Source organism: Clostridium sp. Cult3 (assembly GCF_021655115.1).
Classification (GTDB): Bacteria; Bacillota; Clostridia; order Tissierellales; family Tepidimicrobiaceae; genus PPXY01.
Genome location: NZ_PPXY01000019.1, coordinates 57,672 through 115,342 on the forward strand (window position 1 = coordinate 57,672; position 57,671 = coordinate 115,342).

Consider the following 57,671-nt stretch of genomic DNA (forward strand, 5'->3'; position numbering starts at 1 on the left):
ACGATCATACCATCAACATATTTATCCATTTGTCCAAGAGACAGATAAGCACCCCCTAAACCTACTAGAACACCGCAAATAACAATACATAAATATCTAATCTTCCATACATTAATTCCTGCAGTCTCCAAGGTTTTTGGATCATCTCCAGCAGCCCAGATACGAAGTCCAAAAGGAGTCTTATTCAAAATGAACCAAACAATCGCAATCAGTAAAAAAGATATATATACTAAAGGTGACATTGCTGCCATAAACTTACCTATAAAAGGGACTTTTTCTAAAAATGGTGTACTCCAAAGGGATTCAACAGAGGGTGAAATCCCCGTGTTAAAGATAACTCGCAGTAGAAATGCTGTAAGTCCCAAACAAAACATATTTAGTCCAAGACCGCTTAGGTTTTGCATTCCTCCTATCTCTATACAGATAAATCCATGCAAAAGAGCTATTAATCCACCAGCGATCATACCACAGAGAACTCCTATCCATGCATTTCCTGTCAAATAAGTACCCAATACAGCAAAAAACGCCCCCATTGTCATCATTCCCTCTGCTCCGAGGTTCATAGTTCCTGATTGCTCCGCAAATAATGTACCAAGGGCTCCTATAGTAATGGGAGTAGCCATACGAATCGTAGAAACCGCCAATGCCATAATAAAACTACTATTTAACATTTGTAACACCCCTTTTTGCATTTCTGTTTTTAATTACTTTGATTAACTGCGGAAATAATCTCTCTACGGCAATAGCCAACATTAAAAACCCTTGTACTGCCTGAATAATCTGGGATGGTACTCCTGCCATAACTTGCATATTAGTAGCTCCCGCCCGAATTGCACCAAATAAAAGACTTCCAATAATCATCCCGACAGGATTTCCATTAGAAAGTAGAGCTATGGTTATACCATCAAAACCAGACCCCGGTGAGAAACCATCAATAATACGATAATAACGTCCTTGTATCTCTACTGCTCCTGCTATACCACCAAGAACACCAGCAATTAATATTGAAAGATACAAATATTTTCTAGTATTAATTCCAAAAAACTTTGCAGCCTCTGGATTTTTACCAGTCATTCTAAGTTCATATCCACTATATGTTTTGTTAAAATAAATTTTTAAAATTACAGCAATAACCAAGACAATTAAAAACGAATATGACAATTTATTTGCCCCATCAATTATATTTGGTATCTTAGCAGAATCTAAAATTGAATAAGTAGCTGGAATTAAAGACTCTGAAGACTTTAAAGGTCCATATACAAAATACTGTAATAAAAATTCTGCAATATAATTCATAAATAAACATAAAACTATAATATTTAAATTACGTTTTATGTGTAAAAATGCTGGTATAAGTGACCATAACATACCTGCCAAGGCTCCACATAATAAGGTTAATGGTATATGTATAGCAGGGGGTAAGTTGTTAAAAAAATAACCTGCACATACAGCACCAAGTGCCCCAATTTGCAACTGTCCTTCCACACCAATATTAAAAACGCCACCAAAGTATGAAAATGCAACTGCAAATGAACAAATACAGATTGGAATAGATTTATTAATTGTATATACCCAAGCACTTAAATTACCGAAGGCACCTTTTACTAATGCATTAAATGCTATAGCTGGATTTTTTCCAACTGCTAAGATAAGTAGTGAAGCAAACAGCAGTGCTAACAATATAATAAATAATGGAATTAAAATTACATCATATTGTATATTTATAATCCTAGATTTATTTTGTTTTTCCATTTATCTTCTCCTCCTGTGCTTTTCTATGTCCAACCATTAAGAATCCAATCTCTTCACGGGTTATCTTATCAGCATCAACAATGTCCATAATTTGTCCATCATACATTACTGCAATACGATCACTAAGTTCCATAACCTCATCAAGTTCTAAAGACACAAGTAAAATACCATGTCCACTGTTTCTAAGGTCCACTAAAGACTTATGAATAATCTCAATAGCACCGATATCTACACCACGAGTTGGCTGATTTGCCAAAATCAGTTTAGCATCCTTATGTACTTCACGAGCAATAATAACCTTTTGTTGATTTCCTCCAGATAAGGTTTTAACAACTGTTTTTGGTCCATTTGCTCGTATTTTATATTTCTTTATACCTTCTTCAGCAATGGCTTTTATCTTATTTGGTTGTAACCATTTATTATTCTTTAGAAATTGCTCAGGTTTTGGAGAGCCCAAAAGTAGGTTTTCTTCAATAGACGCATCAAGTACTAAGCCAAGTTTTTGTCTATCATAAGGAATAGATGTAATGCCTTTTTTTCTTCGACCAATAATTTCATCCTGTGTTATATCTTCTCCATCTAAAATTACCTTTCCCTCATTGGGAATAATGGAACCACTAATAACAGACATAAGTTCGTTTTGTCCACTACCATCAATCCCAGCTATTCCTAATATTTCTCCTTTTTTTACTTCAAATGAAACATTTTTTAAATGTTCCTTATGGCGATCAGCATATTTAATATTTTCAACCTTCAACAAGGTTTCTTTATTTTCTTTAGTTGGAATTTTCTTTATCTCTGATATATTACGTCCAACCATCATATACGTAATTTCTTCAGGACTTGTATTCTTTGTTTCAACTGTACCAATTAATTTACCAGCTCTTAAAACGGTAACTTTATCGCTAAATTCCATTACTTCTTTTAATTTATGGGTAATAATTATCATAGTCTTACCATGCTTCTTCAAATCCTGCAAAACTCCACCTAATTCATCAATTTCTTGCGGAGTAAGCATTGCAGTAGGCTCATCTAAAATAAGTATTTCAGCCCCCCGGTAAAGGGACTTAATAATTTCTACACGTTGCTGCATACCAAAAGAAATATCTGAAACCTTTGCCTTTGGATCAACATAAAAATTATACTTTTCACATATTTCAAGTACTTTTTGCTCAGCTTCTTCTCTCTGATAGATTAATCCTTCCATCGGTTCTTTACCCAAAACTATATTATCTGCAACGGTGTGCCTAGGTATCAGCATGAAATGCTGATGTACCATGCCGATACCCTTAGCCATTGCATCTATTGGAGAAAAGAACTTAACATGCTTACCATCAATGTAAATATCTCCTGCCGTAGGTACATACAGGCCATATAATATATTCATCAATGTTGTTTTCCCAGCACCATTTTCACCAACCAAAGCGTGAATTTCTCCTTTTTTTACACTAAAATCTACATTGTCATTTGCTAGTACCCCAGGAAACTGCATGCTTATGTTTTTCATTTCAACAGAGTTGCCACAACCCATCTTTCCATCTCCTCCATAGCAATACTTTTCATTTCAGATTGTAATTATTTATCAATTACATCTTTAACAAATTCCTTATACATTTCTTCTGTTTGGGGAGGTACTATTTCTCCACTTACTATTTTCTCACGTATATCATCCATCTTTTCTTTAATTTCTTGAGGAATTATTTCACCTAACTCACCTGGATTATATACAATGTCATTTACTCCCTCTTTGACACCATATGCATATAATCCACCTTTAAGTTCACCTTTTTCCATGTCCTTACAAGCACCGTAGACAGCCTCTCCTTCACCTACTCCAGCACAAGTTAGCATTTGTTTTGCTAAATCAAACTGTCCTTGTAAATTACCTCCTCCAGATGAGAAATAATCTCCTCCTAAAGCATCAGCAGCTTGATGTACTCCATGGCCAGCTCCTCCTGCCCATCCTTGAATCATATGAACACCATTATCATACATTTGCATAGCTATTTCTTTACCTTTAGCTGAGTCAGTAAAGTTACCTACATATGCTATAACTGATTCCCCACCAGCATATTCAGCACCAGCAGTAAATCCATATTGTCCCTGCTCCAAGAATGGGTTACGTTGTCCACCTACCCAACCAACCTTATTTCCATAACCTAGTTCTTCTGACATATAAACTGAAAAAGCTCCAACTAAGAAATTGACATCTGCAGATTGAAGATTACAGCAGTGAAGATTTTCAATGCCATCTATCATGCCACCGTTAACCCAAAACATCGTGTCAGGATATTGAGGAGCAAGTTCTGCAATAGCATCACTTACAGAATAAAGACCAACAACAACTAGATCATAACCTTGTTCAGCAAAGTTTCTAGCATTAGCCTCATGATCTGCTAGTTCAGCACATTCAACTGGAGTCACTACAGCACCTGTCTCATCTGCATAGCGTTGTAATCCTTCCATGAAATTATCATTTGTTGACTTATCCCCAAGTTGACCAGCAACTACATAGCCAATTTTTAATGGTTCTTCTTTAGATGTTTCAGCGTCTCCACCTTCTACTGCTTCATTTTCAGTATTTTGACCACATGCTACTAATGATAAACTAAGTACAACTACAAGCAAAAGGCTCAATAGTTTTTTCATCTTATAATTCCCCCTAAATATTTTATTTGGTAATTTAACAGTAAATATAATCTTACAATTTTACCTAAATAACGAATGAAACTACATTTCCCTTATTATATCTCTTAGTAAAGATTTGAAATTTTGTGCTGCCTTTTCGGCGGTTACATCCACCTCGTCTGTAGTAACAGCTTCATCTAATATTCCTGCCCCCATATTGGTTATAAGAGAAAGGCCCAATACTTTCATACCACAATGGGCAGCAGTTATAACCTCTGTTACCGTAGACATTCCTACCGCATCTCCTCCTAAAGCCCGGATGGCTTTAATCTCTGATGGACTTTCAAACTGAGGACCAGCTGTATAAAAATAAACACCTTCATTAATTTTCATGCCTAGCTTTTTAGAAACCATTTTTGCCAATTCTCTATATTCCTCGGTATAAACATTTGTCATATCAAAAAATCTTGGACCAAATTCTTCAATATTTTTACCTCTCACCGGACTTGCACCCATCAACTTTATATGGTCTTTCATTATCATGATCTCTCCTGGATTATAGGAGGTATTGACTGCACCAGCAGCATTGGTGAGGATAACGGTCTCAACTCCCAATAAATGAAATACTCTTATAGGTGTAACTAGTTGTTCAAAATCATATCCTTCATAATAATGAAACCTGCCAGACATACATACAACTTTCTTGCCACTTAATTCTCCTAAAATAAGTTTACCAGCATGGGATTCTACCGTTGTAGTTAAAAAATTAGGAATATCTTTATAGTCAATTACTATAGGCTCTTGGATCTCGTCAGCTAATGTACCAAGACATGAGCCTAATATTAAAGCAATTTCAGGTTTAAAATCGATTTTGCTTAATATATAATCTGCACTTTTCTTAAAATATTCATATTCATAATTATATTGCACTTTTTTACCACCCCTTTTCTAAAAAATAAATTCATTAAAGAGAATATAGGCAATACCCTATGCTAAAAATACTGTAAAATCCGATGTCCTCATCTATTACCTCCTTTTCTTAAAATTTTCTTTTTATGATTCATTACCTCATTGCATCCCTCCATCATCATTATCTGGACTAAATCCTCTCCTTTAATACTTTTTAGGATTCTATTGACTCTTTGCCTAGGCATCTTTTTTCCCATTCTAGACTTGGTTAATCCTTGTTTATAGAAATAAGATATATTCAAAATTACTTTTTATAATTTGCCATTTTAATCTTCGTGTTACATTTGCTCACTCATTGAAAGATTGTATCGTGTTACTTAATATCATAACACAAAGTTAATTTAATGACAACGTTTTTTAGATTAAATAAAAAAATAACCTCTATTGATATGGAATACCAATAAAGGTCTTTAACAAATTATCTAAAACAATTTTCTTTTTATTCTATAGATTCTTTTTATATTCACTTATCTCCGATTCCGATGCGTATATAAAATGTCCTGGCCTAATCTCAACCAATTTAGGTTCTTCTACATCATAGTTGTGGATACTTGGATCATAGTATATTCGCTTTCTATATCTTTCATAATTTGGATCAGGAAGAGGTATAGCAGATAGCAAGGATTTAGTATATGGATGAATAGGATATTTATATAATTCATCCGCATCAGCTAATTCTAGAATCTTCCCTCTATACATTACTCCAATTCTATCAGAAAAATATTTTACAACAGATAGATCATGAGCTATAAATAGTACAGTTAAACCTAATTGCTCCTTCAATTTATTTAACAAGTTTAATACTTGAGCTTGTATGGATACGTCTAGTGCCGAAATAGGTTCGTCTGCAATTACCAAGTCTGGGTTGGTAATCAAAGCCCTTGCAATGCCAATACGCTGTCTTTGCCCTCCTGAGAACTCATGGGGATAACGAGTAGCATGTTCACGTGTAAGGCCAACTGTTTCTAATATATTGTATATAAGCTCCATCATATGCTCTTCACTATCGCATAGTTTATTTATCTTCAAACCCTCTCCTATAATCTCCTTTACCGTCATCCTTGGATTTAAAGATGCAATAGGATCTTGAAATATCATCTGAATGCCTCTTGTTACCTCTCTTTTTTCCTCTTTTGACAATTTCCCTGAAATCAATTTTCCATTAAAATATACTTCTCCGTCAGTAGGTTCATATAGTCTTATTATGGTTCGACCTGTAGTAGTCTTACCACAACCAGATTCACCTACCAATCCAAAAGTTTCACCTTTGTATATATTAAAACTGATATCATCCACAGCTTTTACCACAACTTTGTTTTTGCCATATCCACTAGTGAAGTACTGTTTCAAATTTTTAACTTCCAATACTGGTTGTTTACTCATTATCTGCCACCTGCCTTTCCTTTTGTTTCTCAATACGCCTTGTCAAGGCTTCAGGTTTTTCCACCTTAGGTGCATCTGGGTGAAGAAGCCATGTGGCTGCATAGTGAGTATCACTCACTTTAAACATTGGTGGCTCTTTTTTGAAATCTATCTTCATCGCATATCTATTTCTAGGTGCAAAAGCATCCCCTTTTGGTGGATAAAGCATATTTGGTGGTGTACCAGGTATTACCAACAATTCGTCCGATGCATCTGTGTCTAAATCTGGCATAGATGCCAATAAACTCCAGGTGTAGGGATGTTGAGGATTGTAAAATATTTCATCTACCGTTCCTGTCTCAACAATCTTTCCTGCATACATTACCGCAACTCTATCAGCTACATTAGCCACTACTCCTAAATCGTGAGTAATAAATATTACAGAAATATTACGTTCTTCTTGTATTTTCTTTATTAAATCCAATATTTGAGCTTGAATAGTCACATCTAAGGCTGTAGTTGGCTCATCGCATATCAATATATCTGGATCACAAGCAAGGGCTATGGCTATAACTATTCTTTGTCTCATTCCACCAGAAAACTGGAATGGGTATTGATTAAACCTTTTCTCTGGCTCAGGAATACCTACAGCATCCATCAGATTTATGGCCTTCTTTTTAGCTTCTGCTTTACTGATATTTTCTTTTACTAGCATAGCCTCCGTAATTTGTTTTCCAATCTTCATTACAGGGTCTAGTGATGACATTGGATCTTGAAATATCATAGATATTTCCGAACCCCTTATCTTAGTGAACTGCTTATCATTAAATTTAGTTAAATCCTTACCATTATATAGTATCTGTCCATCTTCAATGTTTGCATTCTTAGAAAGTATCCCCATTATTGTCTTATTAGTAACAGATTTTCCTGAACCCGATTCTCCTACTATAGCTAGTGTTTCTCCTTTATGAAGATCAAAGTTAACACCTCTAACCGCATGGACCTTACCAGAAAAGGTGTTGAAAGTTATATATAGATCTTTAACTTGTAGTACTTTTTCTCTATTCTTCATAACAACAACCTCCTTCTATTCTTGTCCTCTTAATGTTGGGTCAAAGGCATCCCTTAATCCATTTCCAAACAAGTTAAATGATAACATCAACAACGATATAACTATAGCTGGAAACAAAGTTAAATGAGGATGATCCAATAACACCTTTTGCCCTTCTGCCAATAATACTCCAATTGATGGTTCTGGTGCGCCAATTCCTAAACCTAAATAGGAAAGAAAGGACTCGGTAAATATAGCTCCTGGGACTGCCAAAGTAGCCTGGGTAATAATCGGTCCTATAGCATTTGGTAGGATATGTCTGAATATTAAAGTCCTATCCTTAGCTCCCATAGTTCTTGAAGCTAGTACATATTCTTGTCCCTTATACTTGTAGAACTGGGCTCTTATCATACGACTCATACCAATCCACCCTGTAAGTATCATGGCTAATATAAAGGGTACTATTCCAGCTCCCATATACATTACAAATAATATAATAAGAACAAGACTTGGGATCCCTCCTATTACCTCTATAATCCTTTGCATTATCATATCTACCCAGCCACCATAATAACCTGAGATAGATCCATATACTACTCCTATTAACATATTGATCAATACAGCCATAATTCCTATAAATAAAGAAATCCTTGAACCTCTCCAAAGCCTAGTCCATAAATCCCTACCTATGGAATCAGTGCCAAGCCAAAAGTACACATCTTCTGCGCCTTTTAACTTGTATACGTTTATCTTAGCTTTTACCATAGGGGTCTTGCTTCCCATATATTCTATATCGTATTCATCTAATATCTTAACTACACAACCTGCATATTTATCTTCTAGATTATCCTTTTTTACATCCATTACTTTAGTTCCATCGAATATTCCTAGTTTTTCTAAACCTCGGACTCTTGGTGGCAACAATGCCCAATCGATATGTTGCTGTCTATAAGTGTATTTATTCATACTTGGCCCTACTATGGCCATAAATATAATTATCAATATTATCCAACCTGCTACTATAGAAGCCTTATTCTTCTTAAAGCGGAGCATAGCATCTTTAAAAAAGCCAATGGCCTCTCCTTTGAACTTTTCATCCTTTATATCTTCATCTAATTGGACAAATTCAAAATCTTCTTTGTCTATTTTAATATTCTTAACATCTTCCATTATTTTCTACCTCCTATACGAATTCGAGGGTCAATAATGCCGTAAGAAAGGTCTACTACTAAAATACTAACTAAACCAATTACGGAATAAAAGAACAAAGTAGCTATAGTAAGAGGATGATCTAATGCGTTTATGGAACTAACGGATAACTGTCCTAAGCCAGGAATACCGAATATGTTTTCAATAACCATAGCTCCCCCCATTATGCTGAAAAACATAGGTATGATAATATTTGCCAATGGTATAAAAGAGTTCCGGATAGCATGTCTTACAGTAGCTTGAACTTGAGATAATCCTTTTGTCTTGGCTAAAAGCATATATTCGGAGTTCAATGCCTCACATAATTCTGAACGCATATACCTAGTTATTGTAGCGATTCCCCCAAAAGATAGGGATAGTATAGGTAAAATCATAGATCTAAACTTAGTCCAAGTCAAAGTCGGTTCAGTAGATAACAGTATTGGAGCCCATCCCCACTTGAAGGCAACAAAATACTGTAATAGCGCTGCAAATACAAAAGAAGGTACAGAAATAAACAGAATAACCATAATGGATATTATATGATCTGCTGCCGTATTCTTTTTTAATGCAGCTATAATTCCAAGTATTATTCCAACAGGAACTGTTAGTATAAGTGAGAAAATATTCACTTGTAAAGTTATTGGTAATTTTGTTTTTATAATATCGAATACCGGTACCCTAGGTTGAACCTTTATGGACGTTCCAAATTCAAAGGATAAAAAATCCTTTAAAAAGTATCCATATTGTACTGGTAAAGGATCGTTTAAATGATATTTATTTTCAATGGCTAATTTCACATCCTCTGGTAACATTGGGTCATCTACAATGCTTCCAGGCATAGAATGTATGATAAAGAAAGATATACTTATTATTAAAAATAGGGTTATAGCCATTGCAATCAATCTTTGTACTATATATCTAAGCATAGGCCTACTCCTCTCAAATAAAGTTAAACTTATACATAGGGCACAATCAAGTGCTAATATTAGCACTTGATTGTGATTTTTGTATGCTTATTATAATAGATTAGTCTACTATATCTGCTTGTAATATTGCAAATCCAACTGCTGGCATATATTCAGTAGTTACTAATTTAATTCTGTCTGCAAATACTTGTGCATTGTTATTTTGGAAAATAGGCACTTGTGGTACATAGTCAATTAACATACTTTCCATATCTGCTAATGCTTTTATTCTTCCTTCAGGATCTAACAATAAATCCCCTTGGGTAGTTCTCTTATATAGTTCGTCGAACTCTTCATTAGCAAATCTATGACTCTTATTTGGGAAATCTGTACACCATACAAACATACTGCTCCATGGATTAAATGCACCTTGTGTATATGCTCCTATACCCATATCGAAGTCTCCATCTCTGTATGCATCATAGGCAGCTTGTGGTGGCATAGCTCTTAATTTTATATCTAATTTATCTGCTCCAAATAAGTTTTCATATTCTTCTTCAGCAACTTCAGTCATTCTCTTCATAGTTTCTTGAGCTTCAAAGTATATTATTTCTATTTCTATCTTCTTATTTCCATTAGCTTCATAAGCTTTTTCAAAGTACTCTTTTGCTAAATCTGGATCAAATCCAGAACCTTCTGGTCTTACAGCTTTAGCTTCTTCTGTGTCACAGTATTTCAATCCATTTTCATAATCTACCATAGGAACGGAAGATATATAATATGGTGTTGATTCATATACCTTGAATACGCCTTTGGATATTTTATCTCTATCAATACCATAGAATAGAGCTTTTCTTAAGTCGTTATTCTGAAGTATTGGATTATCTTCAGATGTACTGTTTATAAAGAATCCCCATACGGTATTTCTTTCTTGGAATACTACCCTTGGGTCTTCAGAGTACTTATCGTATTCATTACCACTTACTACTGCTGTATCTAATTCACCATTTTCAAATAACTGTAGTCTTGTTGCAGATTCTGTTATAACTCTACTTTCAATTCTATCTGGTTTGTAGATATCACCTAATATTGCATCTTCGTTCTTTTCAAATACCCTGTGTTGGTCCCTAACCCATTCTGTAAGTTTATAGGTACCACAGGATGGAACAGTTTCTAAAGTAGTTGCATAGGTAGTTTCTGTTCTATCTTCATTCATACCAGCTTCATATAGTTCTTCGTGTACTGGTGATGTAGCTCCACCACCTGCAAAAGTACTATAAACATCTATTTCAGGCATTGCAGTATCTAATGTAATTTCCAATGTCTTTTCATCTAATGCTTTTACTCCTACTTCTTCCCATTCTACTTCGCCTTTGAAATATTCTTCAGCATTTACTACTGGAATATTGTCCCATAGTACAAAAGCATTACGATTAGCTAAGTTTTTATCTAATAACATCTTATAGGAATATTCATAGTCTTCAGCTGTAATAGGTGTACCGTCTGTCCATTTCAAATCGTCTTTTAATGTAAAAGTCCATACCTTACTATCCTCAGTTTCTGGTAATGCTTCTGCATGGTATGGAATGAATTCCACCTTTTCAGTTTCTGGGTTATAGATTAAATCTAATAGTGCCCCATAAATATAGCTTATTAAATCAGCATCCTCAGCAGAATCTGATGTGTGAGGATTGAAAGTTTTGGCAGGCATTCCTGCAAGTCTCAGAACTTTTGGTCCAGTTGATTCTTGAGGTTCTTCTGCTACTTCTGATCCTTTGTTTTCATCGCTAACATCTTTACCTTTGCCGCATCCTGTTGCTAATACTGACATAGCCATTACTACGACTAATAATAGTAGTAATAGTTTTTTTGATGTTTTCATTAAATCTCCTCCTATTGATATATTTTATATTTTGCTAACTCATCTGGCATCTTAACACTAAGATGTCTAATGTTAGCCTAAAAACGATGAGCTTATCTAATAACCATTTTTATGTTTCAGACTTCCATGTTTTCGACATATATTTTAAATTTTTATCCTTGCTCAATCTCACTAGTTTTGCATAAATATGAATTTATTATTAGGATGTGGTTCAGTAGTTCAAATTTTTTAAAAACTCAAATTAGAGCAAATATATACTATCTTTAATTATTTTAAATGGTTATTAGATATATTTATTTTATGCTATCACATTTCCTGATTATAAGTCAAACTTTAAAATATTCACAATCTTTAATGTTTTTTTACTTTTAAATAAAATTACACTTTGTTACCTTAACGGTTTTTCCCTTAATCTAATATATTATGCCTATATACTAATATTAAATAATAAGCTGTATGTTCATTATGCATTATTATTCTTAACTATGTATAATATTTATATTTGATAATTTTTGACAACACTCTCGGTTAACCCCTATTGTCGCTTTTTGTAGGATTAATTTAGAAACTTTATCAAAATAATATATATTATAGTTTTTTACTGCCATTAATGGTATCATAGTATAAAAGATAAATAACTTTAGAAAGGAATTGGAAATGAAAAGACTAGGATTTGTAACAATAATTTTTATTGTTATCTATACAATTTTAAATAGAAACGCACCATTGCTTTTAAATCTATCTAATGGAATATTTATAATAGGATTGATATACTTGCTAATAGCCCTGTTGTTTTATGTACGCAATGTAGGCTTTTTCAAACTTATCAGCTATCATAGATATAGGAAAAGACAATTAAAATCTGCTAGGACAAATGCTAACAAATCAACTGTTAATAAACATATGGACTATGATTATACCCATAGTGAAGATATAATGGAATTCCACGAGTTCTGTGAAGAACACTACAAAGATCAATGGTCCAATAGGGAATTTTTTATATTTGGTATTCCTCTTTTAATCCTATCCTATATATTAGCCTATTTTGTTTAAATTAGGGATAATAGTAAATAATTTTGGAGGTAGCAGCTGCTACCTCCAAAATAATAATTATTATTAATTTTTAGGATTAGCCGGTTCTACTTTTACCTTAAAACCCTTTATCCTTTTATTGTTTAAACTTCTAACCACTTGACCTAAATATTCTTCTGGAACTTCTACAAATGTAAATTTGTCATACATATCAATATTTCCTACCATTTTCCTTGACAGGCTGGTTTCATTTAATATTGCTCCTAAAATATGTCGTGGACTTACGCCTTTTCTCCTACCTATATTGATATATATCCTTCCCATAGACTTAATACCTATGTCTCCATAGTCCACTGCTTCTAATTCCTTATGACTATCCAATTTGCTATTTATCAAATAAAACTTCAATAAAGCTGCTGCTATATCAAAGGAATCGTAATCATCTTCCAATAAAGTATGGACCATACTTTCATATTTACCTAGTTCTCCTTTGTCTATTTCCTCTTTTATTCTATCTAATAGTATATCTGTCTGTTTTTCTTCTATATCCTTTAGAGTAGGTAGATCTTTTCTGGTTATTTTAGTTTTTGTATATCTTTGAATGTCCTTTATTCTGTATATGTCTCTACCAACTACAAGACTAAAGGCCATGCCTTCTCGCCCTGCTCTAGCAGTCCTACCAATTCTATGAACATAGTATTCTTCATCCTGGGGAATATCATAGTTAAACACTATATCTATGTCATCTACATCTATACCTCTAGCTGCTACATCAGTAGCTACCAATATGTCAATGTTTCCAGACCTGAACTTGTTCATTACTTTATCCCTTTGAGGTTGCTTTAAATCACCATGGAGTCCATCAGCAAAGTAACCTCTACCCTGCAATTCAATAGTTAGTTCATCTACCCTTTTTTTAGTATTACAAAATACTATAGAAAGCTTGGGATTATATATATCTATTAGTCTACATAGTATTTCTGTCTTCATATGTTCCTTTAGTTCGAAATAATATTGCTCTACCTTAGGCACTGTCAATTCCTTATGAACCACTTTAATGATCTCAGGGGATTTCTGATATCTCTTCGCAAATTTTACTATTTCATTTGGCATAGTAGCAGAAAAAAATACGGTTTGTCGTTCTTCTGGCATACGATTCATTATCCATTCTATATCATCCCTAAATCCCATATCAAACATCTCATCTGCTTCATCTAATACTATTGTGCCTATATTTTCAAGTTTAAGGGTTTTCCTCCTAATATGATCCATTACCCTACCTGGAGTACCAACTACGATCTGAACACCTTTTTTTAATGCTTTTATCTGCCGATTAATTGGTTGACCTCCGTAGACTGGAAGTACAAATATATCCTTTTTATACTTGGATAATCTTTTTATTTCCTCGGCTACTTGGATAGAAAGTTCCCTAGTTGGGCACAAGACTATAGCTTGTAGTCTCCTATCCTCATCTTTGCATTTTTCAATAATTGGTATCCCAAAAGCGGCAGTCTTCCCAGTTCCTGTTTGTGCCTGACCTATTATATCCAATCCATTAAGCATACTAGGTATAGCTTGAGATTGGATAGGTGACATCTCTTCAAATCCCATATCGGAAATGGCTCTTTGAATCTCTTCTGAGAGATTCATTTCTTCAAATCTTAATTTTTTCATCTATTTAATACATCCTTCCTCATTTTATCCAGCCTATCAAGTATATATATAATATGCCTTATTTGCAAGGAAAATATTTTAATTTCTTTTGAATTTAAGCAATAAAATGAATTTAGTCCATTTGGCGTTTTATGATATAATATTAAAAATAAAATCATCACTAATAGGAGGAATGCATATGCTATACGAGTTGATTGAAAAAGACTTTGGAGAAAAAGAAAATTATAATTGTGCTGAAAAAATTTTGTACGGTGCAAACAAAGCCTATAATCTAGGTCTAGATAAAGATGCATTAAAACTGTCGGCAGCTTTTGGTGGAGGAATGGGGATAGAATCCATATGTGGCGCATTAACTGGAGCGGTTATGGCCATCAGCAGTAAATACGTGGAAAATATAGCTCATGAGGATAAAGAAATAAAAAATTTAACTAAGCAATTATTTAAAAGATATGAAGATGAAATGGGAAGCATTCGATGTGATGAATTAAAAGCCAAGTACAAAAAAGAGGATATTGGTTGTAAATATGTTATTCTAAGGGCAGCTAAAATATTAGATACAATAGTAGAAGAAAATATGTAACTCAAAAGGTCAAGCTGATTCGCTTGACCTTTTTTGAATATAAAAAAGGATTTTTGATGTCTATGTAGAATAGTATAATGTGACATGTTTGAAACAAAGTTTTTAGAAAGAGGGGAATACAGCTGTGGATAAGAAAGACAATTCAAAGATCTGCATAATGATAATTCCTCATGCGGAAAAGGTTAAGAGGATTACCATATCTAGGTGGATTCCTAAGGCCATCATTATATCCATCACTGCAGTCGTCATAGCAATTTTTATATCTTTTAACAATATGTCTTTAACTAACTCAATTTTACAGCAGAAATACGATAATAAGGTATTAGAGATAAGCAGCTTAGAAAAAGAAAATAGGGATAAAACTGACGAATTAAAAAAATTAAAAACTCAAAATATGGAATTGTATGGTATCACCAACGAGGTAGAAAATAAATTAGCTGAAATTGATAAATTACAGAGACAATTAGAGAAAATGGCCGGTATAAAAAGTCCTTCAAGAGGAGGAAGTATTGGTAGGGACATTAGGCCTGAGAAATTAGAACCTAAAATCGAAATGGAGGTGTTAAAAGAAACATTAGAAGATAAGGAAAAAGAACTAGCAATCTTTATCCAGGATCTAGAGGAAAGATTTGAATATCTAGAAAGGGTTCCCGATCTATGGCCAGCTGCAGGAAGGCTTACTTCTGGCTTTGGAAATAGGAGAAACCCCTTTGGAAGGGGCATACGATTCCATCAAGGGATAGATATAGCCAATTCTTCAGGGACAAATATAAAAGCAGCAGCCAAAGGTATCGTAACCTTTGCAGGTAACAAAGCAGGATATGGTAAGGTAATAATTATCGATCATGGCAATGAATACAATAGCTTATATGGTCACAATCGAAAATTATTAGTAGATGTAGGGGACGAAGTGGAAAAGGGACAAGTCATAGCAAAAATGGGGAGTACCGGTAGGAGTACAGGGCCCCATCTTCACTTTGAAGTACATAAAAATGGGAATCCAATAAATCCATTAGATATATTGAAATAATATATTGGGGGTATAATATGGTGTTTAGCAAGAAGAAAGAAGTTACTATAGATATTGACTCCTTAATCGGTGAAAATATAAAAGTAATAGGAAAAATAGAAGGTCAGGGAAATCTTAGGGTTGACGGACTAATTGAGGGAGATATTGATTACCAAGGAGATATAGTTATAGGAGAGACAGGCAAAGTTAAAGGCAATATATCCTGCGTCAATCTATCCCTAGCAGGAGCAGTAGAAGGCAATATTAAATCAAAATCTGGACTAACTATTCTCCCTAACGGAAGATTAGTTGGAGATACAGAAGTTTCAAATCTAATAATCCATGAAAATGCTTATTTTGATGGCAATTGTAAGATGACAGATGAAAATAGTAAGATAAAAAATTCAAGCCCACAGTATAAGGAAAAATCGAAATAAATCTATTTTGAATCCAAGGAGGCCTTATACATGATAAAGACAAATAAGGATAGACTGGTGATTCAATCGGTACAGGGTAAAATCCACAGCCCAACAGTTGCTAACAATCCCTATAGAATTGATAGGGAAGGTTTAGCACATATCCTACCAGCTACTGGGGGCATCTCCTATAATGTGAAAATAGGGGATTCCTGTATGAAATGGGTAGGAGACCATATTGAACCTGGAGTTAGCATTAAAAACGACGATCGTGCAGAAAACAACGCCCTAATGCTTTTAGCCTGCATTGGAAATGAAGCTAAAGTGATTACTGGGGAAGCTAAGGGCGCCAAAGGTTTTGTAACCGGTATGCACGGGGGAATTGACCATACACTTATATATTTTAAAGATGAGGATTTGGAAAATATGGCTATTGGCGATACAATCCTTGTAAAAGCCCATGGGCAAGGTTTAGCTATAGAAGGACATGAAGATATTAAATGTATGAATATAGATCCTTACCTATTGGAAAAGTTAGACATAAAGAAAAGTTCCAATGGAACTTTAAAGGTACCTGTGGTTACGGAAATACCCGCTTATTTAATGGGTTCTGGCGTAGGAAGCTCCACTGCATTTTCAGGGGATTATGATATTATGACTGGAGACGAAGATGCAAATAGAGAATTTGGTATAAACAAGCTTAGATTTGGAGATCTAGTACTGCTAAGGGACTGCGATAATACCAATGGTCGCCAATATCTAAAAGGTTCCGTATCCATAGGAGTAATAGTCCACAGTGACTGTATTAAATCTGGTCATGGCCCCGGGGTTACGGTTATCATGAGCTCTAAAACTTCCAATATAGAAGGAGTTATAGACGAAAAAGCCAATATAGGCCATTATTTAGGAATTCTTTAATATAAATGAAAGCTTATGCTATTTCATAGCATAAGCTTTTATATTGCATCATATTTCAAACAAACTCAATTGCTCCCTGTCCCCTATTCTTTCTATTGCCATTGGATCATTGTCCTTAAAAAATGCATAGTTTATGCTTTTTTCTTTGGTCAATATAGATGTATCCCCTTCCATTGAAGGCCTAAGCTTACAGCTATAGACTACGGGGAAATAATCCCTTATAAACCTTCCTTCTCCATGGGCGGTTAATGCTATGAACTGGAATCCTAGTTGCTCTGCTATAAAAAATACTGGACTTAATACATGGTCGCTAGAAGCTTTACCAAAGGGATTATCCATGATAACAGTCCCATGCCTTTTTTGATTGGGAAGTATATGTTGTTTCTTTTCAGCGACATAGTTTAATACCCCTAGGAAAAGAGCCATATTCTTGCTCCACTTTTCTCCACCAGACCATAGATTGGAACTTTCCCAGGCATAATACATATTGCTTATCTTGCCATCATTAGTAACCTTTCTACACCTTACTTTTATCTCCTTGCCTCCCATTATATTCGTCAATAGCTGCTTAGATTGAAACCATGTTTCTATAGCCTTTTTTACTTTTCCTTGATCTTCTCTTCCCTCTTCATCTAAAAACTCTTCCTTCTCTAGATTGCCAATCATCCAATCTACATATCTCCTTACTTCTTCTTTTCCTTCTTCCTCCTCCCAGGTGGGTACCTGGATTTGAAATATTTCTTTCCAATCATCTTCTAATTTTACCCTGGTATTCTTAGGTATAGACCTTAACTCATCAGCCAATGTGTTTAGATAAGTATAAAGGTATTGAATAAACTGATTAAGCTCCCTATCATGCTCCATCATGTTCTTTTCATGTATCCTTATAGCCCGGTTTATGGTCCTATTCATATTTTTTTGCCAATCCAAAATTTCATCAAAGGTATCCTTGTTCCTAATACCAGATGCTGCCATCTCCCTCAATCTTACGTCCTTTACATTGACATTTAAAAACTGAATAAATTGATTACCATCCCTGATCACCTTTTCCCTTTTGGCCTCTAAATCCCTAGTTAACTTCTCCATTTCTTCAAACATTTTAGATACAATGCCTTCCCTATCATAAGGGAGGTTTTGCTCTATATCTGAGGATAGTATGGCTTCCTCAATGTTTTCTATTAAAAATTCATATTTGCCATTTTTTATGTCCATATTCTTAATATTATCTTGAATTTCCTCCAATTGTTCTTTTAACCTTTCATAGCTTGTTTCTATATATGTCTGTTTTTCATCTAATTGTAATTCTTCTTCAGCTAATTGTTTTTTTACACTAGGCAAAGGCTGTGTAAAGTTGACGATTTCTTCAAATTCTTCATGGAAACTGCTCAACCTTTCTTCGTATATATATTTTCTGTGCTTGTATAGATCCTCTTTTTCATTTAAATATGGTAATATCTTATCGATTTCTTCCTTGAAGCCTCTAATATCTTTCAATAGTCCTTGTATCCATATACTCCCATTATAAGGGTATTCCACATCTTCATCTACGGGATAGTTGGCACTAGCATACTTCCTCCTTAACTGCTCCTCATATTCAGCCTTAATATTCTGTGTCTCCTTCAATTCTCTTACTATTTCTGGCCTACCTTTTTGTCTCTCCAATAATCTATCCTTTATATATTCTCTTTCTTCCAAAATGCTATCCTTATTCAAATTTCTGAATAAAGGCTTAAAATCCTCCACCTCTCTATAGTAAGGATTGGTCAGTATATCATGTATCTGATTGTCTATATCCCTTATTCCTTCCTCCACCTCACGGATTACAGCTTCTTTCCCATCCCTATCCTTTTTTTGCCTCAATATATCCTTTTCTACAAGGATTAATTGTTCATTTTTTTGGTATAATAAATTATTTATCCTCTCCCTATCTTTAGCCTTTTCAAAATAATCTAATGCTTTTTCAATCCTCCTGTCTAAATAATTGGCCTCCTGTTCCAAGTCCTTCATCTTAGTCTGATAATCGTCTATTTCCCTATCTATTAAACCACTTTCTTTCCGTTTTTCATCCAATAGATTCCTCTTATTATGCAGTTTATCCTTTAAGCTTTTTACCTCTTCTACTAATTGAATATATTCATCATAGGGATATTTTAATAAGAATTCCGTAGTTTTAACTAAAATGTCCTGCCAGTACTTTTCTTCTGTCTCTTTTTCCTTTCTGTCCTTCACGGCCTCTTTAACGGACTTTTCCAACCCATTCTTCCATAGTTGGAATTCTTCCTTATCTACATTATCTTGCCATATACGAGGATAAATATATCTTTCTTCTATTTTCCCCTTTCCCAGCAGCATATTAGATGCTTCTTCCTGGGATAGAATCAATATAGGAAGTGTAAGTCTTTCCCTTTGTTCCTCTATCTTTTTATATAGCTTCCCTACCTCCCCTTCTGATGTTATGACAGCTAAGGCCCATAAAGGATATGCCATATATATTTCTTCTATGTTCTTATTTAAATTTGCTGCCCCTTTCTCTATATATCTAGTACCAATCTCCAATAGATTAAATTGGTTTCTCCAGCTATTCACCCACTCTTCAAGAAGTGGTTCCCCAGTGAAGTACTCATTTTCACCATAGTAATCCAACAGCCTATAAGATATTCTTTCCTTCTCCAGTAACTTCTCTTTTTCATTTCTAGTTCGCTCTAACCGCTCCTCCATATACTGACTTATAGACCGTTGTTTTAAATATATGGAATCTAGATAATGCCATTCTAATCTCAATCCCTTTACAGTGGACAATATCTCCCTATGTTTTTCGTCTATGGATTCTAAGTCCCTATCTTTAAGGGTTGTATACTCTATAAGCTTTTGGATTTCATCATGGATATTTGAAATTTCAATGGATAGCTGTGCTTTTCTTTCTCTTAGAACCTTTAGCCTTTTCATATAAGATATATTTAATCCCTCGATCTCCTCTGTTCGCTGCCTCCATTTAGGATATTCACCCTCTATAGTCTCTTTTGTAGGATTAGCTAATACATCCTTTTTTATATTTTTCATTCTATCCTCTATACCCTTTATTTCCCTTATATCCCCTGCTCTTCCTTCTATAAGATTCTGTTTATTATTCTTTAGCTGTTCTATGTTTTGATGGATTTTTTGTAGTAGGTCTTGGTATTTATCCCTTTGATTTTCCCAAATAGTCTTCTGTTTTCCCAAATTGACTATTTCCCTTTCAAAATATCCTCTCAGCGTACTAGAATTTTCTTCTAGTCTATCCTTTAAATCTATAATATCTTCGTCTTCATCCAACTCTTCTAATTGTTTCTTTAATATGCCTATGCGTTCTTCCTTTTGCTTAATATGGGATTTAAGTTCTGCAATCTCTAAATTTTGTAAGGCATTCTCCTTTGTTTTCAATCTGTTGTCCCAATCCATATACTGAGATTTTATAATTTCATATTCATCCCTTGCACCTTCTAATTCCTTGTTTAACAGAGCTAATTCATAGGAGATATTTTTTCTTTTTAACTCATATTTCTTCTCCAACAAAATCTCTTCCAACCCTTTTATATGATCTATTTCATCCTCAGTTTTTTCCTTCTCCTCCACAAAAAATTTATATATGGATTTTGCCTCCTTCTTTTTACTAAGCATCTTTTCCTCTACTTCATATAATTTAGTATAAGTAGATACATATTGGGATATTTTTTCTTCTATACTTTTGCTCTCTTCTATTCTCGTCCTAAGCTCTTTATGTTTTTTAAAATGTTCCCTTTGCCTTTCAAATATTTGAACAAAATCCTCCGTTCCACCTATCAATGTCCCTTCTACTACAGGTATCAACAGTTGATTTACCAGCTGAGAAGTGGTTTTACAACCATCAAAAAACTTCTCCACATCCCCTTCCGCACCGTTTATATGGGCAATACTCCTCCATTCAGAAGGCACTATGTGGAAGTTCTCCTCAATATACTGATGAAAATCTTTTATGGTATCAAAGGTATGGGCATTCATCTTCTGGTTCTGCATGTACTGATAGTACTCTTGCATCTCCTGTCTACTAGCTGGTCTAGTATCTCCTTCCATAGTCTGCTTTACAAAGGGTATATTCTCTATAGAATGATCCTCTCCTGCAGAATAATCATAAGCATATTTTAAGGATTTTAGCCCTTCTGGAGCTAAAAACAATGTTACTGCCGTAAGGCCATATCTCCTGGGCCTATCATTTAATATCCATTCAATTGCTACATGACTAGCCCCTCCTTCAAGAGAAAGGGTATCCTTGATCTTCCTCTCTCCTAAACTAGTATGTGGCAATACAGCTTGAAGTGCCGTCTGAATAAGTACCGTCTTCCCTCCACCATTTGCCAATAGTATTACTCCATTATACCCATCAAATTCAAATATCTCGTCATTAAACCTCTTTCCCCCATTTTCATATATTATATTGGTCAGTCTAATCCTGGATATAGCCGGCAATATCCTCACCATCCCTTCCCTCTAAAGAGTATATAAACTCTAATATCTCCCTATTGTATTCCAGTTCCATAAAGTATCTTTGGATGATAGCTTTTGCTTTTTCTGTTAACTGGATCTCTTCGTTCCCAATATCTTCTACCAACTCCTGTTCTTCTAAAAATCTCTTCACCACATTCATAAAGCTCATCCGACTTATAGTCCTCGCAGTTTGCTGAACATTTTCCTTAATGTCGTCTAATGCATCCCACTTTTCTATTACAGCTATCCAATTGTATTCATATTTTCTCTCCAGTTCCATTAATTCCTCTTCATCATAACCTTTTAAAGATAGAATTTTATCGTTTACGCTATTTAGCCAATCCTCCATCTTGATAAAATCCCTTGTAGCCTCGGTTGTCTGATAGCTATCATAAAATTCTCCAAATAAAATTATTATTGCCACATACATCATATATATATCTGCATTTACCGCTCTAGATGGGAGATGTTTATCTTTTATGGTTTCATTGGATACATGAAAGGGAGAATTTGTAGCTAAAGGTACCATGTATATAAAATCCCCTACTACCAATAAAGTACAATCTACTTCCTTGGCAAACATATCCACTAATCCCCTTATAGAATCATCGGCAAGATACAATCTTATATCATCTTTATAGGCTTTGCCATCAATAGCTAGAGTAGAGTATATCCTAAAAGCCTGTACTACTTGTTCCTGTTCATATAGCATCCCTATCTCCCTCCAGTGTCAATCTCATATCTTTAATCACATATCTATCATTAGGTTTAAGTTTGCCAGGAGCTTCTACTACCTCTATCCATTGGCAATCCCCTTCTAAAAGCTCTATCACCTTATCCAACATGTGGCTCTGATTTTCCTCTATACCTATCCTAATTGGGGAACTATGATGGAGTAGTATCCAAAAATCATAAAAGGTTCTATCCTTCAATATATCCTCATAATCATTTTTTTTCATAAAATCTATAATTTCACCTAAAGTTATAGATTTATCCTTATCCATTGCCTCCATGGTTATCTCCATAATATGTTTAAAGTTTTTCTGCTGTATCTTTATCTCCTCTTGTACCTCCCAGTCCCCTAGGGGTTCAACAAAGGATATATTAGATCCTTCTGTGTCTCTTTTTCCTATTCTCTGTTTTGAAAACACAGCCAAAGGAGACCAAAATTCTCCCTTTTCTAAATATAAAAAGGGTTCTACTAATCTTCTAGAAGCTTCTAGGGGTAAAGGAGCTGATAATAATTTATTGGTTATCTGATCTTTAAAGTTAAAAGAATCAATTCCTATATAATAAAGGGATTCTTGAGCAGCATTTAAAGCTGTAGTCTTCATATCTATACTTTGAGATAATAATTGCCTATGTTCATAGTGAACCTCTCCTAATTCCTTGCCAATTCTAAGGATTAATCCATAAGCCTTTCTCATCTTTTCTTCCCTTTTTTCATGCTCTAGCCTTTCCCTAGTTTCCTTTATAAAGGATTTTAATTCTTCAAATTCTTCGTTTTCACGGCTTAATCTAAAGTGGATATCATCCACTATGGTCTCATACCGTCTATAGGTTTCGTCGGATACAATATTCCTTTGAATTTCATGCTTTATCCTATATATTTTGTCCTGTAAACCCCTTACATCCATCCTCATCTCATCTATCTGACGCAAGGCCCCAACAAATTCACCTTTTTCCAATTGTTTTCTAAGTATCAGTTGGTTTATGGACAATTGGAATTCAGAAAAATACTCCTTAGTTGCAAATATAAGCTCTAGTCCTTGTTCATCTAGTTCATAATATTGGGTATTGGTCTTTGCATCAAAATGGGAGGCCTTTAGTATGGAATACTGTATTATCTCTTCCTCGCCCGTCTCCCAATTATAAAATTTTCGGCTATTTCTCCTACCACTAGGTGGACGAAATGCTTGAATTATCTCCCTAGACAATTTTACATATTCTTCAAAGTTTAACTCATATTCCTCCTGAGTAAGTTTGGATAAGAATTCTGCCAACTCCTGCACTCCAGATTTTTTATTCCTAATCAACATGTTCTCAAAGAAGAATAGAAGGCTTATAAGGCCTAATCCATAGTAGTCTATGGGTTTACCCTTATTATCCTTTCCCGATTTCCTCTCCAATGTATATAGGGGACTAAACAATGCCAATCTTTCCATCCTATCCCTATAGTTTTCAGTAATATTTTTTATGGAAATATCCATGTGCTATTCCTCCAGATACTTACTAATTCTTCCTGTTTTAATCCTTCTTGGGGAATATAGCCTTCTTTATGGATTAGTTCATCTATAATCCCCAGATTCCCTTCTCCAAAGCAACTTTTAAATTCTTCTAGCGCCGCCTTGTTTTTCTGCTGAGTACTTTTTCCAATTGAGTATTTCTTTTTAAGTAAAGCCTGGTAAAAGGGAATAGCTAACTCTACTTGGTACTTTTCATACAGGGAGTACCAAATAGAAAGGCCTTCTGCATCTATGTCCCCGAAATAATAGATCTTATATGGATCCCCTTCCAATCCTAACTGAGTAGGGAGTCTATGGATATTCGATACTATCTTCCAGCCAGCACCATATACTAAAGATGTAAATTCCGTATCCTTTATGGCCCCCATCAATGCGTAGAAAGTGGCTTTGTTTTCTACTGCTAAGTGAACATGGCTACCCCCTCCAATCCTTAAAGGATTTATCGCTAACATCAGGGGATCAGGATTGGTAATTATCTTAAGCTTATCCCAAAGCTTAATTCTTTCCAATAATTTCTTACCATCCTTCTCTTGAATCCATTTTTCATCCCCTACCAGCTGAAAAGACCTTTCTGGTATAGTAACATAATCCGTTGGCAATCCGTTTTTATTTAGATAGGAATGTATTTTTTCTATATATGGTAAATCCCTATACCATTCCCTTTCATCTAATGAAAAATATCCATCTAGTTGGATATTAGGGTCTAATTTAATACTGTAATATTGAATTTCACTATTAAGAGTCTCCCTTAAATTGGATTTTATTATACGATAGGTATTATATAGTGGGATAGATTTTCCATTAGTTCCATGGGTCTTTACTGGTTTTAAGATTCCCTTATCCACCAAAGTTTCCATGACAAGTGCAAAATCCTCATAGGATTCTTTCCCTGTTAGTAGATTCTCCAATTGACTTAAAGGAATGGTCTTTTTTTGGTAGGCTTTTAAGTATCTTATAATTATATTTTCCATGAATATCCACCTTTTCTCTAGAATAACCGCCTTATCTCCATTATTTATCTCTATTATACTTTATCATTTGAACTTTTTCCAATAGGAATAACCCTAATATTCCTATTGGAAAAGGAGACCAGAATCTGGTCTCCCTTATTATACAAACAAATTTCTATCACTTATATTTTTAAATAGGGATAGTAGTTCTTCCTTTGTTAGGGAATGTTTCATATCCCCTTCTATATCTACTACCTTTACCCCTTGATGGAGCATTATCAATCTATTTCCATATCTAAGGGCATGGTCTATATTATGAGTTACCATAAGGGTAGTAAGCCCTCTTTCTTCTACTATCTTCTCCGTAATATCCATGACCACCTGACTGGTTTTAGGATCTAGTGCTGCTGTATGCTCATCTAGTAATAGCACCTCTGGATTTCCCATAACTGCCATTATCAATGCTAGGGATTGTCTTTGGCCCCCTGAAAGCTGGGAAACAGGAGTGTTCATTTTATCTTCTAGATTCAATCCTAAAATCTTCAAGGATTCCTTAAAATGCTCTTCATCCTTTTTATCTATTAAAAAATTAAGTCCAAACTTTTTACCCTTATTCTTTGCCATAGATAGATTTTCAGATACAGTCATAGAAGGATTCGTACCCATAGATGGGTTCTGAAATATTCTAGATATCCTCTTGCATCTCTCATGTTCAGCTTCTTTTGTTATATCTAATCCATTTAATATTATATTTCCCTGGTCTATTTCCATATTGCCGGATATTAAATTTAAAAGAGTAGATTTTCCTGCACCATTGCTCCCTATTATGGATATAAAATCCCCTTCATCTATATATAATGAAAAGTTTTGAAATAACCTTTGCTCGTTTATATTTCCCTTATTAAAGATCTTTGAAATATTGTTTAACTTAAGCATGTTCACTACCTACTTTCTCCAATTGAGAAGGATATTTAACTTTCTCCTTCCTTGAAACCCAGTTTTTAAATATTCCTCTTCCATTACCTATGGTCAAGGCTATTATTACAATAATGGAACTAATAAGCTTTAAGTCGCTGGGATTGAAACCAATCCTTAAGCTTAAAGCTATGCTAGTTCTATATATTATAGTGCCAAATATACACAATATGCTTGAATTTGATAGACCCATTTTCCCAAATAAATTAAATCCAATAATTATAGAAGCAAGTCCCATTATCATAATCCCGGTACCCATATTTATATCGCTAAAGCCCTGGTATTGAGCTAATATACCTCCTGATAATGCTATAAAAGCATTAGATAGGGCAAGGGCAAATATCTTAATGCTACCAGTATTAATGCCTAAGGATATTATCATATTTTCATTATCTCCTATCCCTCTCAATAGATATCCTAGCTTAGTTTTAAAAAACAACGTAAAAAATAAGCCAGAAATAAATGTAAAAATTAATATAGTAAACAGTATGTTTCCATCCGTAAATATGCTACTTTGATTAAATAGGGGAAGATTTGCCTTCCCCATTACCCTTAAATTTATGGAATAAAGGCCTACCATCACCAAAATACTTGAAAGTATATCCTGTATCTTAAGCTTTACATTAAGTACTCCTGTCATAGCTCCAGCTAAAGCTCCAGCCAACATAGAAAATGCTAAGGATGTAAAAGGGTTAAATCCCTTCGTTATAAGTATTGCCGATACGCTAGCTCCTAAAGTAAAGCTACCATCTGCTGACAGGTCAGCAAAGTTAAGGATCTTATAGCTTATATATATGCCCATGACTGCAATAGAAAAGATTAAACTCTGTTGAATTATGCCTACTAAAAAATCCTTCATCTAGTTCTCCCCCTCTACTATTACAGCTTCATCTAATATGTCCTTTGATAGATTAAGCTCTAATCTATTAGCTATATATCGATTTATAGTAAGCTCGGTATCCTTTGGTTTAGAAACAGGGATATTCCCTATTTCCTTCCCATTTATTATATCTACAGCCATAAGACCCGTTTCATAACCTAATTTATAATAATCCAAACCTTCACAAGCCAAGGCACCACTATTTACCATAGGTTCGTCTACACCAATAGCACCTATATTGTTATCTAAAGCTACCTTGGTGATTATTGACATACTAGAAGCTATTAAATTATCTGAAGGGAGAAACAATAGATCTATCTCCTGAATTTTAGCCCTAAGGGCTGGTTCTATTTCCGATGAATTAGTTACGGGTATCTCCACTATTTCAAGATCTTGTTTTTCAGCTGCTTCCTTAGCCAGTTCTATCTGTACTTGAGAATTTACTTCACTAGTGTTATAAGGTATCCCTACCTTCTTTATATCTGGAAATATCCTTTTTCCTAATTCCAATTGTTTGTCTATGGGAACCAAGTCGGTAGTCCCCGATATATTGCCACCTGGTGAATCCATATCCTTTATTAATCCTGCTGATACAGGATCTGTTACAGCTGTAAATAGTATTGGGATCTCCTTAGTAGATTGAAAAGCCGATTGAGCTGCTGGGGTAGATATGGCAAAGATTAAATCCTTTTTCTGAGATACAAAATTCTGGGCTATAGTAGTAGTCAGCGCTATATCCCCTTGGGCAAATTGAGTATCTATCTTGATGTTTTTCCCATCTTCGTAACCCTTCTCCTTTAATGCATCTATAAACCCTTCCCGTGCTAGATCTAGTACGGGATTTTCTACTATTTGACTAATACCAATGGAAAATACATCCTGAGTATTTTGAGATGAACATCCACTTAAAGATAAGCTAATAATCAATAACAAAATAAAGCCTAAGCATTTACTTAGACTGGTAAGGTGTTTTTTGCCTACCATGCTACCATCCTCCTAATATTAATTTTTGATTTTCCTTGAATCTACTAATCTACCTTCCTACCCCTAGCCCTTTGGCTACCTACAAAAAAATATATGATTAGATTATATTATCTTATGAAGTACTTGTCAACAATATTTTGAAATCTTTATTCCATTGCTGGAATAGATCTATGTCCTACGGCTATGGCCAAATCGTTTAGATGAAGTAATCCTATACTTATAAATAGGCATACTACCAAATGTTCTCCTGATCTAGCTATACCTAATTTCCCACCAAAGTTAAGACCTAAGGCTTTAGAATTTACCTGACTTATAGCATCCTTAGCTGCCCCTGCTACTGCCCCTTCATGAACATGGATATCCTTTATAATCCCTGTCTTCTTTGAAGCCACCAAAGCCCTTTCTATAATCTTTGGGATAGAATTTATCAAATCTCCACCGATATCTACCGCACAGGACTTAATACCTTCTTTCTCCAATTCATCTATTATTATCTTTTCCTCCTCTCTAGTGGACACTGCTAGCTTAATAGCTGCCTTTGCAACTTCCGTACTATTCATATTCATATTAGTCCCTCCTCTTATATTTAATTTTATAATATTTCGTGGAAAAATCCAAATGAAAAGAACCCTAATATTTATTAATATAAAAGGGTCCTTTCCACTTTATCCTCTATTGACGAAATCTCTGAATTTATAATTACCTGCTGTAAACAGTGCCAATATCATAAGTAAAAGTACTACTATGTTTGGAAATAGCTTTGCATTTTCTATGCTATCTAATAACCAATACTGAGGCATGAATTTCCCTAAGTTTATTATGGCCCTTGGAACCTTAGAGTAAAAATCCGACTCCAAAGCCATCATGCTTAAAAAGAAACTAGCCACAGCATAAATAGCTGTTCCAAGGCTTACCAATGTAGGATCGTCGGTTATTCTAGTTAAAAATATGGTTAAAGCAATGGAAAACATGGAAGCCAATGCTATATTAATAAATATAATATAAAAATCTATGATAGGATAACCTATTATCAATTTGCTAATAAACAATACTAATAGGTTTGAAACTATGGATAGAATTAATATAGCTAAAAATAGGCTTCCCATTATCTCATAACCTTTGTTAGCAGTAGTCATAGCCCTAGATAATACATTTTGTTTTCTTAATTTTAACATCTCATCCCCTATGCTAGTAGAAGATAGGATGATGAAATATATTATCATAAGCATTGCCATATAAAGATCACCATTAATCTTACTATCTACATGTTTGTCTTTCTCCTGAACTAAGGTATTTGATTTAAATTTGTATAATTCTTCCCTGCTTTTGATTATATGGTTTTTCAATAGTATTTCTTCTTTAATTTTAGTATTGATTTTATTATTAAGATTGGCTTCCAATGGGGTAGTAGTATTTCCTTCTTCCCTTTTATAGGATTTAATAATTGGTTTTTCCCCATTCTTTATTTTTTCAGTAAAATCCTCTGGAATTGTATATAGTGCTACTATTTGATTTTTCTCCAATAATTCTAGTGCCCCTTCATCTTCATAAAAAATATTTTCTTTAAAGCCTAAATCTTCTAATATCTCTTCTCCATATGTTCCATGGTCTTCTATATTAAAAGCTACTTCTATATTTGATCCATATCCTCCAATATTACTAATAAAATGTAAGCCCAATATTATCACTAGAGGTGCTATTAGCATTATTGCTATGCTAGTCATGTTTTTACTTAATCTTTTAAAGTTTATATAGCTAAGCCTTAGAATTTTCATAGTTCCCACCCCACTTCAACCTTAGTAGACTTACTATATGCAATCCTATAGAAACCAATATCATCAAAATTAAATTGAACTTTATTGTATTTAAATCATTGAAAATTAAATAATTTCTATAAGTGTTTACAATTAAAATATCTGGAGAATATTTTGTAGCCAGAGCTTTTAAAAATTGAATATCCATATTTTCTATGGAAATATAGGTAACCCTTAGAATTAATTGGAACATCATCAAAACATTTAATAACATCATTGCATGTTTCTTTTTTAAAAACACCATTACAAAACCAGATAATGCTGTAATCATAACGGCTTGAACTAATACTATTAATATCAAGATAGGTAAAGAACCTTGAAAAGATAATCCAAGAATTCTGTAGGTGAATATATACAATAAATTCATAAATAACACAAGTAAGTAAGCGGATACCTGGTTATAATTAAAATACTGAATCTTCGTAATAGGTGTAGACATAATTCTATAATAGAGCATATCATCTCTTTCTGCATCCCCGCTAGTTACCAAAGACATTATTACCAAAATTAACATATAGGATAAAAAGGTAATGGAAAAATATTCATAGGATGTTAGGCTTTTTTTGGTATTAATGAAAAAATTTTTTATTCCAGTGGTATTATAACTATTTGCCATTTCTTCACCTATAGTTTTTACCAGCTTATCTTTTTCCTCCTGAGGAATATCCATCCCATCTATTTTATTTCCTATATATAATCCTTGACTTATTTCCTCATTGTATCTATCTATAATATCTCCTAATATTGTCCCCCTCTTAATAGAACCTTTTTTTTCTACATTGATTCTAATATTGGATTCCCTATTATTTAATAGACTCTCCTCGTACCCTTTAGGTATCAATAATTCATATTTTGCCTCTTCTTCATCAATTTCTATAATCTTCTTCATCTCTTTGCTATTCAAAAAACCTACTAAATTTTTAGATTGAATTGTATTGTCTTCATCTACTATCTTCACATTCATAATAGGTATATCTACTGCAGGTGTAAACTGCTCCGTCTGAAAATACCCTAAAAGTAAACCTAAGAATACAGGAAATACTGAAAAGGCCAGCAAAAGACGAGATAGATTCTTAATAGTAGATACAACGGTTAATTTAACAAAAGCTTTCAGCTTCATCCTATCCCCTCCTAATCCCTTAATGATTTCCCCGTTAATGATAAGAATACTTCCTCTAGAGAAGGTTCTTCAAAGTTTAAGCTTTTGATTTCTCCTTCATTTTTTTCTATGATTTTCAATAGAGATTCTAACTTAAAAATGTCCTCATCTATCAGCAATTTAATTATTCCTTCTTCCTCCACACATTCTTTAATTCCATTCATGCCCTTAATATCCAGTATCATTTCTCCTTTATAATTATCAATCCTTAAATTAACCCTATTGCTACTGCTAATTAAGGATTTGATTTGGAGTTTGCTACCATAAGCTATTTCCTGTCCTAAATCCATTATGAATATATTGTTACAAAGCATTTCTACTTCCTCCATATAGTGGGAAGTATAGATTATTGTAGTCTTATTTTCTCTATTGATGGTCTTTGTGAACTCAAATATATGGTTTCTAGATTGAGGATCTATTCCTACTGTTGGTTCATCCATTATCAAAATTCTGGGATGATGCATAATTGCTGCCGCTATATTTAACCTTCTCTTCATCCCTCCAGAAAATTTCTTCACCTTTTCCTTTTTCTTATCCTGTAATCCAATTATTTCTAATGCTTCATCTATCCTCTCCTTCAGAAGCTTCCCCTTCAGTCCATATAAGCTTCCAAAGAACTCCAAGTTATCATAAGCAGAAACATTATCCATTAAAGCCACTTCTTGAGGAACTAATCCTATTTGCTCTTTTACCTTGAGAGGCTTAAGTTTTATATCATATCCTCCTATGATCACTTCTCCTCCATGACTATCCCAAAGACCTGTCATAATATTTATCAAAGTGGATTTACCTGCTCCATTAGGTCCTATTAGTCCAAATATATCCCCTTCATCTACTGTAAAAGATACATTATCCAGAACAATATTGTCATCAAACCGTTTAGTAATATTTTTGACTTCTATCAAAGACATAAAATTACCCCCTTAAACTTTCTAATTATATAATAGAAAATCTAAGAGGGTTTTGCCATTACCTTAAGTAACTATATACAGTGACTTAAGTCACTTCATTCCACTAGTCCATTTTTAAAGGCAAAGATAACTATTTGGGTTCTATCCCTTAAATTCAATTTTGACAGGATGGTGGTTATATTGTTTTTTACTGTTCCTTCTGATAGATATAATTTTTCGCCTATTTCCTTATTGGTATGCCCCTTGGCCATTTCCCTAATTATTGTAAGTTCCCTATCTGTAAGGCCGTAGCTTTTAGCTTCTTTAATGGCTTTCTGTTCTTCTGGTATATTTGACAATATTTTGTTAGCAATCTCAGGATGAACCACAATATTCCCTTTAATAGCTGCCTTTATCCCTTCGCATATTAGATCATAGGAACTGTCCTTGAGTAGATAACCTGAAGCCCCATATTTTAATGCCTCCTGTATATATTCCATATCGCTAAAAGTGGTGAGTATCAATATCTTTATATCTTCAAACTCTTCTTTGATGATCTTTGTACCTAATACACCATCACATTTAGGCATTCTAATATCCATCAGTATTATATCTACTGGATTTTCCCTACAAAAATCTAGGGCAGCACAGCCATCTTCCCTTAAACCTACAACTTGAATATCCTCATAGGTAGATAAGATTATTTTTAGACCTTCCCTTATTAATTTTTCATCATCTACTATTAATACCTTGATCTTTTCCATAACATTCTCCTAAAAAGCTAAGTGTTCCATAGGTTTTAAAACAACCCTTAATACAAAGCCCTTTCCTCTTTTAGTATTATACTCTATCTGCCCATCCAATTCCCTTACCCTTTCCCAAATATTTGTAAGACCCATACCTTTTTCTAATTTATCTACACCTTGTCCATTGTCTTGAAGGGTTAATATGAGCTCATCCTCATTATAGTTCATGTATATATTGACCTTGCTAGCCTTTCCGTGGCGAAGGGAGTTGGATAGGAACTCCTGTACTATTCTATAGATAACAAGAGCCTGTTCTTCACTCAAAGGCCACTTCTCCTTTGTAAATCTAAAAATCACATCTACTCCAGTAAGCTTAGTAAACTCCCTTATCATCTCTTCAATAGCTAATATATTTTCATATTCCTCAAATCGTCTTGGTTTTAACTGCCTTAAAGCAACTCTTATTTCCTCTAGCCCATTTTTAGCAAATTGATTGAGATTTCTTGCCATCTCAGCTGCGGCATTTCCATCTAATACTGCTATTTTTTCTATAGCCCCTAATTGGATTATTATGGTAGATAGGCTATGTCCAACGCTATCATGAATTTCTCTAGATATTCTATTTCTCTCCCGCAAGGTTGCCAATTCCTTTATAGAATCTGCATATATTTCCAAATCCCTATTAGCTTTTAGTAAGTTTTCCTCAGAAATTCTAAGTTTATCGTAAAAACCTTTTGCTTTTATTAACCTACTGTATTCCTCTTTAATATAGTAGGTTAATAATGCTAATATTAATAAAATCCCTATGTTGGATATCACTATATGGATGCTTAAAGCCTTAGTCATTAAAATCATCGTCAGCATAGCTCCTCCGCTAGTTATAATCGATAATTTAGGTCTTAATAATAAAATACCATCCATCATTCCAACTATTAAATAAAATAGACTCCAACCTCCATAACTCACATGACAAATATAAGAGATAATCAACTCCAGTATTATGGATAGAAAAACTATCTTTTCCCTATGCCTAAATGCAAAAAATCTAATCTGGTTATTTATTATCAGTAGCAACAACAAAATTACCCCAAAAGCATCTATGTAGTTTTTCTCAATGGATATTATGCTAAATATCAAAATAGATAAGGTAAAATACCTTGTAATTAACAACTTTTTATTTTCCATAATTTCACCTAAATATTATATTTAACCTAATGTTATAATAATATCTACTTTAATACAATACCAAATCTATTATTACATGATTAACATACTCATCCTAGGATATAATCCTTGGTAGTAAATATATATATTGATTAATGTTTTTTATTGTGATACCATTTTTCATATATACTTTAAACCATTGCATTAGCAAGCACAAGTAATTTTCATAAATAGTTTAAATACAAGAAAGGAGAAAATATATGAAAGCCAATGTGTACGTACTCTATGGAGGTAAATCAGTAGAACATGAAGTATCATTAAAGTCTGCATCAGCAATATTGAATGCTTTAGATAGAGATAAATTTAACGTTTATCCCGTATTTATTACAAAGGAAGGTATATGGTGTAGTTTAGGATTATTAGATGAAGAGATAAAGAGTGTAGATCAGCTACAGATAAAACCTACCACCACTGTAGCTAAGTCCATAGGAGAATTCTTAGCTACAGATTTTAAAGAAGGAGAAAAGAACATCATCTTCCCTGCTATTCATGGAATTAACGGAGAAGATGGTACTATACAGGGTCTCTTAGAATTAATCGATGTTCCCTATGTGGGAAATGAAGTGCTATCTTCAGCAGCGGGAATGGACAAGGTAATAATGAGGGATATATTTGCTAAACATGGTATACCTCAAACAAAATATACTTCCATTAGATTACATAATTGGAAAGAGGATGAAGGAAAAAGTTATCAACAGGTAGAGAACAAAATTGGCTACCCTTGCTATGTTAAACCTGCTAATTCTGGTTCTAGCGTTGGAATATCTAGGGCTGAAAATAGGGAAGAACTTGAAAAGTCCTTTCAAGAAGCCTTCAAATATGATTGTAAAATAATCGTAGAGAAAGAGGTAATCGGCAGAGAAATGCAAACCTCCGTTGTGGGAAATGATGAACCTAAAGCTTCCGTATCGGGAGAGTTCATCATGGAAAGAGCGTTCTTCGATTATAATGCTAAATATATAGATGGTACAATAACTCCTGTAGTCCCAGCTAGGTTGGAACCATCAGTAGCAGATGAAGTACGGGAAATGGCAGTTAAATCCTTTAAGGTGTTAAATTGTTATGGCCTTGCAAGAGTAGATATATTCGTCACTGATGATAATAAGGTATTGGTCAATGAAGTAAATACGATGCCTGGCTTTACAGCATTGAGTATGACCCCTGTACTATGGGAAGCCACCAATGGCACTACCTATGCTGAACTAATCGAATGGTTAATAGAATTGGCCTTTGAAAGATATGATCAAAAGAAATCCATTTTGTGTACGAGGGGCGTTGAAGAATGATAAAGCGTCGATTAATAGAAATACAAGAAATGGCTAAAGGATTTAACCTAGCAAAAGAATATGAAAAAGTTTATATTGAAGGAGTATCTACGGACTCTAGAAGTATTAAAAAAGGACAACTATTCGTCCCCTTAATAGGAGAAAACTTCAATGGTCATGATTTCATAGAACAGGCAATAGAAAAAGGTGCTGCTGCCACTCTATGGTCTCAGAATGAGCCAGTTCCCTCTGAGGATTTCCCCTTCATATTGGTAGAAGATACCTTAGAAGCTCTTCAGAGTTTGGCCAAAGAATATCGGAATCAATTGGATATTAAAGTAATAGGCATAACTGGCAGTAATGGAAAAACTTCGACAAAGGATATTTTAGCTAGCCTATTAAGCACCAAATATAAAACTCAAAAAACCCTAGGGAACCTAAACAACCATATAGGTACTCCCCTTACTATTTTGAGTCTAGATGAGGATACTGAAATAGCCGTCATCGAAATGGGTACTGACAATTTCGGGCAGATATCCCTATTGACTTCTATAGCTAAACCAGATGTAGGTATAATAACCAACATTGGAGAAGCTCATCTGGAAGGTTTAAAGACTAAGGAAAATATTGCAAAAGCAAAATTTGAAATATTAGAAGGGTTGAATCCAGAAGGTCTATTCCTATATTGTGGAGATGATCCAATACTTAATAAAACAACGGAAAAAATTAGTATTATTCAGAAGATATCTACCTATGGCACAGAAGAAACTAACGATTATCGCTGTGAACTAAATATGGTAGATGACAATGGCATATCCTTTAGATTGAAATCCCCCTATGAGCAGGATTACTTTTTACCGATGCTAGGAAGCCACAATATGCTCAACGCAACAGGAGCTATTGCAGTGGCTAGATATTTTGATGTTCCAGTGGATTCCATCCAAGAAGGCTTATACCATGTGGAGAAAACTGGCATGAGAAATGAGCTAGTCTTTGCAGAAGGATTTACCATATTGAACGACTCCTACAAATCCAATCCAGCTAGCCTTTTAGCTGCACTAGATACACTATACACTATGAAACAATATAAGCAGAAGATAGTAGTCCTTGGAGATATGCTGGGGCTTGGAGAACAAGAGATAAAAATGCACGAAGATATAGGAGTAAAGATAGATCCTGAAGAAATAGAATATGTATTTACCATTGGCCCTTTGGCAGCATACATAGCCAAAACAGCCGGGCTAAATTTCGAAAAGAATAAAGTAATATCTTGTAGAAACAAAACTCAACTGATTGAAAAATTAAAAAAGGTCATCAAGCCTAATTCCATTATTTTAGTAAAGGCTTCTAGACCTTTGGAGTTAGAAGAGGTAGTAGAAAAATTAAAAGAGGAAGTAATTATATCCCAAGATGAAGTAGTATAGTTCTAAATCGGTGAAGAAACTTCTTCACCGATTTTTAATTCAATTTATTTTTTATTATGACTATTTTTATATCCTCATAGCTTATTTCTTCAGGAAGAGCCTCTTTAATGGGTCTTAATCTTTCCAGTCCTATTTCATCTATGGCAGATAGTATCTTTTTTTCTTTATTAGGATCATCAATAAACCTAGACCAATCTACCCTATTACCCCTCTCTTCACACTTTTCCAAATGCTTTATTATAGTATTAGGAGTAAAGTCCCTCTTTTTAGCAATCTGCCCTAGGGACAAACCTTCTAAATAGCAGTCATAAGTCAACTCATATCTATCCTTGGATTCCCTTTCTATTGACCTTTCTATCTCTACCCTTTTAATGGTAGAAGTATCTATTTTCTTTCTATCCACATAATCCCTAATGATATTGATAAAATCTTCTCCGTAATTTTCATATTTCTTAAAACCTATACCCTTTATCCTTAAAAATTGTTCCTTATCCTGGGGAAAGTAGGTAGCCATCTCCTTTAAAGTTAAATCATGAAATATAATAAATGGGGCTACACCCTTTTGTTGAGCCAATCCATATCTAAATTCTCTCAGTTCTTCAAACAATTCTTGATCATAATTTTCATCTATATACTCTAAATCTAAAGTCCTCTTCCTGGTAATCTGTTTTGCTTCTAGTAGATCCTTTTTATGAAATACCTTTACCTCCCCTTTTAATACTGGAATGGAAGCTGGTGTTAATTTTAAAACAGGATATTTGTCCGCTGTCATAAGGATGTAATCCATAGCTACTAAAGTCATGATAATCTCCTTTAAAGCTGGTTCTGAATATTCCTTCATAATCCCGTAGGTAGATAAATTATCTAGCCCTAAATCCAATATCCTCTTGTTTTTAGAACCCCTTAATATATGGGTTATCATAGTCGCCCCATATCTTTCCCGCACCCTGTATATACAGGATAAGATCTTCTGGGATTCTATCGTAATATCCACCATCTCCGATTGGCTTATGCAGTTGCCACAATTATTACATTTTTCATCTTCTATTTCCTCACCAAAATAATTCAATATATTATTTCTTAGACAATCGTTGGTATTACAATAATCTACCAAGTACTGAAGATTTGTATACAACATAGTTTCCCTTTCTGGAGAGAGGGTACTACTCTGAATTATATATTTTTGTTTAACTATATCCCCTGGAGAATAGAGGAGTATACAATCGCTAGGCTCTCCATCCCTTCCTGCCCTCCCTGCCTCTTGATAATAGGCTTCCATATTTTTAGGCATATTATAATGGATAACAAATCTAATGTTCGGCTTATCTATACCTAGACCAAAGGCATTGGTGGCTACAATTATCCTTGATCGATTGTGTATAAAATCCTCCTGATTTCTGCCTCGTACATCGTCGGCCATCCCGCCATGATAAGCTACAGCAGATATGTTTTTATCTTGTAATCTCTTAGTTAAGGATTCTACAGTCTTTCTAGTAGCACAGTATATTATCCCAGATTCCTCCTGAAAGTTGTCCTCTAAATAATTCATTAAATAGTTAAATTTATCCTTAGCCTTTACCACTTGATAAAATAAATTAGGTCTATCAAATCCTACTACGGATATTAAAGGATTTTTTAATCCGATCAGCCTATTTATCTCATCTACAATTTCCTTGGTGGCAGTAGCTGTATAAGCTGACACTATAGGCCTTTTATTTAAGCTATTAATAAACCTAGGTATCTCAAGATAACTAGGTCTAAAGTCATGACCCCATTGGCTTATACAGTGGGCCTCATCTATAGCAACCATAGAAATATCTATATCCTTTGCCAAATTTAATAATTGATATGTATTCAACCTCTCTGGCGCCACATATACTATCTTGTACTTACCTTTCTTTATCCCCTCTATTCTATGGCATTGCTCCTTTTGGTCTAATGTACTATTTATATAGGTTCCATCTATGCCTATTTCCTCAAGGGAATCCACTTGGTCTTTCATCAAGGCTATTAGGGGAGAAATGACTAGAGTTATTCCATCAAACAAAATGGCAGGTAGCTGATAGCAAAGGGATTTACCACCACCAGTAGGCATTACCCCTAAAACATCCCTTCCCTTGAGAGTCCCTTCTATCAATTTTTCTTGCCCCTTTTTAAATTCATCATATCCAAAATATGTCTTTAATGCTTCATACATAACCATATCATATCCCCCTGTACTTTTATATTACAACATACGACATTCATAAGCCAGATGGACTATAAATACATATTATATCATTGTTTTCTATTAATAAAGAGGTAATTCCCTTTCCACCAGAGCCAAACCTTGTCCTTATTGTCTAAAAGATATGCTTTCCTATCCACAATAATAAAACTAACTCTATTATCATCAACAAAAGATATTTTAGTAGTTTAAGTTCACTAGTTAATCTACAACATAAATTCAAAGAAATAAACTACAATGGAAAATACTTTGATTATTATTTTCTTTACCAATGGAACTTTTCTAGGCTTAATTTTATGATTCCCTATATAATCATAATTTTCCCCTACCAACAGACTTTGCTCTATATATTTTTCCATTTCATATTCCAAATGCTCAGCAAATTGTTCACTATCAATGATAACCATAGTCTCTGTGCTTAAATGAACGCTTCTAGAATCAAAATTAAAGGACCCTACAGCTGATATCCTCTTATCAAATATGTAGGATTTAGCATGGATAGAGCCAGGGCCTTGAAATTCATATACATTGGCTTTAGTATCTGCTATATTCTTCCTGTGATTCATATAGCCAGATATAGCAAAGGGGTTGGGACTTACAGCTAATGAATTGGTCAATATATCTATATCTTCCGCGGTAATATCTTTATCCCTTAGGCTTTTAACCATACCCCTAGTGGGGATAATATAGGGACTTTGAAGTAATATAGACTCCTCCGCATCTTCCGCTAAGTTAATCAACTCATACCAACACCAAGGCTCCTTGTTTAAACGCTCTATAGGATTGTGTATCAAGGTAATCTTCTTGGTTGGCAAGGATAAGTCTGCCCAGTTAAAGGAATTGTCAAATATCTCTGGATTAATTTTTTTCATATCCTCAAGCCTTTGCTTTAGATATTGGGACTTTTTATAGCCTTTTTCCTGCTCCCTTTCTGTTAATTCCGTGGTTGGATATCTGGAAAATTCATGATTCCACACTTGATTGAAATAATCCTTTAGTTGGGAGATTACACTTGATTGAAAATGTGCTTCATCTGTGTTTAATATGAGTACATCCCTATCGTTAACTACAGCTATATTGGAATCATCTTGAGCAAAATACTTGTCACCAATATTCCTACCACCAATAATTGCTAATTTGTTATCCGCTATGATGAACTTGTCATGGAGTCTATTATTCCACGTCCAAGGCTTCAGCAGAGTAAAAGGTTCATAAAATTTTAGTTCTATATTTGGATGATCTGCAAAGGCATATATTACATCTTTAAGATTACCTTCCAGGTGATGAAAAACTCCATCTAATATGAAACGTACCTTAACTCCCCTATCCGCCGCCTCTATTATACTGCCTAAAAATATATCTGTGGATACTCCATCGTGGATAGTATAATAGGATATATCCAAAGTCTCCTTAGCTCTTTCTATTAAATCCACCCGGACTAGGCCAGAATAGTATCGTTCTTCAATAAGAGCTACTCGATCTTGTCCAATGCCTTCTCCATAAAATCTGTCTACTGGATGGCTAGATAAATACCTACTATCCTTTGGTTTTTGAAAACCAAATATTAAAACTCCAAATACAAATGCATATATGAGATAGACGGTTAAAGCATATTTTATATAGATACCTATGTTTTTACAATCCATTTTATAGCCCCTCTTTTCGCGAATACATTATTCAATAATCAAGAACTTGTCCTATACAATATACCCTTTTCCGTAATGTTTAATTTTATATCATATACAAACATTTATATCCCTATTATAACATTAATTTTATGCTCCTTCACTGCAGTCCAATACTATATCCTTTTCTATATAGTGTTTTCCCAATATTGTGATAATTTGTTAGACTATGATATATATAATTGATATAATTATATTAATACTTTTGACTATTTCATAAAGTATGATCTATAAAAAACAATTATTTCAAAGGGGGTAAGCAAATGTTTGATTTTCCACAAGATTTATACACCGATGTGCGCATAGAGGATGTGTACGAAACAAAAATAATATATCATCTAGGGGAGATAAGGGAATCGAAGATCAGAAGCTATAAGGCTGCTTTCATAAGGATATTCGATGGTGAAAGATGGTACTACAGCTCCATATCAAATATAGAAAATATACAAAGTGAAATCTATGCTCTTGCATCCTACGCCAATCCAAATAAAAACATATATGACAATCCTATCGTAAAAAATTTACAGATAAATCGAGAAGAAAATATTTCCTTTGGACAAAATAGCATCTCTAAAATCGCCATGGACAAAAAACACGAACTGCTGAAAAGATTTTTCCCACTACTAGATAACAATGAGCTAATAAAAAACTGGAAAGCTAACTATATCGATAGAAAGATCATTAAAAAGTTCTATTCCAGTAAAGGAGCAGATGTAATATTTGACACCCAGCTAGCAGGTTTATCTATTGGAATGGAGTTTGTAGAGGAGGGAAAAAGGCTATCTGAAAGCTACCAAAAAGCATATGATACTTTTGATAAGCTTTGTGAGGATTTAGAGGAATTTAAATCCTATGTAAAAGAATGTGAAAATTTCTTAACAAATGCTAAACCCATTAAACCTGGAAAATACACGGTAATACTATCTCCATTAGCAGCAGGAGTGTTTGCTCACGAAAGCTTTGGCCACAAATCTGAAGCAGATTTTATGATAGGTGATGAAACCATGAAAAAAGAGTGGGCTATAGGCAAAAGAGTAGGCTCTGAAATACTTTCCATCATAGATGATGGCAATATAATAGGTAGTGGATATGTACCCTTCGATGATGAAGGTTCTAAATCAAAAAAAATCTACTTGATTAAAAATGGCATATTAAGTGGTAGGCTCCACTCTGGTACTACTGCTACCCTTCTAGAAGAAAACTTAACTGGCAATGCTAGAGCTGTAAACTTCGAGTTTGAACCTATAGTAAGGATGAGAACTACCTATATAGAAAAGGGAGATAAAACCAATGAAGAACTATTTTCAGAGGTTCCAGAGGGAATATATATAAAAACTATAAAACATGGTTCAGGAATGTCCACATTTACCATAGCTCCATCTTTGGCTTATTATATTAAGGATGGAAAAATAGCAGAACCTGTAAATATTTCTGTGATCACTGGAAACGTCATGGATACCCTCGATGAAATCGATGGACTTTCCAACGAAGTTGAACTACACTCTTTCGTTTTAGGTGGATGCGGGAAAATGGAACAATTCCCTCTACCAGTCGGATTTGGTGGTCCCCATGTTAGGGTCAATAATATAAATGTACAGTAGAGAGGAGGGTTTTAAATGATAAAGGAAAAATATATTAGTAGAATTAAGGAAACATCCATCAATGTAGTTCAAACTAAAATAGACTCTGTAAGAAACAAGGATATCGAAAAGGTAAGCTTTAGAGTTTATGATAAGGGATTTATTGGTTATACAGGAGCCCTTGGTAGATATGATGAATCGGAGTTAGAAAAAAGAGCTATTGACGGATTAAATAATAAAATATCCTATGAATATCCATTGGAAAAGAATAATATAATGGGAGAGGACCTATCATCAGAGATAATCAATAGGGATAATCTAATAGATGAATTTGAAGAATTACTTGCCCGTATACGAAAAGAACAACCTGATTTCTATTTTTCAAATAAATTGTATCTAACAGATCAAGAAATAAAAATGACTAATAGTAACAATTTAGATCTTTACTATAAAGATAGTTTCATAAGCTTAGGATTGATATTTAAGGAAAAAACTTCTGTCAATATTATAGATGGCTTTGTTGGGTTTCAAGGTAGAAGATATGATAGGGAGCTAGCCATAGAGTATATTAACTCTATTTGCAATGCCTATTTGCATAAGGTAGATCTTCCAAATAACAATAAATTGCCTGTAGTATTTGCATCTGATGAAATGCTACCCTTTCTAAAGTTTATCCAAGACTTAGACGGAAACAACTTTGGTACAAAGAGTTCTTTATTAAGCGATAAAATAGGGGATAGAGTATTCAACGAAAATTTCACCCTATATCAAACTAATAATCCTAAAAACTACCCTATACCATTTTTTGACGCTGAAGGTGTCGTCAACAAGGATTATCAATATGCCCTTATAGAAAATGGAATAGTCAAATCCCCTTATACAGATAAAAGAACTGCTGATAAATACGATCTTCCCCTAACGGGAGCTGCAAAGGCAGAATATGATGGCATACCTACCTTAGGAACTCCAGTAATGGCTATAAAAGAATCAGAAAAAACCGCCAAGGAATTGTTAAATGGGGAGATGGGGATATTTATAATGGTTGCTTCTGGTGGAGATTTTACACCAGAAGGCAATTTTGCCTCCCCTGTCCAATTAGCATTCTTATTCGATGGTGAACATTTTATAGGTAGATTGCCAGAAATAAATATTAGTTCAAATCTGTTTGATATGTTTGGAGATTCCTTCATAGGCGTAAGTAAGGATGCCATTACTCCCTTATCCAATAGTAAATACTTGATAATAAACATGGAAGTTTCTAAAAATTAAAGTAATATACCATGGTTTAATTGCCATGGTATATTATTTCCTACCATATGTTATGAAGATTAATAGTAAATAGCTTCCTAAAATATGATACAATTATAACAATAAGGTATTTTGTGGTTTCTAAAAATATAGCAAGGATGGTGGGGTTTGTGAATACTAAAAAAATAATTTTAGCACTCATGTCCTTTATTCTCGCCATAAGTCTAACCGGCTGCATGGATAAATTTACATGTTCTAATATATGTTGCCAAATCGAATCAGGGGAGGATATAACCTTTTTCATCGCCACTGACCCTCATTATATGTCTAAAGAAACCTTTGATGATGGAAAAGCCTTTGAAACATTTCTTACTACTGGAGACGGTAAACTAATTGACTATTCTGATGAAATATTTAATGCTTTTACAAAAGATATAAAAAATTTAAAACCAGATATCCTTATAGTTCCTGGAGATTTAACCTGCAATGGAGAAAAAGAAAGCCATATGGAATTTGCAAAAAAACTAAAAGCCATCCAGAAGATGGGTGTATGTGTGTTTGTAATACCAGGAAATCACGATATAGAAAATCCTTGGGCTAGAAACTATGTTGGAGATGAGTTGATTAAAATCGATAGCATAACTAGTGATGAATTTGTAGATATATACTATCCCTTTGGATATAAAGATGCTGTGTCAAGAGATAATCATTCTCTAAGCTATTTAGCTACACCGGCAGAGGATATTTGGCTGCTAATGTTGGACTCAGCAAAATATAAGCGGAATAAATTGAGAGATGGTCCAGAAATGGGTGGAGAGATCTCTTCCAAAACCCTAGAATGGGTAGAGGATTGTGCCAATTTGGCAAAGGAAAATGACGCCAAGCTTATAGCGGTAATGCATCATAGCCTATTAGACCATAGCAATATAATTAATAAGGACTTTACAATTGAAAACAGTGAAGAAACACTAAGGGTATTTAAAAACTGTGAAATAGAAATAGTTCTCACAGGCCATATACATTTACAGGATATTAAATCCCATAAGGAAGGTGGTAAAACCATATATGATATTGCTACATCCTGTCTAACTGCATACCCAAACCAATATGGAATATTGAAATTTAAACCAGATAAGGGTTATGATTATCGAACAAATAGAGTCGATATGGCAGGGTGGGTAGAAGAAAATAAAATTAATGATAAAAGCCTAGTCCATTTTACTGAATACTCTAGAAATTTCTTTCAAAGACGAAGCTATGATAAATACTATGACTCTCTATTAGAAATATCTAAGTACTCTGACGAAGAGATGAAGGCCATATCTAAAACCATGTCTATACTCAATTTAAGATATTTTGCTGGCTTTAGAAATGAAGCTCTACACGATATATTTACTACAGAAGGATTTGAAATACTGTTGGAATCTGCACCAAATTTCGTACGAGACTATGCTCTAAGCATGTTTAGTGATGAAAAAACTGATAACAACAAACTATTTATTCCCCTATCCTTAAATGATATAGATAAAAAATAGTGTGGTAATATTATATTAAATAGGATATCCTAAGTTAATAGCTAGATCATTAAGTAAATAATAAAAAATTAAACTACAATCCAATATATTAATACAAAGATATCTTTTTATACTATTTATAGGAGGTTATAATATGGGTTTTGAAGTAGGTAAAAATTATTATGGATTTAAATTAGTAGATGAATACGAAGTAAAGGAAATTCAATCCATTGCAAGGGTATTCTCCCATGAAAAATCTGGTGCAAGACTATTACATTTAGAAAATGACGATGACAATAAAGTATTTTCCATAGGATTTAGAACTCCACCTTGGGATAGTACTGGAGTACCTCACATAATAGAACATTGTGTTCTATCCGGCTCTAGAAAATATAAAACCAAAGAGCCTTTCATGGATATGGTAAAGGGTTCCCTCCAAACTTTTATAAATGCCATGACTTTTAGCGATAAAACTCTGTATCCAGTAGCTAGTAGAAATGATAAGGACTTTTTTAACTTAATGGATGTATATCTAGATGCTGTATTCTATCCCCAAATATACGAAGAGCCTAAGATATTTATGCAGGAAGGCTGGCATTATGAACTGTTTGACAGGAAAGATCCTGTAATATATAAGGGAGTCGTCTACAATGAAATGCAAGGGGCATATTCGTCCCCAGAGAGGATTTTGGGAGATGAGATCAACAAATCCCTTTATCCAGATACCTGCTATAGATATTCTTCAGGTGGAGATCCAGAGGTAATACCAGATCTTACCTATGAAGGATTTTTAAACTTCCACAAGAGGTTTTATCATCCTTCAAATAGCTATATATACTTATATGGAAATGGGGATGTAAAAAAACATCTAGAACATATAGATAGAGACTATCTATCTCACTTCGATAGAAAAGATATAGACTCTCATATAGCTATTCAAAAACCCTTTAAAGAGAGAAAGGAAGTTATAGCTTATTACCCTATATTGAAGGATGAAGATGAAGATGATCGTACTTATTTAAGTTTAAATTTTGTTTTGGGAGAAAATATAGATCCAGAAACTTATTTATTGGCTAATATACTAGCTTTAATGTTAATAGAATCAGAAGCAGCACCAGTAAAAAAGGCATTACTTCAAGCTGGAATCGGCGAAGATGTATTTTCAATAAATGTAGGAGGATTGCAACCTGGTTTTGGTATTGTTGCAAAACATACTTCCAGTGATAAAAAGGATAGGTTTGAAAAGATCATCTTTGATACTCTCAACAATTTAGTAGAAAAAGGCATAGATGAAAAATTGATAGAAGCTTCCATCAACATCATGGAATATAGCCTTCGGGAAGCCGGTAATTTCGCAACTAAAGGTTTAGTATATAATATGCAATCTATGGACAGTTGGTTATATGATGGTAGTCCAACTACCCATCTTCAATATGAAGATACTATTAATAAATTTAAGGAAAACATAGGTACTGGATACTTTGAACAAATTATTAGAGAACGATTAATCGACAATTCACACAGTTCTCTAGTAGTAGTAGAACCTAAAAAAGGATTAGGAGAAGAAAAGGATAAGGACATAGAAAAAAGATTAGCAGAATTCAAAGAATCACTTGATGAAGAGGAGATGGAAGTTCTAATCAGAGAAAATGAAGAACTTAAAGAAATGCAACTATCAGATGATTCTCCTGAAGCTAAAGCTACCATTCCTAAACTTTCCATATCCGATGTAGATAAAAAGGCTGAAGTAATTCCCCAAGAAATAATAAAACTTGAAGATATAACTTTACTTTTCCATAATATATTTACTAGCAAAATCGCCTATATAGATTTTTATTTCGATACCTCTATGGTAGATGAAAAACTAATCCCATATATAAATTTACTATCAGGGATTGTTGGAAAAGTAGACACTCAAGTTAGAGATTATTCAGAATTGGCCAATGAAATATATATTAATACTGGAGGAATAGTTTTCGATGCTAGTGCTTATGTAGAAAAGGATAATGATGAAATATATTACCCTAAATTTGTCGTAAAAGGTAAAGCCATAGAAAATAACATCCCTAAAATGATGGAATTGATAAACGAACTACTTACTCAATCTAAAATAGAAGATAAAAATCGAATTAAAGAATTAATTCAACAGATAAAATCTAGAATAGAAATGACATTATTTAATGTAGGCCATTCCATATCCTCTTTGAGGGTTGGTTCCTACTTTTCCCCTTCTAGAAAATATACAGAAAAGCTTAAAGGTCTGGATTTCTATTGGTTTATCTGCGATATATTGGAAGACTTTGATAATAATAGCCAAGAGATTATTTCCAATCTCAACAAGGTGTACAGTGAAGTATTTAATATAAACAATCTAATCATAAGTTTTACAGGAGATGGAGAAGATTTAGCCTTAATTAAAAATAATCTACCAGTAGTTGTTGATAATCTAAATAGAGAAAAACTAGTACCTAAAAAGTATGATTTTACTAAACAAAAAACTAATGAAGGTATATTATCCTCTGCCAATGTTCAGTATGTATCCAAGGGATACAATTTCAAAAAGCTTGACTATAAATATAATGGTAATATGAGGGTATTAGCTACTATACTAAATGGAGACTATCTCCACAATAGAATCAGAGCCCAAGGTGGAGCCTATGGTGCAGGTGTTTCCATAGACAGAACAGGTCATCTAACCACCTTCTCCTACAGGGATCCAAATCTTCTGGAGACAATAAACGTTTATGATGGCATGGCAGACTATGTCAAAAATCTAGATCTAGATGAATCGGAGTTAACTACCTATATTATAGGAACTATGAGCCGTCTAGACCCAGCTATGACTCCTTATGACAAAGGGCAACTAGCTACTATTAGATATATATCCAACATAACTCAAGAAGAAATACAAAAAACAAGGGAAGAGGTCCTAAATACAAAGTTGGAAGATATTAAAGCTTATGCAACCCTTCTTAACGATGCCATGAAAGAAGATTATTTATGCGTTTTGGGTAACGAAAACAAGATTAGGGAAAATGAAAATATATTTAATAAGCTGGTTAAACTAAAGAAATAAAATCCACAAAACAGTTGTCATTCTAGGCATAGCAAAAGATCCCAGTCTTACGTAAAAATAATAATTCACACAGGCTAGAAGCCTGTGTGAATTTTTATTTAAAGTCTTCTTTGTCGTATTTAGGTACGGTTCTATCAAATTCCTCTTGGATGTCCCTTCTCAACTTTTCATCTGTTAATATATCATATCCAGTTAATGCCATAGCCTTAGCAGCTTTCAAAGCCATATCGTAGGCCCTAGGACTATTGGCTGCCTTTGTAAAGTCCGTAGAATGAGAGTTTGTTCCCCTATCTGCGATTTTTATGTAGGAATGTATAGCAGGAATTTTAAGACTTACATTTCCAATATCAGAAGAACCATACTTCATATCTGGATCAGGATATTTCATCTCTACACCAAAAGGTGCTATGTTCTCCTTTAACCTTTCATCAATATGTCTGTTAGGATATCTTTCCGCATATATGATGGATTTTTCTACCTTGGATTTAACCCCTATTAACTTTTCTACCGACTCCACTATATGGTCCAAATAGCCTTCTACAACCTTCAAATCCTTTACTGTCTCTGCCCTTAGAGAAAATTCGCAGGAACTATAATCTGGAATGATATTAGGCATATTGCCCCCTTCCCTTATAATCCCATTTATATTGGTCTTTAAGGGAAATAAACCTCTAAAATGATCTATCATATTAAAAGTTTGAATTGTGGCCTGTAAAGCATTTATTCCTCCCTCTGGATAGGCAGAATGAACTGATTTCCCAAAATACTCTATCTTAATACTTCTATTTGCTAATCCACCTCTGTATATCATATTATTTACACAGGGATGCATCATCAAAGCATAATCTATATCATCAAAATATCCCTCTTCCAGCATTAAGATCTTTCCTCCGCCACCTTCTTCAGCTGGAGTTCCTAATACTACTATTTTACCATCTATATAGTCAGCTACTTCCTTCAGTCCAATAGCAGCACCTACTGCCATAGTAGCTATTAGATTATGTCCACATCCGTGGCCTATTTGTGGTAGAGCATCATATTCCGCTAAAAAAGCCACTGTAGGTCCTTCGTCCTTTCCAATATATTCTGCCTTAAAAGCCGTTTTTAACATGCCTGTTCCCATAATTATATTAAAACCATGTTTTTCTAGTAAGGTGGTTATATTCCTCACCGCTTCAAATTCTTGAAAGGCTAATTCCGGATTTTCATGAAGGGTCTCTCCTAAAGCCACTAATTCATCTTCTAGCTCATCTATTCTATTGATTATACTAGCTCTTTGCTCCATATAGTTCACCTCTTCTTTTCTTATGACTTAAATTATATCATAGGATTTAAAATAAAAAGCTAGCATGTTAACTTTTTATATAAGGTTTTCATCTTTTCTACCATTCCCTCATCTACTTCTTTACTACTATAGCGACTATATATATAAATATCTCTGATTTCTTCTATCTCCTTTCCAAATATTTCTTCAGCTTTCTCATTTATTTCAGTAGAGGTATCGGAGTTTGATATATTAATATCTTCTTTGATCAATTTATCTAGATACCTTCTATAGTAATATCTTATCTGCTCCCTCAATTCTCTAGGATACTTTTCCCTTCTAAATAGCTTTTTTCTCTTTTTGGGTTTCTTTATATACTCCCTCTCTTCCGTATATTCTATACTTTTATATCCTCTACTATAACCTGCCTTCATGATTACTTTGTAGACGATATATATTAGAACTAAAGCCAATAGTACACCTAATATCCGTTTAAACATGGTAAAATCCCAAGGAACATATTCTTCTAAAATATTTCTAAGTTCTTCCATCTCCATATCCGCTGCCTCATCCATCCCAGGTTCGTATTCCATCATCTCTTCTATAGGCGTTTCCGTGGGCGGATCAATATTTTTACAAAATAGATAAAGAGGGTAGAAGACTGCAGTGATTAGCCCATCTAAGCCCTTCTCTATAGGCTTCCAAATAAATTCTCTTAAGCTATCAAAGGCTGCTATAGAAAAAACTACAAAAATAATGACTAAATATTTGATATTATTCCTTCTGATCTTCTCCATACTCATTCTAGAATCTAGGTGTCTAATAGTTCTCACTAACATTATTGAAGATAATAGGTAAACTATTATAAAGGGTGATGCATAACTAATAGAACCTTTAACCCCATCTAGCAACAACCTTATAAATATGACAACTATGTATAGCAATAAAATCCATCTTAATTGGTATACATATACATAATAATTGCCTTTAAATAAGGATTTCTTTATATATAAATAGATCAAGATAGTAGCTACTAATATGAAAAAAACGGATTTTTTGTCATTATAAAATATCAAAGGCAATAATAGTAGCAATATGCTAGTTTCATATATCTTGGATTTACTATAATTTAATGCAAATACCATAGATCCTAAAATAGTCCACATAAACACCAGGAACATTTCTCCTATAGGTGCAAAGTAAAAGAACATCATCCATAGGGAATATAAAAGGGAAACTATAGATATTATCTCAAACAAAATAATCTCTACCATATTACCTACTCCTATACTTAATTATATTATCATTGAAATCATCTAAATGCTCCGGTTCTACAGAGATGATTACCGTCCTATTGACAGTCTGACTTAAAATATTTATAGGCTCTATATATGTATCTAATATTCTCGGTGTAATAATAACCACAGTAGTATAGTGACCCTGTCTTTTAGCCATATTCCTTAAGGTGTTCTCAAAAAAGGTATCTACCTTATAATCCATTCGGCCAAGTATTTCAAGAAAGCTGCTTAAATGATTTTGACCTAAACCTGGATGGTAAAAATATCCCCTTTCATGGATAGATTTACTGTTATGAGCATTAGATGCAAAACCATAGGGTATTTTAAAATTTTCACATTCTTCCATGACTGCCCTGGTCAAGGATATGGCTCTTTCTATTATATCCTCTTCAATTGGTTGCCAACTAGGCTTCATGGTTTCAATATTTAAAACCACTATAATACTATTATCCGTAGTAAAGTCGAAGTTTTTAACCATTAGATTATTGTATTTTATTGAGGAAGGCCAATGGATAAATCTTTCCGGTTCATTTCCAGTATACTCCCTTATGCCAATGGTCATAAGGGGATCATCCAAAATCCATCTCCTAACCGATATATTCCCATTTAATGCTCCAATCGGTTCTAAGCTTTTATAAAGATCAACTTTTTCAGGAAGTATTACTATTTCTTTATTTACCTTCATATATTGTCTTTTAGATTTGAAACCAATAAAATCACCTAGTTCAAGGTATACATATTCAATTGTATAAAGGCCTCTTTTCCCACCTATTATCTTATATCCCCTCCTAACCCTTTGATTAGGCATGATAAATAAAGCATACCGATTGTCCCATATATTAAATCCCTTGGGAAATCTTTCGTTTATTTTTAAGAAGGGAACCGTCATCCGTTTTCTATTTTCCACTATAGAATAAATCTGTATCTCCTCTCCTATTTCAGCTTGACTTTTTTCTATTTCCATCCTATAGAATAAATCGTTAAAGCCATAGAATAGTGTCCATTTATTAATCAAATAGGTAAGGCCTATTAGTCCTATTAGAATCCAAACCATAGCTATCTAACTTCCAAGGGAACTTGTACATTTTTTACTATTTCCCCTATCAATTCTAATGAATCCTCTATATTGTTTACACCTCGAGCTATTATCCTATGGTTTAACACATATGGAGATATACTCTTTATGTCTTCGGGTATTATGTAATCCCTTCCGTTAATAGCAGCATGGGCTTGGGAAGCTTTAAATAGCGCTATGGAACCTCTAGGGCTTATGCCTAAAGCTATATCATCCCTATTTCTGGTTTCACTTACTATGTTTACTAGATAGTCCATTACATCTTCCTCTATAGTAACCTTGGATACATTTCTCAACACATAGTCTAACTCCTCCTGTTCAACTACTGCCTCTATATAGTCCAAAGGATTGCCTATGTTTTTCCTGATTATATCCTTTTCTTCCTCCTTTGTAGGGTAGCCTAGCTTAATACGCATAAAAAACCTATCCAGTTGTGCTTCTGGTAGGGGAAAAGTACCGTAGGATTCCACAGGGTTTTGAGTAGCTAATACCATAAAGGGTTTATTTAATATTCTAGTTTGCCCATCAGAAGTTACTTGTTTTTCCTCCATAGCCTCGAGAAGAGAGGATTGAGTCCTAGGGGTTGCTCTATTTATCTCATCAGCAAGTATTATATTGGAGAATAAAGGCCCCTCTCTAAATTGAAAATCCGAAATTTTTTGATTATAAAAGTTGATACCTGTAATATCTGAAGGTAATAAATCTGGTGTGAATTGAATTCTTTTAAAAGGTAAGCCTAATGTTTTAGAAAAAGCTTTTATCATCATGGTCTTTCCTGTCCCAGGTATATCCTCTAGTAAAACATGACCTCCAGCTAAAAAGGACACAAGGATTAGTTCAATCTCTGCATCCTTCCCTACTATTACTTTGGATACATTTTGTATAATCTTATCCTTGAAATCAGTAAACTTATGTACCTCCATATATTCATCCCCCTTAATAATATGGCTGTAATCAATATAAATGAATGTCAGTTAAATCCATTATACTAAAGTATATATAGTTGAGCAACAAAAAGACAGTCCCTTGACTGTCTTTGCCTTGATCATATTTCTAAAAATACTGGGCAATGATCGCTTCCCATTATTTCTGAATGAATCTGTGCATCCTTTAATTTGTCCTTAAGCCTATCCGACACTATAAAGTAGTCAATCCTCCAACCAGCATTTCTATCCCTTGCTCTTGTAATATAGGACCACCAAGTATAGGCACCTTCTTTATCAGGATAAAAATGTCTAAAGGTATCTACGAATCCTGTATCTAATAGCTGGGTCATCTTTCCCCTTTCTTCATCAGTAAAACCTGCATTTCTTTTATTACTTGATGGATTTTTTAAGTCTATCTCCTTATGGGCTACATTTAAATCTCCACACAATATTACCGGCTTATCTAAATCCAACTCCTTTAGATAATCCCTAAAATCATCTTCCCATGTCATTCTATAATCAAGACGTTTAAGCTCCCTTTGGGAATTAGGGGTGTACACATTTACTAAAAAGAAATCATCATATTCTAGAGTTATAACTCTACCTTCCTTATCGTGTTCTTCTATCCCTAGTCCATATTTAACCTCCAAAGGCTTGTCCTTAGTAAATACAGCTGTACCGGAATACCCCTTCTTTTCTGCATAATTCCAATACTGATGGTACCCCTCTAAATCCAGTTGAATTTGGCCTTCCTGTAATTTGGTTTCTTGAACACAGAATATATCTGCATCCACTTCCTCGAAATAATCCAAGAAACCTTTTTTAACGCAAGCCCTAAGACCGTTAACATTCCAAGAAACTAACTTCATCCTATCTCCTCCATAATATTTACTATCCTAAGCATTCTTTGATAATATTTCCTTTCTCCAGGTGCTCGGCACAAGCAAAGCAATTATGGTAAATAGCTCTAATCTACCTAATAACATAAACAAAGATAACAACAATTTTCCCCCATAACTAAATTGGCTGTAGGTTCTAGCTGGCCCTACTAGCCCAATACCAGGTCCTATATTGCCTAAAGTAGCAGCCACTGCACCTGCTGAAGATTCAAAATCAATACCTTCTAATGAAATAATTGCTGTTCCCAATACAAATATTAAAATATATAGCATGAAAAAACTTGTTATACTAGCAACGGTTTCATTTGGAACTACTTTATCCTCAGTCTTTATAGGAATAACTGCTCTGGGGTGAAATATTTTAGTTATCTCCCTCTTTATCAATTTGAACAACACTAATATCCTAATATTTTTCATTCCCCCACCTGTTGAACCGGCACAACCTCCGACAAACATAAGAGAAAACAATATTATCTTACTAAAAGTAGGCCATTGATCAAAGTCCACTGTAGCATAGCCAGTAGTAGTTATGATAGAACCTACTTGAAAAAAGGAATCTCTTAAAGATAATCCAAAATTATTATACATACTCTTATTTATATTTATTGCAATAAGAATTACAGCTGTAAATATTATACCCAAATATAGTCTTAACTCTTCATTCCTTATTACTTCCCTTACTTTGCCTTTAAAAAGTGCATAGTACAATGAAAAGTTAACCCCTGATAATATCATAAATATACCAATTACCAAATGTATATAAGTACTATTATAAGCACCAACACTTTCATTTTTTATAGAAAAACCTCCAGTACCTACTGTACCAAAGGTATGGACTGCAGCATCAAATAATGACATACCGCCTAATAGCAATAATACTATTTCCAAAAGGGTAATTACCAAATATGTGGTATATAGTATCTTGGCAGTATCTTTAACCCTTGGCACGATTCTATCTGGTTTAGGCCCAGGGCTTTCCACCTTAAATATCTGGAATCCCCCTACTCCCAATGTAGGTAAAACAGCAATGGTAAAAACCAATATTCCCATTCCGCCAATCCAATGGGTAAAAGATCGCCAAAACAATATGCCTTTTGGGAGAAGCTCTACATCATCTACAATGGTAGCCCCAGTTGTTGTAAAACCCGATACGGTTTCAAAAAATGCATCTACCCATGAAGGAATACTTCCAGAAAATACAAAAGGCAAAGAACCAAAAAAAGACGCTAATATCCATCCAAGCGCAACAATAGCTAGACCCTCTTTGGCTTTTATCCCTTTTTTATATTCAAAGCTCTTACTCATTATAAACCCTATAACACCAGTGATAATAATACTGATTAAAAAAGCCCTTTTATCCCATTGATTATAATATATAGCTACAAAAAAGGAGGGAATCATCAATCCTGCTTCTATCATCAGCAGATTACCTAATACCTTAATAACTGCCCCATAGTTCACTGAGTATCCCTCCTTTACTAGGCCTTAACATCTTCTTTAAAGCTGGCATATCAGATGTTAAGGAAAATACAACAATTCTATCCTTTGGATAAATTATGGTGTCTCCTTTTGGGATAATAACCTCTCCATCGTGAACAATTGCACCGATAATAATTCCTTTAGGTAATCCCAATTTAGATATAGGTTTTCCAACAATGGGTAAATCCTCAGATACGATTATCTCGGTAACCTCTCCCTGTCCCCCTAAAAGTAAAGATACTGATACTACCTTACCTCCCCTTATGAATCTTAAGATATCGCTAGCAGTAATATTAACAGGGTTTAGGGCAACATCAATATCTAGCTTATCTATTATATGAACATAATTAGGTCTAGATATCTTAGCAATAGTCTTGTTAACACCTGACTGTTTCGCTACTAAAGCCATCAATAAATTCTGTTCATCATAACCTGTAACCCCTACAAAAGCATCTTGAAGTGCCAAATCTTCTTCCTCTAACAAATTGATATCTGTTCCATCTCCATGGATTATCATAGCATGGTTTAGTTTTTCTGATAGATAATGACACCTTGTCTTATCCTCCTCTACTATTGTTACAGACACATTAGAAGATTCTAATCTATGTGCCAAATAGTAGCCAATTTTCCCACCGCCTAATATCATGACCTTCTTAGTATGTTTCTTATCCATATTGGTTTTAAGTTTCTCACCTAATTTATTTATATTCTTGGCCTTGCCAATTACATGGATTACATCTTCTTTCATTAATCTAGTTGATCCATTAGGAATAATTAGATCTCCTTCTCTAGATATAGCAGTAATAAGTAGTCCTTCCAATCCTTCTAGTTCCATTATTTTCTTACCAGTAAAACCTTCTATATTTCCTATATGAAAATCTACCATTGAAACCTTGCCCTTAGCAAAGTCGTCTGCATAAAAATTGTAACTCTTCAATAGATACCTTTCTATTTCCATAGCTGTAGTTAAATCTGGATTGATAATATGGTCTATACCCATTTCATTTTTTACAAAATCCAATTGTTCTGTAAACTCTGGATTTCTAATTCTTGCTATGGTCTTCTTGCATTTTAGCTTCTTTGCCAAAGAACAAATTAAAGTATTGGTTTCATCACTATTCGTTGCTGCTACAAGTAAATCATAGGTTTGAATATCTAGCTCCTTCAATGCACCGATCTGTATACCATTGGCGGCAACAGTTAACACATCCAGGTGATCGCTAATCCTCTCTAAAGTCTTCAAATTTACATCTACTAAAGTTACATCTATATCCTCATGATTCATAAGTTCAGCTAATTTATATCCCAACTTTCCAGCTCCAACAATCATTACTTTCATAAAATCCACTCCTAGTTATAAAAGATATATAAAATCATTATAACAGTTTTCATATGGATTAAGAAGGTTTAATACCATACATTTTAATGAAACTTTAACAAAGATTGTGGATAACTGGTGTTGGGATATTGGTTTTAACAAATATGTTGTGGATAATTTAGAAATATGTTGATAAGCTCTATCTTACCCTGCTGAATTCTATCTCTAATTCCATTTCCTTACCATTTCTGATTATACTCAATTTTGCTTTATCACCTTTTTTGTATTTATATAAAATCTTTTTGAGTTGATTCATATTTTCAATATCCTGATCATCAATTTTAGTTATTATATCACCGTTTCTCAATTCCCCTCTACTTGCTGGGGAATTAGGCATTACTTCAATTATGATAATTCCATTGTCTCCTTGCAAATCCACTCCCAACTGTCTCTCATATAATTCTACTTCAATACCAGTTACTCCCATATAAACCATCTTAAAACTTCCTTCTTTAACTACCTGCTCTACTATTGGTTTAATAGTGTTTATTGGTATGGAAAAGCCAAGGCCTTCTGCAGTCTTTATCTTAGCAGTATTTATTCCTATTACCTCTCCCTTACTATTTAGTAAAGGCCCGCCACTATTCCCCGGATTAATTGAAGCATCAGTTTGAATCAAGTCCTCTATGATATTGGCTTCATCCACCCTAATGCTTCTATGAAGTCCACTAATAATCCCTGAGGTTACAGTCCTTTGAAATTCCAATCCTAAAGGGTTCCCTATAGCTATGGCTACCTCTCCTACCTGTAATTTATCGGAATCCCCTAAGCTTGCTACAGGTAAATCCTTTTTATCCACTTTAATAATAGCTAAATCTAAAGATGTATCACACCATAATACCTTTCCAGCCTCTTCGTCTCCATTTTCAAATAGAACCTTTATCTGTTTTGCACCTCCATCTCCTACCACATGGGAATTGGTAAGTATATAGCCATTGCTATCTATTATTACTCCTGAACCTACTCCATCTACCTCCTGCTCCAAAAATCCATATCTTTGAACCTCTACTGTAGTAATACCTACTACACTACCTACAGCCTTTTTCACTGCTTGGGATATATCTGTACTATTAGCGATTTGATAAGTTTTTTCAGCAACATAAGATTCTTGAGCTTTTCCTGGAGATGACTCTTCAGCAAATAGATAATTCATTCCAATATAGGATGATACCAATCCCCCGATAAGGGAAGCAATTAAAGCCACCACAAAATAGGATAAAATTCTTCTCCTCTTAGGGTTTTTCTCTTCTTTTGTTCTAGTGGTATCTAAAATCATATGGTCCTCTCCAGTATTTTCAACAACAGTTGTGTTCCCCATATCATCTATGTCTTTTTTTTCATAATCCATAGTATTACCTCCTAATTCTTTATTTGTATTTATATTAATAAAGAATTATAGAAAAACTATGGATAAAACATGGTTTATTATGAAACTTTTAATTGGTTTTCTCACAATTTCCCACAATTCTTCGATATAGATGCCATGTTCTTTTGTTATAATATATTTATAATAATTCTTAAGAGGTGAATACCATGTCCTTTAATATCTATCTCGTAGAGGATGACAAGAATTTAAATCTTATTTTGACTTCATAT

The 57,671-nt window shown here is 34.0% G+C and carries 47 protein-coding genes (2 of these 47 cut by a window edge); 12 read left to right on the plus strand and 35 right to left on the minus strand.

Annotated elements, in window-relative coordinates; genetic code table 11:
* The 11 genes from C3E88_RS04405 to C3E88_RS04455 all read right to left on the minus strand — a co-directional run.
* On the minus strand, positions 1-671 hold the 5' portion of the coding sequence (locus C3E88_RS04405) for an ABC transporter permease (protein WP_236908949.1). The gene continues 262 nt to the left of window position 1, outside the view; only the first 671 of its 933 coding nucleotides appear in the window; its start codon is at positions 669-671; its stop codon lies beyond the left edge, outside the window.
* On the minus strand, positions 661-1,752 hold the full coding sequence (locus C3E88_RS04410) for an ABC transporter permease (RefSeq protein WP_236908950.1): 1,092 nt from the start codon (positions 1,750-1,752) through the stop codon (positions 661-663). The genes C3E88_RS04405 and C3E88_RS04410 overlap by 11 nt, the downstream gene beginning before the upstream one ends.
* Positions 1,736-3,283: an ABC transporter ATP-binding protein gene (locus C3E88_RS04415; protein WP_236908951.1), complete on the minus strand. Its 1,548-nt coding sequence runs from the start codon at positions 3,281-3,283 to the stop codon at positions 1,736-1,738. The genes C3E88_RS04410 and C3E88_RS04415 overlap by 17 nt, the downstream gene beginning before the upstream one ends.
* A 44-nt stretch (positions 3,284-3,327) precedes the next feature.
* Positions 3,328-4,401: a BMP family lipoprotein gene (locus C3E88_RS04420; protein WP_236908952.1), complete on the minus strand. Its 1,074-nt coding sequence runs from the start codon at positions 4,399-4,401 to the stop codon at positions 3,328-3,330.
* A gap of 81 nt (positions 4,402-4,482) precedes the next feature.
* Positions 4,483-5,310, minus strand: a complete 828-nt coding sequence (locus C3E88_RS04425; protein WP_236908953.1) for a purine-nucleoside phosphorylase — start codon at positions 5,308-5,310, stop codon at positions 4,483-4,485.
* 89 nt (positions 5,311-5,399) lie between these two features.
* A complete protein-coding gene (locus C3E88_RS04430; RefSeq protein WP_236908954.1) occupies positions 5,400-5,591 on the minus strand; it encodes a hypothetical protein in 192 nt (63 codons plus the stop codon).
* 202 nt (positions 5,592-5,793) lie between these two features.
* A complete protein-coding gene (locus C3E88_RS04435) occupies positions 5,794-6,732 on the minus strand; it encodes an ABC transporter ATP-binding protein (RefSeq protein WP_236908955.1) in 939 nt (312 codons plus the stop codon).
* Positions 6,725-7,783, minus strand: a complete 1,059-nt coding sequence (locus C3E88_RS04440; protein ID WP_236908956.1) for an ABC transporter ATP-binding protein — start codon at positions 7,781-7,783, stop codon at positions 6,725-6,727. Before C3E88_RS04440 ends, C3E88_RS04435 begins: the two co-directional genes overlap by 8 nt.
* A gap of 15 nt (positions 7,784-7,798) precedes the next feature.
* Positions 7,799-8,932: an ABC transporter permease gene (locus tag C3E88_RS04445; RefSeq protein ID WP_236908957.1), complete on the minus strand. Its 1,134-nt coding sequence runs from the start codon at positions 8,930-8,932 to the stop codon at positions 7,799-7,801.
* Positions 8,932-9,879 carry an ABC transporter permease gene (locus tag C3E88_RS04450; protein WP_236908958.1) on the minus strand — a complete coding sequence of 316 codons (948 nt, stop codon included), beginning with the start codon at positions 9,877-9,879 and terminating at the stop codon, positions 8,932-8,934. Before C3E88_RS04450 ends, C3E88_RS04445 begins: the two co-directional genes overlap by 1 nt.
* 100 nt (positions 9,880-9,979) lie before the next feature.
* Positions 9,980-11,740, minus strand: coding sequence for a peptide ABC transporter substrate-binding protein (locus C3E88_RS04455; protein ID WP_236908959.1), 1,761 nt, complete (start codon positions 11,738-11,740; stop codon positions 9,980-9,982).
* Positions 11,741-12,397: 657 nt separating this feature from the next.
* Between C3E88_RS04455 and C3E88_RS04460 the strand changes: the two genes are divergently transcribed.
* Positions 12,398-12,793 carry a DUF3899 domain-containing protein gene (locus tag C3E88_RS04460; RefSeq protein ID WP_236908960.1) on the plus strand — a complete coding sequence of 132 codons (396 nt, stop codon included), beginning with the start codon at positions 12,398-12,400 and terminating at the stop codon, positions 12,791-12,793.
* Positions 12,794-12,856: 63 nt separating this feature from the next.
* Here the strand turns inward: C3E88_RS04460 and C3E88_RS04465 are convergent, their stop codons facing one another.
* The gene (locus C3E88_RS04465) at positions 12,857-14,446 is read right to left on the minus strand and encodes a DEAD/DEAH box helicase (RefSeq protein WP_236908961.1); all 1,590 of its coding nucleotides are present in this window, start codon (positions 14,444-14,446) and stop codon (positions 12,857-12,859) included.
* A 178-nt stretch (positions 14,447-14,624) separates the two neighbouring features.
* Between C3E88_RS04465 and C3E88_RS04470 the strand changes: the two genes are divergently transcribed.
* The 4 genes from C3E88_RS04470 (at position 14,625) to C3E88_RS04485 (ending at position 17,369) form a co-directional block, all read left to right on the plus strand.
* A complete protein-coding gene (locus C3E88_RS04470) occupies positions 14,625-15,026 on the plus strand; it encodes a C-GCAxxG-C-C family (seleno)protein (protein ID WP_236908962.1) in 402 nt (133 codons plus the stop codon).
* 124 nt (positions 15,027-15,150) lie between these two features.
* Complete coding sequence (locus C3E88_RS12420; RefSeq protein ID WP_236908963.1) at positions 15,151-16,056, plus strand: M23 family metallopeptidase; 906 nt, start codon at positions 15,151-15,153, stop codon at positions 16,054-16,056.
* A gap of 17 nt (positions 16,057-16,073) precedes the next feature.
* On the plus strand, positions 16,074-16,472 hold the full coding sequence (locus tag C3E88_RS04480; RefSeq protein ID WP_236908964.1) for a bactofilin family protein: 399 nt from the start codon (positions 16,074-16,076) through the stop codon (positions 16,470-16,472).
* Positions 16,473-16,502: 30 nt separating this feature from the next.
* Positions 16,503-17,369: a DUF4438 domain-containing protein gene (locus tag C3E88_RS04485; RefSeq protein WP_236908965.1), complete on the plus strand. Its 867-nt coding sequence runs from the start codon at positions 16,503-16,505 to the stop codon at positions 17,367-17,369.
* A 48-nt stretch (positions 17,370-17,417) separates the two neighbouring features.
* Here the strand turns inward: C3E88_RS04485 and C3E88_RS04490 are convergent, their stop codons facing one another.
* The 13 genes from C3E88_RS04490 to C3E88_RS04550 all read right to left on the minus strand — a co-directional run bounded on the left by C3E88_RS04490 (position 17,418) and on the right by C3E88_RS04550 (position 33,698).
* Entirely contained in the window at positions 17,418-21,863 is a 4,446-nt protein-coding gene (locus tag C3E88_RS04490) for a hypothetical protein (protein ID WP_236908966.1), read from the minus strand.
* The gene (locus C3E88_RS04495) at positions 21,829-22,581 is read right to left on the minus strand and encodes a DUF6063 family protein (protein WP_236908967.1); all 753 of its coding nucleotides are present in this window, start codon (positions 22,579-22,581) and stop codon (positions 21,829-21,831) included. The genes C3E88_RS04490 and C3E88_RS04495 overlap by 35 nt, the downstream gene beginning before the upstream one ends.
* Entirely contained in the window at positions 22,571-24,079 is a 1,509-nt protein-coding gene (locus C3E88_RS04500; protein WP_236908968.1) for a replicative DNA helicase, read from the minus strand. The genes C3E88_RS04495 and C3E88_RS04500 overlap by 11 nt, the downstream gene beginning before the upstream one ends.
* Positions 24,064-25,086, minus strand: a complete 1,023-nt coding sequence (locus C3E88_RS04505) for a Wadjet anti-phage system protein JetD domain-containing protein (RefSeq protein WP_236908969.1) — start codon at positions 25,084-25,086, stop codon at positions 24,064-24,066. The genes C3E88_RS04500 and C3E88_RS04505 overlap by 16 nt, the downstream gene beginning before the upstream one ends.
* A 138-nt stretch (positions 25,087-25,224) precedes the next feature.
* Complete coding sequence (locus C3E88_RS04510) at positions 25,225-26,001, minus strand: ABC transporter ATP-binding protein (RefSeq protein ID WP_236909063.1); 777 nt, start codon at positions 25,999-26,001, stop codon at positions 25,225-25,227.
* The gene (locus tag C3E88_RS04515) at positions 25,994-26,899 is read right to left on the minus strand and encodes an ABC transporter permease (protein ID WP_236908970.1); all 906 of its coding nucleotides are present in this window, start codon (positions 26,897-26,899) and stop codon (positions 25,994-25,996) included. Before C3E88_RS04515 ends, C3E88_RS04510 begins: the two co-directional genes overlap by 8 nt.
* Positions 26,900-27,904, minus strand: coding sequence for an ABC transporter substrate-binding protein (locus C3E88_RS04520; protein ID WP_236908971.1), 1,005 nt, complete (start codon positions 27,902-27,904; stop codon positions 26,900-26,902).
* A gap of 146 nt (positions 27,905-28,050) precedes the next feature.
* Positions 28,051-28,470, minus strand: coding sequence for a HutP family protein (locus C3E88_RS04525; protein WP_236908972.1), 420 nt, complete (start codon positions 28,468-28,470; stop codon positions 28,051-28,053).
* A gap of 99 nt (positions 28,471-28,569) precedes the next feature.
* Positions 28,570-29,679 (minus strand): ABC transporter permease, encoded by a 1,110-nt coding sequence (locus tag C3E88_RS04530; protein ID WP_236908973.1) that lies wholly within the window; start codon positions 29,677-29,679, stop codon positions 28,570-28,572.
* Positions 29,660-30,838: an ABC transporter permease gene (locus tag C3E88_RS04535; protein ID WP_236908974.1), complete on the minus strand. Its 1,179-nt coding sequence runs from the start codon at positions 30,836-30,838 to the stop codon at positions 29,660-29,662. Before C3E88_RS04535 ends, C3E88_RS04530 begins: the two co-directional genes overlap by 20 nt.
* 11 nt (positions 30,839-30,849) lie before the next feature.
* On the minus strand, positions 30,850-31,788 hold the full coding sequence (locus C3E88_RS04540) for an ABC transporter ATP-binding protein (protein ID WP_236908975.1): 939 nt from the start codon (positions 31,786-31,788) through the stop codon (positions 30,850-30,852).
* Between the two features lie 95 nt (positions 31,789-31,883).
* A complete protein-coding gene (locus C3E88_RS04545; RefSeq protein ID WP_236908976.1) occupies positions 31,884-32,531 on the minus strand; it encodes a response regulator transcription factor in 648 nt (215 codons plus the stop codon).
* A 9-nt stretch (positions 32,532-32,540) separates the two neighbouring features.
* Positions 32,541-33,698, minus strand: a complete 1,158-nt coding sequence (locus C3E88_RS04550) for a sensor histidine kinase (RefSeq protein ID WP_236908977.1) — start codon at positions 33,696-33,698, stop codon at positions 32,541-32,543.
* Between the two features lie 239 nt (positions 33,699-33,937).
* Here C3E88_RS04550 and C3E88_RS04555 point away from each other — a divergent pair, with 239 nt between their 5' ends.
* Together C3E88_RS04555 and C3E88_RS04560 are read left to right on the plus strand one after the other, a co-directional pair.
* Positions 33,938-35,023, plus strand: a complete 1,086-nt coding sequence (locus tag C3E88_RS04555; protein WP_236908978.1) for a D-alanine--D-alanine ligase — start codon at positions 33,938-33,940, stop codon at positions 35,021-35,023.
* A complete protein-coding gene (locus C3E88_RS04560) occupies positions 35,020-36,426 on the plus strand; it encodes a UDP-N-acetylmuramoyl-tripeptide--D-alanyl-D-alanine ligase (RefSeq protein ID WP_236908979.1) in 1,407 nt (468 codons plus the stop codon). Before C3E88_RS04555 ends, C3E88_RS04560 begins: the two co-directional genes overlap by 4 nt.
* A gap of 34 nt (positions 36,427-36,460) precedes the next feature.
* Here the strand turns inward: C3E88_RS04560 and recQ are convergent, their stop codons facing one another.
* The gene (gene recQ, locus C3E88_RS04565) at positions 36,461-38,629 is read right to left on the minus strand and encodes a DNA helicase RecQ (protein ID WP_236908980.1); all 2,169 of its coding nucleotides are present in this window, start codon (positions 38,627-38,629) and stop codon (positions 36,461-36,463) included.
* A 230-nt stretch (positions 38,630-38,859) separates the two neighbouring features.
* Complete coding sequence (locus C3E88_RS04570) at positions 38,860-40,299, minus strand: phospholipase D-like domain-containing protein (RefSeq protein ID WP_236908981.1); 1,440 nt, start codon at positions 40,297-40,299, stop codon at positions 38,860-38,862.
* 302 nt (positions 40,300-40,601) lie between these two features.
* On the opposite strand from C3E88_RS04570, the gene C3E88_RS04575 reads away from it, so the two are divergent.
* The 4 genes from C3E88_RS04575 (at position 40,602) to C3E88_RS04590 (ending at position 47,756) form a co-directional block, all read left to right on the plus strand.
* Entirely contained in the window at positions 40,602-41,939 is a 1,338-nt protein-coding gene (locus C3E88_RS04575; RefSeq protein WP_236908982.1) for a TldD/PmbA family protein, read from the plus strand.
* A 15-nt stretch (positions 41,940-41,954) separates the two neighbouring features.
* Positions 41,955-43,187, plus strand: coding sequence for a metallopeptidase TldD-related protein (locus C3E88_RS04580; protein WP_236908983.1), 1,233 nt, complete (start codon positions 41,955-41,957; stop codon positions 43,185-43,187).
* A 149-nt stretch (positions 43,188-43,336) separates the two neighbouring features.
* Entirely contained in the window at positions 43,337-44,701 is a 1,365-nt protein-coding gene (locus C3E88_RS04585) for a metallophosphoesterase (RefSeq protein WP_236908984.1), read from the plus strand.
* A gap of 133 nt (positions 44,702-44,834) precedes the next feature.
* Positions 44,835-47,756, plus strand: a complete 2,922-nt coding sequence (locus C3E88_RS04590; protein ID WP_236908985.1) for an insulinase family protein — start codon at positions 44,835-44,837, stop codon at positions 47,754-47,756.
* A gap of 94 nt (positions 47,757-47,850) precedes the next feature.
* On the opposite strand, the gene C3E88_RS04595 is transcribed toward C3E88_RS04590, so the two are convergent.
* The 8 genes from C3E88_RS04595 to htrA form a co-directional block, all read right to left on the minus strand.
* On the minus strand, positions 47,851-49,041 hold the full coding sequence (locus C3E88_RS04595) for an amidohydrolase (protein WP_236908986.1): 1,191 nt from the start codon (positions 49,039-49,041) through the stop codon (positions 47,851-47,853).
* A gap of 59 nt (positions 49,042-49,100) precedes the next feature.
* Positions 49,101-50,294 (minus strand): hypothetical protein, encoded by a 1,194-nt coding sequence (locus tag C3E88_RS04600; RefSeq protein ID WP_236908987.1) that lies wholly within the window; start codon positions 50,292-50,294, stop codon positions 49,101-49,103.
* A 1-nt stretch (position 50,295) separates the two neighbouring features.
* On the minus strand, positions 50,296-51,372 hold the full coding sequence (locus tag C3E88_RS04605) for a DUF58 domain-containing protein (RefSeq protein ID WP_236908988.1): 1,077 nt from the start codon (positions 51,370-51,372) through the stop codon (positions 50,296-50,298).
* A gap of 2 nt (positions 51,373-51,374) precedes the next feature.
* Positions 51,375-52,316: an AAA family ATPase gene (locus C3E88_RS04610; protein WP_236908989.1), complete on the minus strand. Its 942-nt coding sequence runs from the start codon at positions 52,314-52,316 to the stop codon at positions 51,375-51,377.
* A 122-nt stretch (positions 52,317-52,438) separates the two neighbouring features.
* Positions 52,439-53,188: an exodeoxyribonuclease III gene (locus C3E88_RS04615; RefSeq protein WP_236908990.1), complete on the minus strand. Its 750-nt coding sequence runs from the start codon at positions 53,186-53,188 to the stop codon at positions 52,439-52,441.
* Between the two features lie 27 nt (positions 53,189-53,215).
* The gene (locus tag C3E88_RS04620) at positions 53,216-54,679 is read right to left on the minus strand and encodes a TrkH family potassium uptake protein (RefSeq protein ID WP_236908991.1); all 1,464 of its coding nucleotides are present in this window, start codon (positions 54,677-54,679) and stop codon (positions 53,216-53,218) included.
* Positions 54,657-56,036 carry a Trk system potassium transporter TrkA gene (trkA, locus tag C3E88_RS04625; RefSeq protein ID WP_236908992.1) on the minus strand — a complete coding sequence of 460 codons (1,380 nt, stop codon included), beginning with the start codon at positions 56,034-56,036 and terminating at the stop codon, positions 54,657-54,659. Before trkA ends, C3E88_RS04620 begins: the two co-directional genes overlap by 23 nt.
* A 178-nt stretch (positions 56,037-56,214) precedes the next feature.
* Positions 56,215-57,423, minus strand: coding sequence for a serine protease HtrA (gene htrA / locus C3E88_RS04630; RefSeq protein WP_236908993.1), 1,209 nt, complete (start codon positions 57,421-57,423; stop codon positions 56,215-56,217).
* A gap of 185 nt (positions 57,424-57,608) precedes the next feature.
* On the opposite strand from htrA, the gene C3E88_RS04635 reads away from it, so the two are divergent.
* Positions 57,609-57,671, plus strand: the 5' end (the start) of a protein-coding gene (locus C3E88_RS04635) for a response regulator transcription factor (protein ID WP_236908994.1). It continues 600 nt past the right edge of the window; the window shows 63 of its 663 coding nt (coding positions 1-63); its start codon is at positions 57,609-57,611; its stop codon lies beyond the right edge, outside the window.

Coding starts and splice junctions, on each gene's coding strand:
- C3E88_RS04410 (WP_236908950.1), bottom strand. CDS start 1,752: ATGGAAAAACAAAATAAATCTAGGATTATAAATATACAATATGATGTA.
- C3E88_RS04415 (WP_236908951.1), bottom strand. CDS start 3,283: ATGGGTTGTGGCAACTCTGTTGAAATGAAAAACATAAGCATGCAGTTT.
- C3E88_RS04420 (WP_236908952.1), bottom strand. CDS start 4,401: ATGAAAAAACTATTGAGCCTTTTGCTTGTAGTTGTACTTAGTTTATCA.
- C3E88_RS04435 (WP_236908955.1), bottom strand. CDS start 6,732: ATGAGTAAACAACCAGTATTGGAAGTTAAAAATTTGAAACAGTACTTC.
- C3E88_RS04440 (WP_236908956.1), bottom strand. CDS start 7,783: ATGAAGAATAGAGAAAAAGTACTACAAGTTAAAGATCTATATATAACT.
- C3E88_RS04445 (WP_236908957.1), bottom strand. CDS start 8,932: ATGGAAGATGTTAAGAATATTAAAATAGACAAAGAAGATTTTGAATTT.
- C3E88_RS04450 (WP_236908958.1), bottom strand. CDS start 9,879: ATGCTTAGATATATAGTACAAAGATTGATTGCAATGGCTATAACCCTA.
- C3E88_RS04455 (WP_236908959.1), bottom strand. CDS start 11,740: ATGAAAACATCAAAAAAACTATTACTACTATTATTAGTCGTAGTAATG.
- C3E88_RS04460 (WP_236908960.1), top strand. CDS start 12,398: ATGAAAAGACTAGGATTTGTAACAATAATTTTTATTGTTATCTATACA.
- C3E88_RS04465 (WP_236908961.1), bottom strand. CDS start 14,446: ATGAAAAAATTAAGATTTGAAGAAATGAATCTCTCAGAAGAGATTCAA.
- C3E88_RS04470 (WP_236908962.1), top strand. CDS start 14,625: ATGCTATACGAGTTGATTGAAAAAGACTTTGGAGAAAAAGAAAATTAT.
- C3E88_RS04480 (WP_236908964.1), top strand. CDS start 16,074: ATGGTGTTTAGCAAGAAGAAAGAAGTTACTATAGATATTGACTCCTTA.
- C3E88_RS04485 (WP_236908965.1), top strand. CDS start 16,503: ATGATAAAGACAAATAAGGATAGACTGGTGATTCAATCGGTACAGGGT.
- C3E88_RS04490 (WP_236908966.1), bottom strand. CDS start 21,863: ATGGTGAGGATATTGCCGGCTATATCCAGGATTAGACTGACCAATATA.
- C3E88_RS04495 (WP_236908967.1), bottom strand. CDS start 22,581: ATGCTATATGAACAGGAACAAGTAGTACAGGCTTTTAGGATATACTCT.
- C3E88_RS04500 (WP_236908968.1), bottom strand. CDS start 24,079: ATGGATATTTCCATAAAAAATATTACTGAAAACTATAGGGATAGGATG.
- C3E88_RS04505 (WP_236908969.1), bottom strand. CDS start 25,086: ATGGAAAATATAATTATAAGATACTTAAAAGCCTACCAAAAAAAGACC.
- C3E88_RS04510 (WP_236909063.1), bottom strand. CDS start 26,001: ATGCTTAAGTTAAACAATATTTCAAAGATCTTTAATAAGGGAAATATA.
- C3E88_RS04515 (WP_236908970.1), bottom strand. CDS start 26,899: ATGAAGGATTTTTTAGTAGGCATAATTCAACAGAGTTTAATCTTTTCT.
- C3E88_RS04520 (WP_236908971.1), bottom strand. CDS start 27,904: ATGGTAGGCAAAAAACACCTTACCAGTCTAAGTAAATGCTTAGGCTTT.
- C3E88_RS04525 (WP_236908972.1), bottom strand. CDS start 28,470: ATGAATATGAATAGTACGGAAGTTGCAAAGGCAGCTATTAAGCTAGCA.
- C3E88_RS04530 (WP_236908973.1), bottom strand. CDS start 29,679: ATGAAAATTCTAAGGCTTAGCTATATAAACTTTAAAAGATTAAGTAAA.
- C3E88_RS04535 (WP_236908974.1), bottom strand. CDS start 30,838: ATGAAGCTGAAAGCTTTTGTTAAATTAACCGTTGTATCTACTATTAAG.
- C3E88_RS04540 (WP_236908975.1), bottom strand. CDS start 31,788: ATGTCTTTGATAGAAGTCAAAAATATTACTAAACGGTTTGATGACAAT.
- C3E88_RS04545 (WP_236908976.1), bottom strand. CDS start 32,531: ATGGAAAAGATCAAGGTATTAATAGTAGATGATGAAAAATTAATAAGG.
- C3E88_RS04550 (WP_236908977.1), bottom strand. CDS start 33,698: ATGGAAAATAAAAAGTTGTTAATTACAAGGTATTTTACCTTATCTATT.
- C3E88_RS04555 (WP_236908978.1), top strand. CDS start 33,938: ATGAAAGCCAATGTGTACGTACTCTATGGAGGTAAATCAGTAGAACAT.
- C3E88_RS04560 (WP_236908979.1), top strand. CDS start 35,020: ATGATAAAGCGTCGATTAATAGAAATACAAGAAATGGCTAAAGGATTT.
- recQ (WP_236908980.1), bottom strand. CDS start 38,629: ATGGTTATGTATGAAGCATTAAAGACATATTTTGGATATGATGAATTT.
- C3E88_RS04570 (WP_236908981.1), bottom strand. CDS start 40,299: ATGGATTGTAAAAACATAGGTATCTATATAAAATATGCTTTAACCGTC.
- C3E88_RS04575 (WP_236908982.1), top strand. CDS start 40,602: ATGTTTGATTTTCCACAAGATTTATACACCGATGTGCGCATAGAGGAT.
- C3E88_RS04580 (WP_236908983.1), top strand. CDS start 41,955: ATGATAAAGGAAAAATATATTAGTAGAATTAAGGAAACATCCATCAAT.
- C3E88_RS04590 (WP_236908985.1), top strand. CDS start 44,835: ATGGGTTTTGAAGTAGGTAAAAATTATTATGGATTTAAATTAGTAGAT.
- C3E88_RS04595 (WP_236908986.1), bottom strand. CDS start 49,041: ATGGAGCAAAGAGCTAGTATAATCAATAGAATAGATGAGCTAGAAGAT.
- C3E88_RS04600 (WP_236908987.1), bottom strand. CDS start 50,294: ATGGTAGAGATTATTTTGTTTGAGATAATATCTATAGTTTCCCTTTTA.
- C3E88_RS04605 (WP_236908988.1), bottom strand. CDS start 51,372: ATGGTTTGGATTCTAATAGGACTAATAGGCCTTACCTATTTGATTAAT.
- C3E88_RS04610 (WP_236908989.1), bottom strand. CDS start 52,316: ATGGAGGTACATAAGTTTACTGATTTCAAGGATAAGATTATACAAAAT.
- C3E88_RS04615 (WP_236908990.1), bottom strand. CDS start 53,188: ATGAAGTTAGTTTCTTGGAATGTTAACGGTCTTAGGGCTTGCGTTAAA.
- trkA (WP_236908992.1), bottom strand. CDS start 56,036: ATGAAAGTAATGATTGTTGGAGCTGGAAAGTTGGGATATAAATTAGCT.
- htrA (WP_236908993.1), bottom strand. CDS start 57,423: ATGGATTATGAAAAAAAAGACATAGATGATATGGGGAACACAACTGTT.